The following is a 55,871-nucleotide window of genomic DNA, read 5'->3' as shown; positions in this document are numbered from 1 at the left end:
TGGCGCTGTCGCAACTGCTCTACTTCATCTATCTGCAGGCGCCGTTCACCCATGGCGAAGACGGCATCCAGGGTATCCCGCAGGGGCGCCTGTTCGGGATCTTCGATCTCTCGAAGCCGCTGGTGCTCTATTACGTCGTGCTGGCCGGCTTCCTCGCCGGCTTCCTGCTGATCTACCGGACCATCAACTCGCCGTTCGGCGAGGTCTTGAAGGCGATCCGCGAGAACGAGCCGCGCGCGATCTCGCTCGGCTACAAGACCGACCAGTACAAGATGCTCGCCTACATCCTGTCGGGCACGCTGGCGGGCTTCGCCGGCTCGCTGAAGGTGTTCGTGGCGCAGAACGCCTCGCTCACCGACGTGCACTGGTCGATGTCCGGTGAAATCGTGCTGATGACGCTGGTCGGCGGTCTCGGCACCATCTTCGGGCCGGTGGTCGGTGCCTTCGTGATCATCGCCATGCAGCAATATCTCGCCGGCTTCGGCCAGTGGGTGACGGTGATCCAGGGCGTGATCTTCGTCGCCTGTGTGCTGCTGTTCCGGCGCGGCCTGGTCGGCGAGCTGGCCCATATGCTCAGGCGGTCGCTGTAGGGCAGGGCGCGGCCTGCGATTTTCCGCTGACATAGCGGTGGACGACCGCCCGTTCGGGCGGTCGATCGGTCCTTTCCCCGCCAGATGCTATATGACAGTTCTGTGACAGTCGCTAAAAGGGCTGTCCCGGAACGATGGAACTGAGACATGCTGCGCTGGTTTCGCGCCTTCCTGCCCAAGGAAGAGCGGTTTTTCGACCTGTTCGCCCGCCACGCCCAGACCTCCGTGCAGTGCTCATTGGCGCTGCAGGACATGCTGAAGGGCGGGGAGGAGACCCCGGTCTTCTGTCAGCGCGTCAATCAGTTCGAGAACGACGCCGATAGCGTCACCCGTGAGGTGCTGACCGCGGTTCGCCGCACTTTCATCACCCCGTTCGACCGCGGCGACATCAAGAACCTGATCACCGCGATGGACGACGCGGTCGACCAGATGCAGGCGACAGCAAAGGCGGTCATGCTGTTCGAGGTGCGCGAGTTCGAGCCGCCGATGCGCGAGATCGGCACCCTGATCGTCGAATGCGCCAATCTGGTCATCCGCGCGCTGCCCTTGTTGCAGGCGATCGGCCAGAACGTCTCGATGCTGACCCAGATCACCGAGGAACTGACCAAGCTCGAGGGCCGGGTCGACGATCTCCATGATATCGGGCTGAAGGAGTTGTTCCTGAAGCACCGCAACGCCAACACGATGGACTTCATCGTCGGCGCGGAGATCTACGATCACCTCGAGAAAGTGGCCGACCGCTTCGACGACGTTGCCAACGAGATCAATTCGATCGTGATCGAGCAAGTGTAAGGCGGGGGCCATCACGTGGACGCCACGCTGGGTCTTCCGGTTCTCACCATCCTGATCGCGGTCGCGCTGCTGTTCGACTTCCTGAACGGCCTGCACGATGCCGCGAACTCGATCGCGACCATCGTCTCGACCCGCGTGCTGCGGCCTCAATATGCGGTGTTCTGGGCGGCCTTCTTCAACTTTGTTGCCTTCGCAGTATTCGGCCTGCACGTCGCTAACACCATCGGCACCGGGATCATCGACCCGTCGGTGGTCGACGCGACGGTGATCTTCGCCGCGCTGGTCGGCGCGATCGTCTGGAACGTCATCACCTGGGCGCTGGGTATTCCCTCGTCGAGTTCGCACGCGCTAATCGGCGGGCTGGTTGGCGCCGGCATGGCGAAGGCGGGCATTTCGGCGGCGGTGTGGAGCGGGCTCACCAAGACCTTGCTCGCGATCGTGCTGTCGCCGCTGGTCGGCTTCCTGCTGGCGCTGGTGCTCGTGGCCGTCGTGTCCTGGCTCTCGGTGCGCTCGACGCCGTTCGCGGTCGATCGCGCCTTCCGCATCCTGCAATTCGCCTCGGCGTCGCTCTATTCGCTCGGCCACGGCGGCAACGACGCGCAGAAGACCATGGGCATCATCGCCGTGCTGCTCTACTCGCAGGGCCATCTCGGCGACACCTTCGAAATTCCGTTCTGGGTCGTGCTGTCCTGCCAGAGCGCGATGGCGCTGGGCACCCTGATGGGCGGCTGGCGGATCGTGCGCACCATGGGGCTGCGGATCACCAAGCTGACGCCGATGCAGGGCTTTTGCGCCGAGACCGGCGGCGCCGCGACCCTGTTCATGGCGACCTATCTCGGGGTTCCGGTATCGACCACCCACACCATCACCGGCGCCATTGTCGGCGTCGGTGCGGCACGGCGGCTCTCCGCCGTGCGCTGGAATGTGGCGAGCTCGATCGTCTATGCCTGGGTGATCACGATCCCGGCGTCGGCCGCGGTCGCGGCCGCGACCTATTGGGCCGTGCAGATCCTGAAGTGACCGTCGCGATGTCGAGCGACGAAATTATCCGACGAGCTTCAGTCCGACGATGCCGGACACGATCAGGGCGATGCTGGCAAGCCGCATCGCGGTCGCGGGTTCGCCGAGCAGGATGATACCGAGCGCCGCGGTGCCGACCGCGCCGATCCCGGTCCAGACCGCATAGGCGGTTCCAATCGGCAGCGTCTTCAGCGCGATGCCAAGCAGGATCACGCTGCCGGCCATCGCCGCGAGCGTCAGCACCGACGGCACCAGCCGCGAGAAACCCTCGGTATATTTCAGCCCGATCGCCCAGCCGATCTCGAGCAGGCCAGCGGTGAACAGAATGGCCCAAGCCATCACGAACCCTCCGGAAAAGGCAGGGTCGTCCCCGCTGATGGTGTGGTGAGGAGAAGGTCGTCCTTCGCGTACCTATATGGGGAAGGTGCGGCCCGGCCGCATTGCGACAAAACGCCCTTGATTGCGCCCGTTTTCCCTGCCAAACGCTGCCCCGCCATGTCCGATACCGCTGCAACAACCGAATCGCCGACCCGCTCGCCACTGTCAGAGGAAGTGGCGCGACGGCGCACCTTTGCGATCATTTCCCACCCGGACGCCGGCAAGACCACGCTGACGGAAAAGCTGCTGCTGTTCGGCGGCGCCATCAACCTCGCGGGTCAGGTCAAGGCCAAGGGCGAGCGCCGCAACACCCGCTCGGACTGGATGAAGATCGAGCGCGAGCGCGGCATCTCGGTCGTCACCTCGGTGATGACCTTCGAGTTCAACGACCTCGTGTTCAACCTCTTGGACACGCCGGGCCACGAGGACTTTTCGGAAGACACTTACCGGACGCTGACCGCGGTCGACTCCGCGGTCATGGTGATCGACGCCGCCAAGGGCATCGAGGCGCGGACGCGAAAGCTGTTCGAGGTGTGCCGCCTGCGCGACATCCCGATCATCACCTTCATAAACAAGATGGACCGCGAGAGCCGCGACACGTTCGATCTGCTGGACGAGATCGAGAAGACGCTGGCGCTCGATACCACGCCGATGACCTGGCCGGTCGGCCGCGGCCGCGACTTCCTCGGCACCTATGACGTGGTCAATGGCGGCGTGCGGCTGCTCGAGGGCGGCGGCGCCAAGACCGGCGCCACCGAGCAGATCGACATCGCCGATCTCGGCAAGCGCAACCCCAATCTCGACGTCTCCGAGGTCAGGGACGAACTCGCGCTGGCCTCGGAAGCCTGCAAGCCGTTCGAGCTCGCGGCGTTCCGCGAGGGCCATCTGACGCCGGTCTATTTCGGCAGCGCACTGCGCAATTTCGGCGTCGGCGACTTGCTCGAAGGCCTCGGCAAGTTCGCACCGGCGCCGCGCGCGCAGGATTCCGATCTGCGCAGGGTCGAGGCGGCCGAGCCGCGCATGAGCGCGTTCGTGTTCAAGATCCAGGCCAACATGGATCCGAACCACCGCGACCGCATCGCCTTCGCCCGGCTGTGCTCGGGCAAGCTGAGCCGCGGCATGAAAGCCAAGCTGGTGCGCACCGGCAAGAACATGAGCCTGTCGAGCCCGCAATTCTTCTTCGCCCAGGACCGCTCGGTGGCGGACGAGGCGTTTGCCGGCGACGTCGTCGGCATTCCGAACCACGGCACCTTGCGGATCGGCGATACCCTGACCGAGGGCGAGGATCTGACCTTCGTCGGCGTGCCGAGCTTTGCTCCGGAAATCGTCCGCCGTGTTCGCCTCACCGATGCGATGAAGGCGAAGAAGCTGAAGGAAGCCCTGCAGCAAATGTCGGAGGAGGGCGTCGTGCAGGTGTTCCGCCCGCGCGACGGCGCGCCGGCGCTGGTCGGCGTGGTCGGCCCGCTGCAGCTCGACGTGCTGAAGGCGCGGCTGGACGCGGAATATTCACTGCCGGTCGAGTTCGAGATCTCTGAATTCTCGCTGGCACGCTGGATTTCCTCCGACGACCGCAAGAAGCTCGACGCCTTCGTCGCCGCCAACAATTCCGGCATTGCCGACGACGTCGACGGCGATCCCGTGTTCATGGCCAAGAACGAGTTCTATCTCGGCTACACCCGCGAGCGCGCCGAGGGCATCACCTTCTCCAACGTCAAGGACGTGAAGAAGAAGGCGTAATGCCCATTCCTCGGTGTCGTCCCCCGGCTTGACCGAGGGACCAGTACGCCGCGGCCTCTCGATTGATCACAACTGCCTCTGGAATACTGGATCGCCCGGTCGAGCCGGGCGATGACAGTGGGGGTGTGACGCGAAAAGCGCGAGGACGTGAACTCGGCCCGGCTTGCTCCGCTCCGGCCGCGGTACCATGTTTCCGAAAAGCGCATTCCGGATCCAGCTGCATGCTTCGACGCGTCATCATCTGCCTCGCTCTAGCCGTGCTGGCCATCAGCCTTGTGGGCGCGGCCGGTGCGCAGGAACGGCAACAGACCAACCCGGTGCCGTTCGCGCACACGCCCTGCAGCGTGCTCGACGGCGGGCCCTGCACGCCGTCCTATTGCAGCGTGTTCAACCATGGGCCGTGCCTTCCAGAGATGGATTATCCGTACGGCGAAAATCTTCAGCTCACGATCCTGACCGTGCCGTCCGCGGCGCAAGCCCAGAAATACCACAAGCCGGACCATGATCTCGATACCATCGGCGATCTCTTCGCGGCGCTGCGTTCCTGCTGGGCGCCGCCGCCGCCCGACGATGCGCGCGAGGGCATGCAGATGTCGGTGCGTTTCAGCTTCAAGCGGACGGGCGAGATGATCGGCGCGCCGCGCCTGACATTCGCGACGCGGGGCGTCCCGGCGGACACCCGCACGACCTATCTCAATGCGATCAACGCCTCGCTCGGCGCTTGCCTGCCGCTGAAATTCACCGGCGGGCTCGGCGGCGCGCTGGCCGGGCGCCCGATCATGATCCGCTATGTCGACAACCGCGAGTTCGCCAAGCCGGCCGGCAATCCCTGATCCGCCGCCCGGCGTGATGCATTGCCTACCGCCCGGCGAAGATGTTACGCGAGGACATCAATCGATCAGGGGAGGAACATCGTGGGACTGCTCGTCATGATCCTGGGTCTCGTGCTGTTCCTCGGCATCCATGTGCTGACCAGCCTACGCGACCTGCGTGCCGGCCTGATCAAAACGATGGGCGAGGGCGTCTACAAGATCGTCTATTCGCTCGCCGCCGCCGCAGGGCTGTTCCTGATTGTCTGGGGCTTCGGCCACTACCGCGCGACCGGATGGATCGATGTCTGGACGCCGCCGACCGCGTTGAAGCACATCACGGTGGCGCTGATGCTGCCCGCCGTCATCCTGGTCGTCGCCTCCTATATCCGCGGCCGCATCTATACCACGCTGAAGCACCCGATGCTGGCGGGCGTGAAGCTGTGGGCGTTCGCGCATCTGCTCGCCAATGGCGACCTCGGCTCGATCATCCTGTTCGGCTCGATTCTCGGCTGGGCGGTCTATGACCGCATCTCGCTAAAGCGCCGCGCGGATGCCGGCGCGCCGCCGATCCCGGTGGGCGGCCCAACTAACGACCTGATCGCGATCGCGGTTGGTGTCATCGCTTATCTGGCGCTGGCGTTTGCGTTCCACCCGGTCGTGATCGGCGTGCCTGTCATGGGAGCCTGACAATGTCTGTTCAATCTGCCATCAAGCGCAAGACCGCGCCCGATCTGCGCGCCCGCAAGAACGGCGAGCCGATCGTGATGCTGACGTCCTACCACGCGCATACCGCGGCGCTGGTCGACCGTCATTGCGATGCGATCCTGGTCGGCGATTCCCTCGGCAACGTCATGCACGGCTTCGAGACCACGGTGCCGGTCACGCTCGACATGATGATCCTGCAGGGCCGCGCGGTGATGCGTGGCTCGCAGGCGGCGCTCGTCGTCGTCGACATGCCGTTCGGCTCGTACGAAGGCTCCAAGGAGCAGGCGTTTCAATCGGCGGTGCGGATCATGAAGGAAACGCTGTGCGGCGCGGTCAAGCTCGAGGGCGGCGCGCGGATGGCGGAGACGGTGGCGTTCCTGTCCGAGCGCGGCATTCCCGTGATGGGCCATATCGGTCTGACGCCGCAGTCGATCAACACGCTCGGCGCGTTCCGCGCCCAGGGCCGCGAGGAGGAGAACTGGGCGCCGATCGAGAACGACGCTCACGCGATCGCGCAAGCCGGCGCGTTCTCGATCGTGGTCGAGGCGGTCGCCGAGCCCTTAGCGCGCAAGATCACGCAATCGATCGCCGTGCCCACCATTGGCATCGGCGCCAGTGCGGCCTGCGACGGCCAAGTGCTGGTGCTGGAGGACATGCTCGGCCTGTCGCCGCGCGCGCCGAAATTCGTGCGCCGCTACGGCAATCTCGGACCGATGATCGAGGAAGCGATCGCGGGCTATGCGCGCGACGTCAAGAGCCGCGCCTTCCCCGGGCCGGAGCACGTCTACGGCATGAAGAAGAGCTGACGGAGCGGGCATGGACTGGTCGCAACACGCACTGCCGCCGATGCGGCTCGAGCCGCGCTTCGGTGACCGCGTCGTGCCGGCTTTCCCGGAGCGGCCGGGCAGCCTGTGGGCGATGGTCACTGAGGCCGTCGCGCACAACGGCGACGGCGAGGCGCTGGTCTGCGGCGATCAGCGCCTGAACTGGCGCGAGGTGGCCGAGCAGTCGTCCAAGGTGGCGGCGGGCTTTGCCGCGCTTGGCCTTGCGCCCGGTGACCGCGTCGCGATCCTGCTCGGCAACCGCATCGAATTCGTGCTGACGATGTTCGCCGCTGCCCATGCCGGGCTGGTCACGGTGCTGCTCTCAACCCGCCAGCAGAAGCCCGAGATCGCCTATGTGCTGAATGATTGCGGCGCGACGCTTCTGGTGCACGAGGCCGCGCTTGCCGATCGCATCCCCGATGCGGCCGATATCCCCGGCCTGAAGCATCGCATCTCCGTCAGCGACGACGGTGCGTCGCAATTCACAGCCTTGCGCGACCATGCCCCGGCGCAGGCGCCGGCGGAGGTGAGGGAAGAGGACATCGCGATGATCCACTACACTTCGGGCACCACGGGCCGGCCGAAGGGCGCGATGCTCGCCCATTGCAACATCATCCACTCCTCACAGGTGTTCGCGTCCTGCCTGAAGCTGACCAGGGCCGATCGCTCGATCGCTGCGGTGCCGCTCGCGCATGTCACCGGCGCGGTCGCCAACGTCACGACCATGGCGCGCTGCGCCGGTGCGCTGATCATCATGCCGGAGTTCAAGGCGGCGGAGTATCTCAAGGTCGCCGCCCGCGAGCGCGTCACCTACACGGTGATGGTGCCGGCGATGTACAATCTCTGCCTGATGCAGCCGGATTTCGACAGCTACGACCTGTCGAGCTGGCGGATCGGCGGCTTCGGCGGCGCGCCGATGCCGGTTGCCACCATCGAAAAGCTCGACGCAAAAATTCCCGGGCTGAAGCTCGCCAATTGCTACGGTGCGACCGAGACCACGTCGCCCTCGACCTTGATGCCGGGCGAACTGACCGCGGCCCATATCGACAGCGTCGGCCTGCCGTGTCCCGGCGCCGAGATCATCGTGATGGGGCGCGACGGCCGCGAGGTGCCGCGCGGCGAGATCGGCGAGCTCTGGATCCGCAGCGCCTCCGTCATCAAGGGCTACTGGAACAATCCGAGGGCGACCGCGGAGAGCTTTACCGCCGGCTTCTGGCATTCCGGCGATCTCGGCTCGGTCGACGCGGCAAACTTCGTCCGCGTGTTCGATCGCCAGAAGGACATGATCAACCGCGGCGGCCTGAAGATCTATTCCGCCGAGGTCGAGTCGGTGCTGTCAGGCCATCCGGCCGTGGTCGAGAGCGCGATCATCGCCAAGCCGTGTCCGGTGCTCGGCGAGCGCGTCCACGCCGTGATCGTGACCCGTACCGACGTCAACGCGGAGAGCCTGCGCGCCTGGTGCGCGGAGCGCCTGTCGGACTACAAGGTGCCGGAGACGATGGCGCTGACCGTAGAGCCGCTGCCGCGCAACGCCAATGGCAAGGTGATCAAGCGCCAGCTGCGCGAGGGCCTGGCGGGGGCGTGAGCCCCGGGGCAGGACAAACTTCCCCTGTTAACGCGTTGATCCGCCTCGCTTTGCCTTGCCTCCGCCACACCGTTAGGGTAACGCCGCCGCGATGTGGGGATCGGGTGCGGGCATGGCCCCACCGAGATTCGCGGTCCCGAGGGGATGGGATAGCCTTAAGTGTCTGAATTATTTGACGAAGTCGACGAGGAAGTCCGTCGCGATCAGCTCAAGAAGCTGTGGGACAAGTACTCGATCTTTATCATCGCGCTGGCGATCCTGGTGGTCGCCGGCGTCGGTGGCTGGCGTGGCTACCAATATCTCGAGGCCAAGAAGGCGGCCGAGGCCGGTGCGGCGTTCGACCGCGCGGCCGAGCTGTCCGAGCAGAACAAGCACGCCGAGGCAGAGGCTGCGTTCGCCGACCTCATCATCAAGGCGCCGTCCGGCTACCGCAATCTGGCGCGGCTGCGCATGGCCGCCGAGGTCGCGACCCGCGACCAGCCGGCCGCAGCGAAGATCTATGACGAGATCGCGGCCGATCGCAGCGTCGGCGGTCCCGAGCAGGATCTGGCGCGGATTCGTGCCGCGCAGATCCTGATGGAAACCACGACCTATCCGAACATGCTGCAGCGGCTCGAGGCGACGGCCACGGCGAAGGATTCGACCTTCCGCCACTCCGCGCGCGAGCTGCTGGCGCTGTCGGCCTTGCGCGCCAACGATGCCACCGCCGCGCGCCAATGGCTCGAGCAGATAGCCAATGACGGTGAGACGCCGCCGAGCCTGCGTTCGCGCGCCGAAGCGCTGCAGGCACTGTTGCCGCCGGTCGCCAAGAGCTGAGGAGGCATGATCCGCAAAAGTGGGAACCGGTTTTCCCTCGCGACAAACGCGAAGCGTTTGCGCGGAGATCATGCCCAGACGAACCCGAGTTTGAGTGAGAGATCGACCATGCGCCGCTCGCAACGCCTGATCGCAGCCGCAGTTCTCATCGCGCTTTGCAGCGTGTTGGCGGGCTGCGGCGGTGGCGGCATGTCCAATTTCGACCCGAGCGACCTGCTCGACTTCCTCGACACCAAGAAGAAGCTGGCCGGCGACCGCAAGCCGGTGTTCCCGGAAGGCGTGCCTGGCCTTGAGCAGGGCGTGCCGAAGGAATTGTACAAGGGCTCGCAGCAGGAACAGCTCGACCAGCAGAACGCCGCGGCTGCCGCCGCCCAGCAGGCTCCGCCGCCCGAGCCGCCGAAGGGCGCCAAGAAGAACGCCAAGGGCAGGGCGGCGCCGGCCGCAGCCCCCGCGGCGGATCAGGCGGCGGCTCCCGACGCCGCGCCGGAGGAGGGTGCGCCCGCCGCGCTGCCGCCGGAGCCGAAGCCGAAGAAGATCGTCCGCCGCCGCACCACCGCGCCGCCGGCCGACGACCAGCAGGCGCAGCCTGCGGCGCCGGCCCAGACCCAGACCTCGCAACAATCCGGCGGCGGCTTCCCTGCGCCGGTGCCGAGCGGCGGCTTTACACGCTAACCGTTAGTTGAGTTCCACCTCGCCCCGCTTACGGCGAAGGGGGAAGGTGCCCGATCATTTGCTTCGACCGACCAACATTCCTGCTGTAGTTCTTGCCAGCACCTTGACCCGCGCGTCGCAGACCGCGCCTGGATGATCCATGTCCTTCACCATCGCCATTATCGGCCGGCCCAATGTCGGAAAGTCGACGCTGTTCAACCGGCTGGTCGGCCAAAAGCTCGCGCTGGTCGACGACGAGCCCGGCGTGACGCGTGACCGCCGCGAGGGCCAGGCCCGGCTCTACGATCTCGACTTCACCATCATCGATACCGCGGGCCTCGACGAAGGCGCCAAGGGCTCGCTGACGGCGCGGATGCAGGAGCAGACCGAGACCGCAATCGAGCTTGCCGACGCCCTGATGTTCGTGGTCGACGCCCGCGTCGGCCTGACGCCGACCGACCGCGCCTTCGCCGATTTCGCCCGGAAAGCCAACAAGCCGGTGGTGCTGGTCGCCAACAAGGCCGAGGGCAAGCATGGCGAGATCGGCGCGCTGGAATCCTACGCGCTCGGCCTCGGCGATCCCGTGCAGATCTCGGCCGAGCACGGCGAGGGCATGGGGGATCTCCGCGATGCGCTCAGTGCGTTGATGCCGGAGTCTGCCGAGGAGGCGGAAGATGGGATCGAGGGTGTCGAGGATTGGTCGGACGAGGAGATCGCGCAGCGACCGATCCGGGTTGCGATCGTCGGCCGGCCCAACGCCGGCAAGTCGACGCTGATCAACCATCTGCTCGGCGAGGAGCGGCTGCTGACCAGCCCCGAGGCCGGCACCACGCGCGATTCCATCGCGGTCGAGATCACCTGGCAGGGCCGCCAGTTCCGGGTGTTCGACACCGCCGGCCTGCGCCGCCGCTCGCGGATCGAGGAGAAGCTGGAAAAGCTCTCGGTCGCCGACGCGTTGCGCGCGGTGCGCTTCGCCGAAGTCGTCGTGATGATGATGGACGCGCAGAACAGGTTCGAGGAGCAGGATCTGCGGATCGCCGACCTGATCGAGCGCGAAGGCCGCGCCATCGTGCTCGCGGTCAACAAATGGGACCTTGTCGAGCGCAAGCCTAACCAGATCTCGCAGCTGCGCACCGATGCCGACCACTGGCTGCCCCAGGTCAAGGGCGTGCCAATCGTCGCCGTCTCCGGCCTGATGGGCGAGGGCATCGACCGCCTGATGATTGCGATCCAGGAGGCCTATGCGGTCTGGAACCGGCGCTTGCCGACGGCCGCGCTCAACCGCTGGTTCGAGCAGGCGATCCAGGCCGCGCCTCCGCCGGCGGTCTCTGGCCGCCGGCTGAAGCTGAACTACATCACGCAGGTGAAGGCGCGCCCGCCGAGCTTCGTGCTGTTCTGCTCGCGCGCCGACGCGATCCCGAGATCCTATCTGCGCTACCTCACCAACTCGCTGCGCGAGACCTTCGATCTGCCGGGCACGCCGATCAGGATCACGCTGCGTGAAAAGGCCAATCCGTTCGCCCACAAGCGCAAACGCCCGTCATGAGCGGAGAGGTGGCGCTTAGCGTTTTCGAGCGAAGTGGGTCCCGGTTCGCGTGACGAAAACCCGTCAAGACGAGAAAGACGCAGCGGACGCGCCGCAGGCGCGCGGTGCCGCCGTCATCTTCATCTTCGTCACCATCCTGCTCGACACGCTCGCGCTCGGCGTGGTCATTCCGATTCTGCCGAAACTGATCGAGAGTTTCGTCAACAACGACACCGCGAACGCCGCGCGCATCTTCGGGCTGTTCGGCACGATCTGGGCGTTGATGCAGTTTTTCTGCTCGCCGATCCTGGGTGCGCTGTCCGATCGCTTCGGTCGCCGGCCCGTGGTGTTGTTGTCGAACTTCGGGCTTGCCGCCGACTATGTGGTGATGGCGCTCGCGCCGACGCTGAGCTGGCTGTTCATCGGCCGGATGATCTCGGGCATCACCTCGGCGAGCATCTCGACCGCATTCGCCTACATCACCGACGTTACCGCGCCTGAGCAGCGCGCCGCCGTGTTCGGCAAGATCGGCGTCGCCTTCGGCGCGGGATTTATCCTCGGGCCGGCGCTGGGCGGTTTGCTCGGCCAATTCGATCCGCGGCTGCCGTTCTGGGTTGCAGCCGGCCTGAGCCTTGCCAACGGCCTCTACGGCCTGTTGATCCTGCCGGAGTCGCTGCCCGCCGGGCGCCGCTCGCCGTTCCGCTGGCGGAGCGCCAATCCAATCGGCGCATTGCATCTGTTGCGCTCGAACCGGGTGCTCGCCGGGCTGTCGCTGGTGAATTTCTTCGCCCAGCTTGCCCATGTCGTGCTGCCGTCGGTGTTCGTGCTCTACGCGACCTATCGTTACGGCTGGAGCACCGGCACCGTCGGCGCGACGCTGGCGCTGGTCGGCGTCTGCGCCATGATCGTGCAGGGTGCGGCGATCGGCCCGATCGTCAAGCGTTTCGGCGAGCGCAAGACGCTGTTCCTCGGGCTCGGCTTCGGCGCGGCCGGTTTCTTGATCTTCGGTGCGGCGCCGACCGGCCATTGGTTCTGGGTGGGCATTCCCGTGATGGCGCTGTGGGGTGTCGCGGGCGCCGCGACCCAGGCACTGACCACGCAACTCGTTGCGGCAGATCAGCAGGGCCAGCTGCAGGGCGCGACATCAAGCGTGCAGAGCGTCTCGCAGCTGATCGGCCCGTTCCTGTTCACGCTGACATTTGCGCATTTCATCGGCGCCAACGCGCCAGTGAAGATGCCCGGCGCGCCATTCTATCTGGCGGGCGCGCTGCTGCTGCTCGCGCTCGCGATTGCATGGCGTTCGACGGCGAAGGCGCCTGCGCAGGGTGGGTGAGTTAGTTCGGCCGAAGGCCTCACCCGGCCGACGCGCGCGCAGTCTCGGCGTGGTCAGGTCGCGTGCTCGATCTTCCGGGTCAGCGCGGCCGCTTCGGCGTCGGCCTGGCGCATCGGATTGAAGCTTGCGTCGGCCTTGGTGAGCGCCGCATAGAAAGTCCCCTGCTGCGAGCGAAGCCAGCCCATCAGCAGTCGCGGCGACGGCGTCAGGTTCTTGTCGAGGAACGACGCCGCATCGATCGGCGCGCCGGCATAGTCGAAGATCGACTGCCGCCGTTCCGAGCGATAGACCATCTGTACGACACTGGCGAAGAACTCCTCCATATTGCGATAGCTGCCGCTGACCGGCGCCTGAAAGGAAAGTCCCTTCGCCAGCCGCGCGGCATGCACCAGCTCATGCAGCAGTGCATCGTCGGCGCCCATCGGCTGATCGTCGAAGCGCTGCGCCGTATAGAACATATAGACGCCTGTCCCCGCACCGGTGGCCGGATAGGTGAAGTCGAGACGACTCCACTGCGTGCCCTTCAGCATGCCGTCGAGCTGCGGCTGCAGTGCCGCGGGTGGAACCGCGGGATTGGCCCGCCAGGCGGCGATCATCTCCGGCGTCGGCATGATCACAGTCGCCTCGGTCGCGGCCGCCGTCTCGGATTTCCACTGCCCCGAGGGCAGGAAATCGAACGGAAAGATCGTCACCTTGTGCGACGGCTTGCGGCCGATTTCCGCAAGCACGGCGCGGCCAGTGGCGCGCTTGGGGATGAGATCCAGCTGCGCCTTCACGGTGCGCTCATGATGGCCCTTCATGTCCTGGTAACGGGATTCCAGCGCCATGACGTCGCGATAGATGCCCTGCTCGTTGGGCATGCGCAGCGGGCCCGGCTGGTACAGCGCCAGCCAGTCCAGCCGATGCGGATAGCCGATGACGATGTCAGGCGCCGCCGCATACGGCGTTTCCTCGATCGGCCTCGTGATTGCGAATTTGGGTCGGTTGGCCATCTGTCCAGCTCCCGTGTCGAGCTCCCGTGTCGAGCTCGGGCTTGGCCGCCCCTTCTCTTCGGTCGCCCCCCGGGAGGAGCGGGTTCACGCCGTTAGGCAAAATAGCTGTCGGCCACATCACGACACAAAATGCCGAAAGCTTGCGGAACGATGTGTGCGTCGCGCGCTCCATGCTGGAGCCGTTGGATGCAATGTGATCCGTCACACTGAGAGGATCTGAGGCAATTTCCGGCCAGGCACGAGTGAGGGCACACATCAATCCGTCGCGGGCACCGAATGGTGCTCGTGCGTGATGCGCCAGCCGTCGCCGACCTTGCGCAGTCCGATCGTCAGCCTGAACTGGAAGGTGGCATCGGGCGGGCCGCAGCGCATCACCGCAGCCGCGAAGGCGACATCCTCGCCGGCCGTGATCGCGATCTCCTCGATATCGAACGCGTAGGACGGGCGGTTGTACCTGAAGAACAGATCCCAGGTCTTGCGGTACTCATCCAATCCGCGCGACTGCAACGGCGGCGGCACGTCGAACATCACGATGTCCTGATCGTGATGGGCGAGCACGCCGGGATAGTCGTGCCTGCGGACGGCGTCCGCCCAGGATTCGATGAGTGCCCTGATTTGGGTTGTCTGGCTCTGTGACATCGCTCGCATGCTCCAAGTGCTGGCTGATCGATGCTTCGAGGACGAATGCGAGGGCGGCTATCCGACAGGCCGATGGGCCCGATCGGCCGAATCCGGCGGATTGCGCTATTTTGCCTATTTACAAACCATCCGGTTGGTTTGTATACAGGATGGTATCGGATCTAGATGCGTGCCTCGCCCGGAGGCCACTTCGGCAGGAGGAGCGTGGTGAACGACGAGGCCGTTGATATCTGCGATGAATTGAGCCGCTTCAGCGACGTACAGGTGGCGCTGCTGATGTCGCGCGGCCTCGTCTATCTCACCGACCTGAAGCTCGAGGGGAACAGGCACGGCACGATCGTCGCCGCCAGTTATGCCGATGCAGAGTCTGTTGCCCGCACGCGTGGTCGAGGGGAAAAGGTCATCGGCCGAATGGCGCACGGTTTCCTTCACGGCCTGCGTCGCCGCTTGCTGCAGACGGTTCGCGGCACCGTACGCGCGTGCGCGTGAGCGATCAGATCGCTCGATGATCGATTCGTTCGCATGATGCGCCACCCGAGGCCGACGCCGGCATTTCGGGTACGTCGTTCGCGCTGCCTGGCAGAATCGGATGCAGCGCTTGAGATTGACCGAGGCCGCTGAGATACTGTGCGCTCAAGCGACTCCTTCCTGAGTAAGCAACCCCATGGATAATCCTTCTCGCTCGGAACGCTCCCGCAACGCCGCACTCGAGGCCGCGATCACCATCGTGACGCGCGATGGTCCGGGCCGCCTGACGCTGGACGCGATCGCGCGCGAGAGCGGGCTCAGCAAGGGCGGCGTGATGCATCAGTTCCGCACCAAGGAAGCGGTGCTGCGCGCGTTGCTCGAGCAGCAGATGGCGCATTTCGAGGAGTTCTCGAAGCGCTACATCGAAAAGGCGCGTGAGACCACGGACCAGCCCGAACTCGCGGCGCAGATCGCCACGCTGCGGGAGGCGATCTCAACGCCGCGGGCAGGCGCCTTCGCACTGCTGGCGGCGATGAACGAGAACCCCGAATTGATGGCGATGCCGCGCGATGTCGACGTCCAGAAGATCGCGCTGATGAAGGCCGAGGCGCGTGACCCCGATCTCGCGCTGTTGCGCTGGGCGGCTGCGAGGGGGCTGCTGCTGAGTTCGTTGTTCGGCCTGTCATCGTTGAGCGATGCCGAGCGCGATCGCCTGTTCGAGCGATTGCTCTGTGACAGCAAATGGGCTCCGATCGAGCAGGGCGCGACGGCGGCTGCAAAGCCGGCCGGGACGGTCGCGGCGCGCGCGGCATCGCAGGCTCCGGCCGTAAAGCCGGCCACGGCCCGCAAGCGCAACTGAATCTCCCTGACACCGGCGGCGCTTCTGGCGCCGCATTTTTTCTAATGCGTTTCTTGCGATTGCAACTTTACAAACCAACTGGTCGGTTTTATAATTCGTCGCACTGAGGCAAGATCTGGCGGCGCCGGGACGGCGAGCCAGATCGGCAGTGGCGGCCGCAGCCGCACTTTCAGCCCCGGACGCGGCTGCGGCCGAGCTGCTTTTTTCCGCAGGTCGGATGAGGAGACTGGAATGGAGAGCTCGATCGCCGCGCGCGGTCTGGGAGCGATGGCGCTTTGCGTCATCGCAGCAGGATGTGCCGCCGTCACGCCGGTGGCTTATTCGGAGGTGGCCTCGTCGGCCTACATGACGCCTGACACGTCCGATTCCTCGGGCCGTGTGCCGTATCGCTATGCGCCGCCGGTCGACTGGCGGAGCTACAACAAGGTCATGCTCGATCCGGTCGTGATCTATCGCGGCGCGGATCATCAGTTCGGCGACATGTCCGAGAAGGACAAGGAAACGCTCGCCGCCTACATGCAGACCCGCTTCGCCGACAAATTGCGCGGCCGCTTCACGCTGGTGAACACGCGTGGGCCGAACACGTTTCGGCTGCGGCTGACGCTGACCGGCGCTGTCGCCAACACGCCGGTGCTCGGCACGCTGTCACGGTTCGATCTGGCAGGCGCGGTCTACAACGGCGTCCAGGCGGCGCGCGACGGCGAGGGTACCATGACGGGCTCGGTGATTTATGCCGTCGAGATGTTCGACAGCTCGACCTCGCGGCTGCTCGGCGCTTACGTCAGCAAGCAATATCCCAACGCCTACGACATCAAGGCCAGCGTCGGCGATCTCGCCGCCGCCACCGCCGGCATCGACAAGGGCGCCGATGCCTTCATGGCGCGACTCAAGTGAGGCGCGCGTTGCGCGTCCCTAAAACCATCCCGGCAATGAAAGGTCCCCTGCCATGAACTTTCTGGTTCGCATGTTTCTGCGCAGCCTCGTCGCCGCCTTGCTAATGAGTTCGACTGGCCGCGCCGAGACGATTGCTCCGGTCGATCCCGGCGGCACCTGGTTGACCGAGGACGGGCGAGCCCGCATCCGTCTCGAGCGCTGCGGTGCTGCACGTGACCGCATCTGCGGCTTCATCGTGTGGATGAAGGATCCGCTGGATCCACGCGGCCAGCCGTTCCGCGACAGCTTCAATCCCGATGCCGACAAGCGAACGCGCGCGCTGCTCGGCCATCAGCTGATCCTGGGATTGAAGCTGACGCCAGAGGGCCGGTTCGACGGCGACATCTACAATGCCGAGGACGGCAAGTCCTATTCGGTCTCGCTGTGGCGCGACGCGTCCGACCGGCTGAAGTTGAAGGGCTGCCTGCTCAAGCTGCTGTGCCAGACCCAGACCTGGACCCAGACGCTCGACGTTCAGGCTGGACAACTCGTCGGCCTGACCGGCGATCCCGGCGGCCCGCGCGCCGACAAGGAATGGGCATCGTTGCCGCCGCCGGCGAGGAAGGCGGCCGCAAAGTGATGGGGTGGAGTAGGGTGGGTTAGCTACACAGCTACGGCTACTCGCTCACTGAGAAGGAGCGAGTCATTCCGGGATGGTGCGTAAGCACCAGACCCGGAATCTCGAGATTCCCCGGTGCGCAATTGCGCACCTGAGGTTCGCGCGTTGCGCGCCCCGGAATGACTGCTACGCAGTCACTTCTTCACCAGCGGACACTCGCTGGCCTCGAGCGGCTTGGCGGCGTCATCCGGCGAGATGGTGGCGATCAGCTTGTAATAGTCCCAGGGATATTTCGACTCTTCCGGCTTCTTCACCTCGAACAGGTAGGCCGGAATGATGCGGCGGCCGTCGATGCGCAGCGGGCCCTTGCCGAACAGCGGATCGTCGGTCGGGATCTCCTTCATCTTGGCGACGACCTTGGCGCCGTCATGCGGATTGCCGCCCATCGCCTCCAGCGCCTTCAGGTAATGCAGCACGCCGGCATAGACGCCGGCCACCGTCATCGACGGCATCGCATTCTTCGGCGAGACCTTCTGGAAGCGCTTCGACCAGGCGCGGGTCTGGTCGTTCATGTCCCAGTAGAACGACTCGGTGAAGGTGAGGCCCTGGGCGATCTTCAAGCCCAGCGCGTGCACGTCGTTGACGAACAGCAACAACGCCGCGAGCTTCTGCCCGCCCGCGGTGATGCCGAATTCGGAGGCCTGCTTGATCGAGTTGGTGGTGTCGCCACCGGCATTGGCGAGGCCGATGACCTTGGCCTTGGAGGCCTGCGCCTGCAGCAGGAAGGAGGAGAAGTCTGCGGTGTTGAGCGGATGCTTGACGCCGCCGAGCACCTTGCCGCCGCTGGCGGTGACGACCGCCGTGGTGTCGCGCTCCAGCGCATGGCCGAACGCATAATCGGCGGTGAGGAAGAACCAGGTGTCGCCGCCCGCCTTGGTCAGCGCCTTGCCCGTGCCGTGGGCGAGCATGTAGGTGTCGAAGGTGTAGGAGATCGTGTTGGCGTTGCATGCCTTGCCGGTGAGATCGGCGGTCGCCGCGCCCGAGTTGAGCACGATCGAGTTCTTCTCCTTGGCGAGGTTACTCACCGCCAGCGCGACGCCGGAGTTCGGCGTGTCGGTGATGATGTCGACCTTCTCGTTGTCGATCCATTGGCGCGCGATGTTGACGCCGACGTCGGGCTTGTTCTGATGGTCGCCGCTCACCACGTCGATCTTCCAGCCCTTGGCACGCAGGCCGGAATCTTCCACCGCCATGTTGGCCGCGGCCACCGAGTTCGGGCCGCCGATGTCGGCATAGAGGCCCGACATGTCGTTCAGCACGCCGATCTTGACGTTCTTGTCTTGGGCAAAGGCAGGTGTTGCAAGGCCGAGTGCAGCGCAAGCGAGAAGCACGGCGTGGCGCCGCACGAGCGTCGTCGTCATGAGTATTCCCTCCATTGTCATTTTCCGGACGGCCCTCTTGTGGAGCCTTGTACCGGTCGTTCGAGTTCCCGCTTACCCTTTCTCGGCAGAGGCGGCAATCCGCATAAAGCCTGATGAACTGCGTCGAAGCGTCATCCAGCTGTAATCCTCACTTCAGCGCGTCCGAGGTCAGCCTGAACTTCTGGATCCGCTTGCCCTCGACCTCGCCGGTGTAGACGTTGCCCTTCTGGTCGACTGCCATCGCGTGCAGCAGCGCGAACTGGCCGGCATTGTGGCCGCTATGGCCGAACGTGCCGACCACAGTGCCGTCGTCGCGCTTGAGCACGCGGATCTCGTTGTTTGCGCCGTCGGCGTTGAGCAGATAGGTCTGCTTCGGATCGGGCCACAGCGCGAGGTCGAACACCGCGCCGTCGCCGCGCGTGTTCTTCTCGTAGAACCATTCCCTGACGAAGGTGCCGTTCTTCTGGAAGACCTGGATGCGGTCCTGGCTGCGATCGCAGACATAGACCAGCCCGTCATTGGCGATCTTGATGCAATGCACGGGATTGCCGAACTGCTCCTGCACCGCGGCGCTCGGATCGTAAGGCGGCTGCTTGTCGTCGGTGGGCAGCTTGCCATAGCCGCCCCAGTGCCGCTTGTACGCCAGCGTGGTGGCGTCGAACACGATGACGCGGCGGTTGCCATAGCCGTCGGCGATGTAGAGCTCGTTCGCATCCTTGTCGATCGCCATCTCGGCGGGCCGGCCGAGCTGGGTGGTGTCGTTGCTGTTGGTGCGGGCTCCGATCTTGCCGATCTGGCCGAGATATTTGCCGTCGAGCGTGAACTTCAGGATCGCGCTGTCGTCGTCGGCATTGCCGCCGATCCAGACGAAGCCGCGCTCGTCGACCTCGATGCCGTGCTCGCGGCCGACCCATTGATAGCCGTCGCCGGGGCCGCCCCAGGATCGCAGCAGATTGCCGTCGACGTCGAATTCGAGCACCGGCGGCGCCGCCACGCAGCATTTCGCGCGCGGCGGGGTGAGGCTCAAAGCCTTCTCGCCATCAGTCAGCGAACGCGGACGATGGATGACCCAGATGTGCCCCTGCCAGTCGACGGTGATGCCGCCGATCTGGCCGATGATCCAGTTGTTGGGAAGCTGTTTTGGCCAGGAGGCGTCGACCGCGAAGGTCGGGATGTCGGCTGCCTTGGCGGGCGAGGGCGGAGCGAGAAGGACTGACGATGCGATGCCGGCAGAGAGAAACAATCCGGACAGAATGGAGCGCGCGCGATTGAGCGTCGGCGTCATGAAGCCTCCCGAGATTTTTCTTGGCGGGGCGTCCCGCTGGGGAGGGCAGTCAATCGTGAGGAGGGGGCGGAGTCAATTGCATCGGAAAGGCAGGCCCAAGCGTCAGAAAGGCGTCATCGCCCGGCTTGACCGGGCGATCCAGTACGCTGCGGCTTCTCGATTCAAACGCAATCGCCTCTGGAACACTGGATCCCCGCATTCGCGGGGATGACAATCGAAGGCGCGGCTCACCTGTTACTCCTTACGCCGGTGGCTGAAAGCTCCGCAGCGTGCGCGCCTTGTAGTCGTAGAGCTTGCCGGTCTCGGTCCACACGGGCGAACACATCGGCACGATGTATTCGGCAGCCATGTCGGGCGTATCCAAGGTCATCGGGTCTTCGCCGGGAAATACCTGCGCGCGCATCCGCGTGCGGATCGGACCGGGGCTGAACAGGTTGACGCGCAAAGCCGTATTCGCGGTCTCATTGGCCCAGGAGCGCACCAGTGCGTCCAGGGCGGCCTTCGAGGCCGCGTAGGGGCCGAGATAGGCATTGGCCTTGTGGGCTACGCCCGAGGTTACGAACACCGCGCGGCCGGCGTCGGACTGGCGCAGCAGCGGGTCCATGCAGCGGATCAGCTGGAAGTTGGCGGTGACGTTGATCGCGAACACGTCGTTCCACGGCTTCAGCTCGATATGGCCGAGCGGCGAGGAGGGACCCGCGGTGCCGGCATTGCCGACCAGGATGTCGAGCCTGCCGTGCCGCTCGTGCAGCGCGAGCCCGAGCCGCGCGATGCCGTCGTAATCGGTGAGCGAGAGCGGCACCAGGGTGGCGCTGCCGCCATCCTTCTGGATCGCGTCGTCGAGCTCTTCCAGCCCGCCCTGGGTACGCGCCACCGCCACGACATGGGCGCCGGCCTTTGCCAGCGCGACCGCGGTCGCATAGCCGATCCCGCGCGAGGCGCCGGTCACGAGGGCAATACGGGAGGCGAGGGGTTTTGTCATGAGCGTAACTCTATCGTCGTCGTCCCTGCGAAAGCAGGGACCCATACGCCGCGGCGGTCGTGTTGTGCAAAGGTGTTCGTAACCGATGCCGCCCGAAAAAACGAGGGCCGGTGGTTATGGGTCCTGCTTTCGCAGGGACGACGGTGGTGGTGGCGTCAGCTCGCCTCCGCCAGCAGCGAGAGCTGGCGCGGTGGCGCCTCGGTTTCGCTCTGGTCGGTGAGATGGGTCGGATAGGCGCCGGTGAAGCAGTGGTCGGCGAATCTCGGATTGGTCGGATCGCGTCCCTCATAGCCCATCGCGCGGTACATGCCGTCGATCGACAGGAACGCGAGCGAGTCGGCGCCGATGATGTCGCGCATCTCCTCGAGCGAATGGGTGGCGGCGAGCAGGCCGCCGCGGTCCGGCAGGTCGATGCCGTAATAGTCGGGGTAGAGGATCGGCGGCGAGGCGAGGCGGAAATGCACCTCACGGGCGCCGGCGTCGCGCATCATGCGCACGATCTTCTTCGAGGTGGTGCCGCGCACCAGACTGTCGTCGATCAGGATGATGCGCTTGCCCTCGATCGCGGCGCGGTTGGCCGAATGCTTCATGCGCACGCCGAGCTCGCGCACGCTCTGGGTCGGCTGGATGAAGGTGCGTCCGACATAGTGATTGCGGATGATGCCGAGCTCGAACGGCACGCCGGAATACTGGCTGTAGCCGACCGCGGCGGGCACGCCGGAATCCGGCACCGGCACCACGACGTCGACCTCGGGATGGCTCTCGCGCGCGAGCTGCGCGCCGAACGCCTTGCGCACGTCGTAGACCGAGCGGCCGCCGACGATCGAGTCGGGCCGCGCGAAATAGATGTATTCGAAGATGCAGGGCCGGGCCGGCTTCGGCGGGAACGGCTTGTGGCTGTGCGCGCCGGTCTCGTCGAACACGATGATCTCGCCGGGCTCGATGTCGCGGACATATTTCGCGCCGATCATGTCGAGCGCGCAGGTCTCCGAGGTCAGGATCGGATGACCGTCGAGATCGCCGAGCACCAGCGGACGGATGCCAAGCGGATCGCGTGCGCCGACCAGCTTCTTGTTGGTCAGCGCGACCAGCGCATAGGCGCCCTCGATGGTGCGCAGCGCCTCGATGAAACGGTCGATGAAGCGGGTGCGCTTCGACTGCGCGACCAGATGCAGGATCACCTCGGTGTCGGTGGTCGACTGCATCATCGCGCCGCCCTTGACCAGCTCGCGGCGCAGGGTCAGGCCGTTGGTGAGGTTGCCGTTGTGGCCGACCGCAAAGCCGCCGGCGCTGAGCTCGGCAAACAGCGGCTGAACGTTGCGCAGGATGGTGCCGCCGGTGGTGGAGTAGCGGACATGGCCGACCGCGGCATTGCCGGGCAGGCGCTCGATCACCTCGCGGCGGGAGAAGGCATCGCCGACCAGGCCGAGGCGGCGTTCACTGTGGAAGCGGCCGCCGTCGAAGGTGACGATACCGGCGGCCTCCTGGCCGCGGTGCTGCAGGGCGTGCAGGCCGAGCGCGGTGATCGCGGCGGCTTCGGGATGGCCGAAGATGCCGAACACGCCGCATTCCTCGCGGAGCGTGTCGCCATCGAGATCCGGGTGGTATCTGAGAGGGTCCTGCAGTTCGATCGGGCCGAGGTCGAGATCCATCTGGTCGGCTTGATCCGAAGGGGTCTGCATCTCGTTCATCGCCTCTCGTCAGGGCCCAAATAGTTTATCGGCCCGCGGGTTTCTCGATCAGCTTTTTCAAGCTGTCACGCGCAGGTTTGCTATAGCCATCACCCGACGCCGGCGTCGCCTGATCGTTGGTATCGGCCGCAGAATCGTCGTCTGGCTTATTCTTCTTGAACTTCTTTAAGATGGTGTTCTCGGGGTCGTCAGGCAAGAGCGTCATCAGCCAATCCCCGGTTCCCTGTAGCACCACGCGGGACTTCGCCCCGGTGACCCAGTCGGGCCGCTGCTTGTCCGGAACCAGCCAGGTGAAGAACATGAACGCCACGACCACGATCAGGAGACCGCGGGCGAGCCCGAACAGGAAGCCGAGGGTGCGGTCGAGCGCGCCGATCCGGGAATCCAGGATCATGTCCGAGATCCGCACCGTGATCACCGAGACCACGATCAGCGTGCCGATGAAGGTGCCGGCCACTACCACCACGGCCGCGACCGTGTCGTTATTGAAGTAAGTTTTGGCGGTCGGCAGCAGCTTCGAGAAAGCATACAGCGTGACCAGGGCGGCGGCGCCCCAGGCCGCGATCGACAGGATCTCGCGCATGAAGCCGCGCACCATCGCCAGCAGGCCCGAGATCAGCATCACGCCGAGCAGGACAAGATCGAGTATCGTTACGGGCATCGGCTGGTCAGGTCCGCTGGTACGTTTCGGTACGCTGTTAAGGGCTTACGCTGTTAATGGCTCTCGCGAATCGGCAAAGTCGGTGCCGTCCTAAATGAGGCGCATCGGGGGCGTCCGGCAAGTCCGCAACACCACCTGTCCCGCGCGGCGGATGTATAGCGGCGAGGGGCTGAGACGTCACGCCCGCTTTAGCCGTTGTCGCGACGGAATCGGGCCGGTGTGGCATTTTTCCCAGCCGATTCAGCGCGCCCAGAACCGTCTTGGTCGCCCGAAGACGGATTCCGGCCGCCTCTGGGCGTTCCGCGTGCGGCAATTTCGGCGACCAGCGTGGTCAGATTGCCGACGCTGTTCAGCGCTAGGCCGGCATCGCCGCCGCTCTCACCGCGGACCGATTCGGGCAGGATGGCGCGGCCGAAGCCGAGCTTGAGCGCCTCCTTCAACCGGGCCGGGGTCTGCGCCACCGGGCGGATCGCCCCCGACAGCGAAATCTCGCCGAAATAGACCGCATCCGTCGGCAGCGGCGCGTTGACCAGCGAGGACACCAGCGCGGCCGCCGCCGCGAGGTCCGCGGCCGGCTCCTGGATGCGCAGGCCGCCGGCGACATTGAGATAGACATCATGTCCGGACAATTTGACCCCGCAATGCGCTTCCAGCACCGCGAGCACCATCGACAGCCGGCTCGGGTCCCAGCCGACCACGGCGCGGCGCGGGGTGCCGAGCGAGGTCGGCGCCACCAGCGCCTGCAACTCGACCAGTACCGGGCGGGTGCCCTCGATGCCGGCGAACACCGCCGTGCCGGGGCTGCCGAGCTCGCGTTCGGAGAGGAACAATTCCGAGGGATTGGTGACCTCGCGCAGACCAAGCCCGGTCATCTCGAACACGCCGATCTCGTCGGTCGCACCAAAGCGGTTCTTCGCCGAACGCAGGATGCGGAACTGCTGCGAGCCTTCGCCCTCGAACGACAGCACCGCATCGACCATGTGCTCGACCACGCGGGGGCCGGCGATCTGGCCGTCCTTGGTCACATGCCCGACCAGGATGATCGTTGCCCCGGTCTTCTTGGCGAACCTGATCAGGGCCTGCGCCGAGGCGCGGACCTGGGTCACGGTGCCGGGCGCGGACTCGACGGTGTCGGTCCACATGGTCTGGATCGAATCGATCACGATCAGCCGCGGCACCGCGCCTTCCGACAGCGTCGAGACGATGTCCTCGACCGACGTTTCGGACGCCAGCTGCACCGGCGCGTCGGCGAGCCCGAGCCGCTCGGCCCGCAGCCGCACCTGGGCGACGGCTTCTTCGCCGGAGATATAGACCGCGCGATGGCCGGCGCGCGCCATCATGCTGGTGGCCTGGGTCAGCAGCGTGGATTTTCCGATGCCGGGGTCGCCGCCGACCAGGAGCACCGAGCCGCGGACGAAGCCGCCGCCGGTGACGCGGTCGAGCTCGGCCATGCCCGACGACAGCCGCGGCGCGTCCTGGGTCTTGCCGGACAGCGATTCCAGCACAAACGTCCGGCCCTTGCGCTTGGAGCGGATCGAGACCGGCACCGAGCCCGTGGTGTCTTCCTCGGCCAGCGTGTTCCACTCGCCGCAGGAATCGCATTTGCCCTGCCAGCGATTATACGCCGCGCCGCAGTTCTGGCAGACGAAGGAGAGGGTCGATTTGGCCATGACGGGATTGGTTCAGCGGTGATTTCGAATCCGCGACACCCATTAGCACGGAATGAGGAATGCGTGGCGTTTGATGCGCACGACGCTAAGCCTACGACGTCGCCGCCGACCACAGCAGCGACACGCCGGCCGCCAGCATGATGCCGTCCATGATCAGGCGGAACGCTTCGGGCTTCAGATGCAGCACGAAGCGTTTTGCGATGAAGGCACCGGACATCAGCGATGCCCCGGCAACCAGGCCCTTGAATGCGATGTCAGGCGTCAGCGCGCCGAAGCGCTCGAACGTCACCGACTTGCTGACATAGAGCCCGAGCGAGCTTGCCGCTTCGGTGGCGAGGAACGCGCCCTTGGACAGGCCGTAAAACAAAAACAGCGGCACGCTGAGCGGGCCGGTCGAGACCACGACGCCGGTGAGATAGCCGATCACGGCGCCGCCGATGGCCAGATGCCAGAGATTGGCCTTCAGCTCGTGCCGCGCCAGCCAGTGCCGCGCCGGCACCATCGCGATCAGGAACACGCCGATCGCGATATCGACCGCATGCGAGGGCAAAGCGAGCAGCGTCCGTGCGCCTAGCGCTGCGGCTGGAATGCCCGTGATCGAATAGGCCGCGCAGGCGCGCCAGTCGACCTCGCGCCACCAGGCGAGAATCCGCGACAGATTGGCCATCACGGCGGCGACCGCCATGATCGGCACCGCCTGCTTCGGCCCGTACTGATAGACCAGCACCGGCATCAGCATGATCGACGAGCCGGTGCCGACGATGCCGGAAATGGTGCCGGCGACCAGGCCGACGATGAGGACGAAGAGGAAGCCCACCTGCGCGCTCCGGGACGTGATTCCGAGCCGCGCTGGATGCGAGTCTCGGGATCGGAAGCTCACTGTGACCTGATGGTTCGAGACGGCGCAAGGGCGCCCCTGAACCACGGACATGCGATCGTGAGGCGCGTCAGTACTTCGCGATGACCGGGCCGCCGAACCGGTAGTTGACGCGCACGGTCACCATGTCGACGTCCTGGCGGATGCGTTCGTCATGGTTGAGCTGGGCGATGAAAGCCGGATCGTAGGTCATGCGAACATTGTTGGTCCCCATGAACAGATGGTCGTATTCGACCGCCAACGACCAGTTGCGCGCGATCGCATATTCGGCGCCGGCGCCGATCGCGCCGCCCCAGCGCGTCTCGGCGCCGCGATCGGCGATGAATCCGACCGGCACGCCGGGACCAAACGCCGGTGTGATGAAGCTCTCGTAGCGATCGCGCACGACGGCCGCGCCGCCTTTCGCGTGCAGCAGGAACGAGCCCCAGGAATAGCCGACCTGTCCGGTGAACAGGCCGATGGCATCGATCTTCGAGCGGTTGGCGAAGCCCGCGAACAGCGGGGCGACGGACGGATTCGAGCCGGAGAGGTCGGCCCAATTACCCTGCGCTTCCACGCCGAACACCCAGGTCGCCTGCTGCCAGCGATAACCGATCTGGCCGCCGGCGGTCGCGCCAGAGGCCGTGTGGCAACCCTCGGGGCCGGCAAAATTCAGCACGCCGAGCGTCGGATTGGTGATCGTGAACGGCACCACGTCCCAGCATTTCCGGCTCCAGCCGCCGCCGCCGTTGGCGCCGACATAGAAGCCGCTCCAGTCATAGGCGGTGGCGACGATCGGGACCGCCTTGGTGTAGGGGCGGGCGGCGAGGTCGGCAGCGGACGCGCTGGCAATGCCGAACATGAGCATCGACGCGGCGGCGAAATAGGACTTCATGGGCAGACCCAATGCATGAATCAAATCGGCGCGATTGTAGTCGATTTGCACCACCCCAGGCTGTACCCGGCCCGCCACATGCGAAGCGCATTCGCCTGCATCGGCTGGCCTCGGCGAGCCATGCAAAAACTGCCCGTCGGGCAACTACGAAGCTGCGTCCCCATCCACAACTGTCATCGCCCGGCTTGACCGGGCGATCCAGTACGCCGCGGCCCATCCGCTCAACTACGACTGTCTCTGGAATACTGGATCGCCCGGCCAAGCCGGGCGATGACACCGAACGAGCTGTTTGACAGATTGAATCGAGAACCATCCTGATCGTCGTCCTGGCGAAGGCCAGGACCCATTACCCCAAATACGAATTGTCGTGCGACGCTGGGGCCGCGATCCCCTTTCATAACAAAGCTCGGTGGTTATGGTCCTGGCCTTCGCCAGGACGACGTCAACAATGAGCATCCATCACTTCAACACCACCCACGCCGGCGCATGATCGCTCGCGCCTTCCTCGCCACGAACATCCCGGTCGACGCCGGCTTTCGCAAGCCGCGGCGCCACTTGGGGGCTGAGCAGCAGATGATCGAGCCGGAGGCCGGCATCGCGCGGCCAGCGGTTGCGCTTGTAGTCCCAGAAGGTGAACATCTGATCATCCGGATGCAGCGTGCGGATCGCGTCGCACCAGCCCTGATCGACCAGCGCCTTGAACGCGTCGCGGCTCTTCGGCTGGATCAGCGCGTCCTTGTCCCAGGAGCGGGTCGGATAGATGTCGAGAGGCGTCGGCGCGACGTTGTAGTCGCCGGCGAGCACCACGGGGACGTCCTGCTTCAGCAGCTTGGCGGCGTGGGCGCGCAGCCGCTTGAACCAGGCAAGCTTGTAATCGAATTTCGGTCCGGGCTGCGGATTGCCGTTCGGCAGATAGAGGCTGGTGACGACGATGCCGCGCACCGCGGCCTCGATGTAGCGCGCCTCGTGGTCGTCGCGGTCGCCGGGCAGCGCGGTGCGGATCAGGACCGGCTCGGCCTTGCGCGCCAGGATGGCGACGCCGTTCCAGGTCTTCTGTCCTTGCCACACCGCGCCGTAGCCGGCCTTCTCGATCGCGGCAGCAGGAAACTCTGCGTCGGACGCCTTGAGCTCCTGCAGGCTGACGACATCGGGCTTCGCCGACTTCAGCCAGCGCAACAGGTTCGGCAGCCGGCGATTGATATTGTTGATGTTGAAGGTCGCGATCTTCATGCGTGCAGCCGATCGCGCCGATCGATCGCGTCAAGTGGATGGCGCGGTCGGTTCGGCGGGCAATGGCGGTGGCGCAGCGAGTGCTGTCGGCAGCGCAGGCGGCGCTGCAGGTGCGGCGGCAGCTGTCTCGCTCTTCTCGGCGATCGCCTCGCTCTTCTCGACGGCATCGCTTCGTGCGGCTGTGGCATCGCCGCCCTTGTAGATGCGCACGAAGCGGCGGCCGAGGCTGGTCAGCACCTCATAGCCGATGGTGCCGAAATGATGCGCGACCTCGTCGACCGTGATGCCTTCGCCGATCAGCGTCACCATGTGGCCGCGCCGCACGGCATTCTTGTCGAGATCGGTGACGTCGACCGCGATCAGGTCCATCGAGACGCGGCCGGCGATCGGGCAGCGCTTGCCGGCAACCACGACCTCGGCGCCGCGGGTGCCGTCATTGGCGCTGGCGGCGCGGAAATAGCCGTCGGCATAGCCGGCGGAGACGATCGCAAGCCGGGTCGGCCGCCGCGCGGTCCAGGTGCCGCCATAGCCGACGGTCTCGCCGCGATCGATGTTGCGGATCTGCACGATGCGCGCCTTGAGGTCCACGACCTGCTGCATCGGGTTGTCGGCTTCGGGCGTCGGATTGACGCCATAGAGCGCGCAGCCCGGCCGCACCATCTCGAACTGGAACGGGGCGCCGAGGAACACGCCGGAGGAGTTGGCGAGCGACGCCTGCACGCCGGTGAACAGGCTCGCGATCTCGCGGAAGCTTGCAAGCTGCCTGGCGTTGGCAGGACTGTTGAGCAGTTCGGCGGAGGCGAGGTGGCTCATGACAAGCGTGATGCCGTGGTCGCCGGCATTGATCCGCGGGATGATGCCCTGGGCCTCGCTGACCGTGAGCCCCAGCCGGTTCATGCCGGTGTCGATATGGATGGCGGCGCCGCCGGACCAGCCGGAGCGGCGGCAGAACACGTCCCATTCGGCGAGCTCGTTGAGATCGCCGATCACCGGCTTGCAATCGATCCTGGCGTAGGCGTCGCCGGTGTTCTGGAAGAAGCCGCCCAGCGAATACACTGTGGCCTCGGGAACGGCCGCGCGCACCACGGCGGCCTCCTCGACGGTGGCGACGAAGAAGGTCCTGCAGCCGGCCTTGGCCAGCGCCCGCGAGACCTGCTCGGCGCCGCAGCCATAGGCGTTGGCCTTGACCACGGCGGCGCATTCGGCCGGGACTGCGGTCTTCTCGAGCTTGCGCCAGTTGGCGATGATGGCGTCGAGGTCGACGGTAAGGATACCGCTGGCGGTCGGATGGGCCGGCAGCAAACTGGCTTCGGGCGTCAGCTGCGATTTCGCGTCGGTCACGATGTTCATGCCGCACTTCTACGCGTCGCGCTTGCGGCGTTCAACCGCGTCAGAGCATCAATAGTGGCGATCCGGAACCTGGCCGTCGGGGGCGAGGTCGCCGAAGCGCGTCACGCTGGCCTCGAAGTGCAGATCGACCGTGCCGGTCGGGCCGTGGCGTTGCTTGCCGATGATGACTTCGGCCTTGCCGTGGGCAAGGTCCATGTCCATCTGCCACTTCTCGTATTCCGGAGTACCCGCGCGCGGCTCCTTGTTGGCGAGGTAATATTCCTCGCGATACACGAAGATCACGACGTCGGCGTCCTGCTCGATCGAGCCGGATTCACGCAAGTCCGAGAGCTGCGGCCGCTTGTCTTCGCGGTTTTCGACCTGACGCGACAGCTGCGACAGCGCGATGATCGGGACGTTCAACTCTTTGGCCAGCGCCTTCAAATTGGTGGTGATCTCGGTGATTTCCTGCACGCGGTTGTCGTTGCCCTTCTTGCCCGAGCCCTGCAACAGCTGGATGTAGTCGATCACGATCAGGTCGAGACCCTTCTGACGCTTGAGCCGCCGCGCTCGCGCGGTGAGCTGCGAGATCGAGAGGCCGCCGGTTTCGTCGACGTAGAACGGCAGCGATTGCAACTCGATCGAGCAGTCGCGGATCTTCTCGAAATCGAGCTCGGAGATGCCGCCGCGGCGGATCGAGCTCGAGGGGATGCCGGAGCGTTCGGCGAGAATACGGGTGGCGAGCTGCTCGCCGCTCATTTCGCAGGAGAAGAAGCCGACCGCGCCGCCGTTGATCGCCTTGGTGGTACCGTCCGCCTGCACCTCGCCCTCATAGGCTCTGGCGACATTGTAGGCGATGTTGGTGGCAAGCGAGGTTTTGCCCATGCCGGGACGGCCGGCAAGGATGATGAGGTCGGAGGATTGCAAGCCGCCCATCTTGGCGTCGAGGTCGCGCAGGCCGGTCGAGATGCCGGACAATTTGCCGTCGCGCTGAAACGCCTTCGCCGCCATGTCGACGGCGACGGTGAGTGCCTGCGCGAAGCGCTGGAAGCCGCCATCGTAGCGGCCGGTTTCGGCGAGGCTGTAGAGCTGCCGCTCGGCATCCTCGATCTGCGCGCGCGGGGCAAAGTCGACCGGCGCGTCGAACGCGACGTTGACGATGTCCTCGCCGATCCGGATCAGGTCGCGACGCAGGCTGAGATCATAGACGGTACGTCCGTAATCCTGCGCGTTAATGATGGTGGTCGCTTCGGCTGCGAGCCGCGCCAGGTATTGGCTGATGGTCATGCCGCCGATGTCGGTATCGGCCGGCAGGAACGTCTTCAGGGTCACGGGGGTCGCGACCTTGCCCATCCGGATCAGGGAACTGGCAGTCTCGTAGATCGTCTGATGCAGCGGCTCGAAGAAATGCTTCGGCTCCAGGAAGTCGGAGACGCGGTAGAACGCGTCATTGTTGACCAGGATCGCGCCCAGAAGACTCTGTTCCGCTTCGATGTTGTGCGGCGCACTCCGATAGGTCGGGGACGCGGCGTCGGGCGCGAGCTTGTGGACGTTCGAATCAATCAAGGCCATGGACGAGCTTATTCTTCTGATTTCGTCGTTACTGCGATTTTCGGATGTGGGGCGGCGATCAAGCGCCAGCCCGGCACGAAGCGAAAGGACGGATGTGCCTTATGCACGATTCACACAACGCGATGTGTGAATCCGCCACGGCCGAATGCATTCCGCTTGACGGGGTTTTGCCCGAAACCGAGGGGAGCGCGGCCGATCAGGGATGTCGTTGGTAAAAATTGGAGGCGGCCTGAACCTTTTGTCGGGCTGCCGCGCCCAATCCGAAGCGAAGTCGCTGCTGGCCCCGGTTCCTCAGACCAGAATGAGGAAAGCCAGTGCGATCAAGGCGGCCGCCACGCCGGTTGCGATCAGGGCGTAGTCGGTCACGAGGTCGCGTTGCGGGTCCAACATCGTCTGGTGCGTTTCTCGGGTCATTCCGGACCTCTACGACAGATCGGGGCGGACCTCTGTGAAGCAGATCACACCTGGCGCACTTTCTTTGCGTCAGGTTCGCGGGAACGACCCGGCGGATTCCGGGTTGTATTCGCTCAGGGAAGATACGGGGACCATGGCTCACGAGTTTCAGACAGCGCGAATTCAGCCCGGCCGGGCAGGTGGCATGGACCGCCGCTGGCTGGCGGCGCTTGTCGAGGCCATGGAGCAGGCGGCGCGTCCGGAGGTCCGGAGTGTTCCCTGCGATGCCCGGCTGATCTCGGCGGCCGCGGCCCATCTGGCGCGTCCGGCCCCGACCTTCGCCCATTGCAGGTCCGCCTTCAGCCTGCGCAACTAGCAGATAGCATTCCTTCAGACTTATTCGCCGGCGAGTTGCAGCCGGGGCTTGGCGGCGCCGGCCTCCTTGAGCCGCAGCCGGGCTTCCTCGCGGCCGATATAGTCGCGGGTCATCGGGACCACGCCTTGGCGCTTGGTGAGCTGCAGCTGGAAATTCATCATGTTCTGCACCCGGAACGACATCTCCGAGGCCGCCAGATAGAATTCCCACATCCGGGCAAAGCGCTCGTCGTAGAGCCGCACAGCCTCCTCGCGCCGCGCCATGAAGCGCTCGCGCCACGCCTTCAGCGTCTCGGCGTAGTGCAGGCGCAGGATCTCCATGTCGCAGATCAGCAAGCCGGCCTTTTCGATCGCCGGCATCACCTCGGAGAGCGCGGGAATGTAGCCGCCGGGGAAGATGTATTTGCGGATCCAGGGGCTCGTGACATCGGGCCCGGTCGAGCGGCCGATCGAATGCAGCATCATGACGCCGTCGTCGCTCAAGAGCTCGGCGCAGCGCTTGAAGAAGGTTTCATAGTAGGCGACCCCGACATGCTCGAACATGCCGACCGAGACGATGCGGTCGAACGGGCCGGGGATGTCGCGGTAGTCCTCGAGCAGGAAACGCGCCGAATGCGACAGGTTCCGCTCCGCCGCCCGGGCTTTGGACATCTGCAGCTGCTCGGTCGACAGCGTGACGCCGGTGACGTCGGCGCCGCTCATCTCGGCGAGATAGAGCCCAAGCCCACCCCAGCCGGAACCGATGTCGAGGATGCGGTGGCCGGGCTTGATCAGGAGTTTTGCGGCGAGGTGGCGCTTCTTGGCGAGCTGGGCATCGTCCAGTGCCGCGTCCGGCGTCTCGAAATAGGCGCAGCTGTACTGCTTGTCCGCGTCAAGGAACAGGGAATAGAGGCGGCCGTCGAGATCGTAATGGCTGGCAACATTGCTCCTGGAGCGGCCGCGCACATTGATCTGCTGGGCGCGCCGTCCAAGGAAACGCACCCAGGCCTGCAGCCTGGCAAAGTTCGGCAACATTGCCGCCTGGCCCATCAGGACAGACAGCACCTCGGCGATGGTGCCTTGTTCCACCACGAACGTGCCGTCCATGAAGGCTTCGCCGAGATAGAGCTCGGGATCGACCAGAACGCGGACTTCAGCCCCTCGGGTCATGAAGCGCGCGGCAACGGGTTCGCCGGTGCCGTCACCGCAGGCGAATTGGGCGCCGCTCGCGGTCGTGAACGTGATCGAGCCGCGGCGGATGAAGCGCCCCAAGAAGAATCGCAACAATCGGTCCATCGAAACACCAACGGAACGGCAAGCTGCACACCGACACCACCGGAGCTGATCACTCCAATGTGTCCCCATCCTCAACATAGGCAGGGAATTAAAAGCCGCTATTGCGTTGTGGTCAAAGCCGATATTCCAAAATGTGACAATTGCGTGGATGCGTCATGCGCGCGCTTCCATTCGCGTGATAATCGGCTAAAAGGTCACCGCCGCGGCCGATCCATGAGGCGCAGGCGGCGATTTTTCCGGAATCTGGAGACTTAAGGAATGTTGAGCCGAGCCCTCAGTCTGGCGACGGTGACGCTTCTGATTGGCTGCCTGTCAGCCGTATCGGCGCAAGCGCAAAACCTCGAGGCCGGCAAAAGCCCCTCCCAGATCTTCGCAAACACCTGCACAGCCTGCCACAAGAGCCCGCGCGGCCTGCTGAAGACCGTGCCGGCCGGTTCGCTGCCGGGCTTCCTGCGCCAGCACTACACGACGTCCAGCGACATGGCCGGAGTGCTCTCGTCCTTTCTGATTTCGAACGGTGCCAACGATCCGCGCTACCAGGCCAAGGATCAGCCCAAGGGCTCAAAGCAGGGCGCGCGCGAAGGCCGGCAGGAGGCGAACCAGTCGCCGGAGCAGCAGCCGTCCGAGCGTCCGCCGCGCCGCCAGCGTCAGGGTGCTGCGCCGCAGGAAGGCGCCAATGAAGCGTCGAAGCCCGACGCGGACGGTCTGACGCCGGCTCCAGGTGAAGGACGCCATCGCGGCAGGCGGATGGCGCGTCCGAGCGAGGCGCCCGACGGCGCCAAGCCGGAGGACGGCCAGACCCCGCAGGCCGCCGGCGAGGGCAAGCCGTCGCGCCAGAAGCACGGCCGTCGCGGCAAGCCGGTCGACGAGCCGAAGTCCGACGAGGCGCCCAAGGGAGAGGCGAAAGGCGCGGCGACGGGCGACGAGCCCAAGGCCCAGACCGCCGTCAAGCACGAGGACAAGGGTGAGACCGAGAAGCCGGCGAAGCCCGCCAGCGAACCTGACACGGCCAAGGTCGATGCGCCCAAGAGCAGCGGCGAGCCGGCCGCGGCGCGGCCTGATCCGGTTCCGCAGGTGACGCCGGTGGCGCCCGCCGCTTCGTCATCACCCGAGCCCGCCGCAGCCGCGTCTCCCGCTCCGGCACCCGCCGCGCCGCCGGTGACCGCAACGGCGCCGCCGCCACCACCGCCCCCGACGACGCCGGGCTCCGGTCCACCGGAAGCTCCGACCTCGAGGTAATTGCCAACGCCGGGCCGCGAGGTCCGGCGTTATCGTTTGACAGCCATTAGAGCAATACTCTAGAGTAATAATCTAGTCAGGAGTGAGGCGGGTTGACCACGGCGCGCGAAGATCTGCTGGCGGCGGGACTGGCGGTGTTCGACCGCGACGGTTTCGAGGGCGCAACGGTCGCTGAGATCCGCTCCCGGGCGCGCGCCTCCAACGGCAGCTTCTTTCATTTCTTCGCCTCGAAGAAGGAGCTCGCCGGAACCCTGTTCCTGGAGATCCTGCAGGCCTATCACGCAGCGATCATCACCTCGGTCGACGCCAGCTGCGCCGCCGCCGAGGGCGTTGCGCGGCTGATCCACGCCCATCTCGATTGGGTCGTGACCTTCAGGCGCGAGGCGCGCTTCCTGTTCGAGATTTCGCGCAGCGAGTGGGGCGAGGAGGTGCGCGGCGCACAGCGCACCGAGAATTCGCGGCTCACTGACGGCATCGAGCGCTGGCGTGCACCGCTGCTCGCGCGCGGCGAATTGCTGCCGATGAGCGCGACGCTGTTCTTCAGCCAGATCATCGGGCCGGCGCAGATCTTCTGCCGCGCCTATCTGTCGGGCCGCCATCAGAGTGATCCGCGCGAACAGGTCGAGACGCTGATCGCCTGCGCGATCCGCGCGGTGGTGGCGCCGGGGGCGTCGGAGCGAGGAGGAGGAACGTCATGAGCGAGACCGATCCGGACTTTGCGCCGATCGCAACGCGGATCCGCGACAATGTCGGCCGTCAGGGATTCATGGGGCTCGTTGGCGCCGAGGTGGCCGAACTGTCGCGCGGCGCGTGCACGCTCGCGGTCGACCGGCGGCCGGAGCTGCTGCAGCAGCACGGCCTGTTTCATGGCGGGGTGACGGCGTTCCTGGTCGACAACGCCACCACGATCGCGGCGGCGACGTCGCGCGGCCAGCCGGCGCTGACGGCGGAGTACAAGCTCAACCTGCTGTCGCCGGCGTCGGGCGATCGGCTGATCTGCCGGGCGCGGGTGATCAAGCCGGGACGTCAGGTCGCCGTCGTTGCAGCCGACGTGTTCTGCATCATCGACGGCAAGGAGAAGCACACCGCGACAGCACTGGCGTCGATCGCGATGCTCGACAATCAGGCGGCGGCACGAATCCAAAGCCCGGCCTGATGGGGCCGGGCTTCAGTCGGTGGAGTGATGAAGAGAAGCTTACTTCTCTTCGGCAGCCGGGGCCGGCTCGGCTTCGTCGTGCTGGGCTTCCGGATCGAAGAACTCGCCAGCGGCGGCGATCGCCTCGGCGGCAGCGTCCTGGTCTTCCTGGCGGGTCGAGATGTCCTCGCCGCGCTTGATCCGATCGGCCTCTTCGGCGGAGCGGGCGACCGTCACGGTGACGCTGGTCTCGACCTCGGGGTGAACCGCGATCGTCACCTTCTGCTGGCCGATCGTCTTGATCGGCGAGTCGAGCCAGACCTGCGGACGGGCAACCGTGACGCCGTCGGCGGCCAGCGCAACGACGATGTCGCGCACCGTGACCGAGCCGAACAGCTGGCCGGATTCGGAGGCCTGGCGGATAATGACGACGTCGCGGCCGTCGATCTTCTCGGCGACCACGGCGGCTTCGCCCTTGGCCTTGATGTTGTTCGCCTCGAGCTCGGCCTTCATGCCGTCATACTTGGCGCGGTTCGCGTCGGTGGCGCGCAGCGCCTTGCCGCGCTTCAGCAAGAAGTTGCGGGCGAACCCGTCCTTGACGCGCACGACTTCGCCCATCTGGCCAAGCTTGGCGACGCGTTCGAGCAGAATGACTTCCATTTTCGTTCTCCTTTAGATGCAAAGTATCGGGTTGAAGTGGTTGGATCGAATGTCACGCCACCGGCAAAGGCGGCGGTCTTGTTTGCAGATAGCGCTGGCGCAGTCCGAACACGGCGTCGGCGATGCCAAGCGCAGCCATCACGAGGATCAGTCCGCTGAAAACGAACATGACGGCATAGACGCAGACGAGCCACAGGGTGCGGTTGCTGGCCGACAGGGTCAGGACATGCAGGACGGCAAAGCCGACGAGCGCGTAGGCGAACAGCAACGCGGTCGCGACCGCCTTTGCCAGCATTGCGAACGTGCCGCCGACAAAGCAGAACGCGACGGCTGCGGCCAGGATCGCGAGCGTGACCGGCGGCAGCGCGGTGCTTCGCAGGTCCGGCCATGGCCGATGCAGGCGTCTGGATGTCAGTGCGACCTTCGCCGCCAGCCACAGGTTCAGCGTGAACATCATCGTCACGCTCACCGGCAGCGCCAGCGGGGCAAGGAACACGAACAGCCTCGCGAGCTGATCGATTTGCTCGGCCGTCATATTGCCGTCGGTCTGGCGCATCATCTCGCGCAGGCCCTGCCGGATGGTCTCGGCGATGGCGTCGACGTCTGCACCGAACGACAGCAGGATGCCCGCCGTCGTGAGGACCGCTATGGCCACGATCCAGATCAGGATGCGACCGACCGGATACCATTCGAGATTGGCGGCGCTGCCCGCGGCCGCTGTGGTCGCGCCCGGCCGTCCGAGCATGGCGAGGTGGCCGAGCCACCAGGCCGGCAATGCGACCCCGATTGCGAAGCCGACGCCGTGGGACAGGCCGAGGAGGGTTGTCAGCGCGGCGGTCGCGATGATGCCGCTGAACACAGCGGCGAGCGGACCCCAGCCGAGCGCCACCACCATGAGCGGCAGCGGAGCAAAATAGGCGAGCAGCAACGAGACCGCCGCGCCCGAAACGATCGAGGCGAACATCAGCGCCGACGCGGCGCCGGCTGCAAGTGCAACGATGAGTATCGCGATCATCAGCTGTCCCGCTCCTTTCGAGCGGTTAGAGGCACTCTGTCGAGAACCCCAACCATCGGCGACCGGACGACCCGGAAGCCTTATGAGAATAAGCGGCCGGCGGCGCGTGCCGCCGGCCGGAAACGTTTACCTGATAACGTAGGGCAGCAAGCCGAGGAAACGCGCGCGCTTGATGGCGCGGGCGAGCTCACGCTGCTTCTTGGCGGACACCGCCGTGATGCGGCTCGGCACGATCTTGCCGCGCTCGGAGACGTAACGCATCAACAGCTTGGAATCCTTGTAGTCGATCTTCGGCGCGTTCGCGCCCGTGAACGGGCAGGACTTGCGGCGACGGAAAAACGGACGGCGGGCACCAGCATCAGCCATGATTCATTACTCCTCGGTCGCAGCTTCTTCTTCGCGCGGACGGCGCGGGCCACGGTCGCCACGGAAACCACCCTCGCGGTCGCCACGGAAGCCGCCTTCGCGGTCGCCGCGGAAGCCACCGCCGCGGTCATCGCGCTCGCGGTCACGGTCGGCCTTGCGCATCATCGCGGACGGGCCTTCCTCGTGCTCTTCGACGCGCACGGTGAGATAGCGGATGACGTCTTCGTTGATCCGCTCCTGACGCTCGATCTCGGTGACGACAGCCGACGGTGCGTCGATGTTCATCAGCACGAAATGCGCCTTGCGGTTCTTGTTCATGCGGTAGGTGAGGGAGCGCACGCCCCAGCTCTCGGTCTTGGTGACCTTGCCGCCGCCCTGCTCGACGATCCCCGTCATCTGAGCCGTCAGTTCATCCACCTGCTGGGTGCTCGCATCCTGACGCGCGAGAAAAACATGCTCATAAAGAGGCATGGTTGTCCTTTCCTGTGTTGGCGCGGGTTTCCGGCGACAAGCCCTTCGAGACCTTCGGAAAGGACTCGAGCTGCTCAGAAGGCGGGAGCACGGGACGACGGGCCGACTGGCCCTGCCACATCAAAATCAACGGGTGAATTTGCTGAGACCGTCCGTTCAGCTCCCGGCCGGAGCCCACGAATGGGGCGCTTTATACGGATTTTGGCCGCGAAGGCAAGGGTTGTCAGCCCCGGGATTTCGCGAGGAGGCGGGCCGCTCCGGCGCTCCATAGCCCAATTCCGGAGTTCCATGTTGATTTCTTTGTTTGTATATCATACAAATATCTCCGGGAGAACGATCAATGGGTTCGGAGACCACCAGCGGCATGTCCGCGTCCGATCCGAAGCACGCCGTCCGCGCGACACGGTCGGCGGGGCGCAAGATGCGCTCGTTGCTGCTCGATGCCGCCAGCCGCCTGTTCAAGGAGCGGGGGCTCTCGGGCACGTCGATCTCGGATATCGCCGCAGCCGCCGACGCCTTTCCGAGCCAGATCACCTATTACTTCCGCACCAAGGAGGCGCTGTTCGTCGAAGCCGCCAGCCGCGACATGCTTTATCTGGCGCGCGCGACCGAGCAGGCTGCGCTGCAGGCACAGACGCCGCGGGAGTACACGCACGCTTTGGCCGAGACCGTGACGGCAACCGACACGGTCGCCTTCTTCGCCGAGGCTTTGACGCTCACGCGGCGTCGCCAGGATCTCGCGCCGCTGGTCGAGCGCACCATCGAACGTCTCCACAGCGAAGGCGCACGCGCTTATGCGGGCCAGGTCGAGCGGCACGGTTGGCGCTCGCTGCGCGCGCCGGAAGAGAGCTCGCGGCGCTTCTGGGCGATTGCGATCGGCGTGATCGTCGAAGGCTTTGCCATGGGCCGCGGCTCCGAGGAGATGTGCCGCGAATTGCTGCGCGCGCTCGGCGAGCAGGCGACCGCAACATCGACGTCGGCCAATGATGGATCGCGCCTGCGCCTGGTCGGCGATCGCGACAATTTACCCTGCACGGACGGGGAGACCAGCTCATGACCGCGCTTCGCATGCGTGCCCGCGATTTTCTCACCGAAGACGAACTGGTGGCGGTCCGTGAGCGCACCACGTGGAAGGGCGTCGCGCTGATCGCGCATGCCTGGGCCTTGATCCTGGTGGCGATCGCGCTGGTCGCCTGGTGGCCCAATCCGCTGACCTATCTGCTTGCGGTCGCGATCATCGGCTCGCGGCAGCTAGGGCTCGCGATCCTGATGCATGACGGCGCGCATGGCTGTCTCTCGGCGGACGAGAAGACCAATCTCACGCTGAGCCAATGGTTCTGTGCCTATCCGATCTTCGCCGAAACTCGCGGCTATCGCCGCTACCATTTGCAGCATCATGCGCGGACGCAGCAGGAGGACGATCCGGATCTCGTGCTGTCGGCGCCGTTTCCGATCACGAAGGTGAGCTACCGCCGGAAATTCTTCCGCGATATCACCGGGCAGACCGGCTACCAGCAGCGCAAGGCGCAACTGCTCAACGCACTCGGGCCGAAGGACTGGCCGTTGTCGCAGCGTGCCGCGAATTTCTGGGACAAGCTCGGGCCGCAATGCGTCGCCAATGCGCTGCTGTTCGCAGGGCTTGCCGCCGCGGGCGTGTGGTGGGCCTATCCGCTATTGTGGCTGGTGCCGCTCTTCACCTGGATGATGGTGATCACGCGGATCCGCAACATTGCCGAACATGCCGTCGTGCCCGACAGCTCCAATCCCCTGCGCAACACCCGCACCACGCGCGCCAATGTCCTCGAGCGTCTCTTCATCGCGCCGTACTACGTGAACTATCACCTCGAGCATCATTTGCTGTTCTACGTGCCCTGTTACAACCTGCCGCGCGTCCACCGCATCCTGAGCGGAAGCCGTTATGCCGAGCGGATGGAGGTGCAGCCGGGCTACGCCGCCGTGCTGCGGCTTGCGACGGCCAGGCCCGCCCACGAGGATCGTCCGGGGCAACTGGTCAACAGCGCGCGCCGGGCGAGGGCCGGCGCCGAGGTTAACGCCGACCAGAATGCCGGCGGGTTCTAGGGCGGAAGCCCGTCCGGCATCCCCAGGGTTCCTCCCGCGCGGCTTGACATCGCGCCCCCCATCAGTGTCTTACGGCCCGGTCCAGGGCCGAGGTGCACGGCAGGGCCCGGACCCGCTGTGGCGCGTTTCGCGCGACGCGGATACCGTTTCCCCTGCGGCGGGCGCCAAGCGCCTGCGCGGGGATCACGCTCAACAAGGTAGGGATCGCCGATGACGGCAGCATTTACGTTTCCCGGGCAGGGCTCGCAGGCGGTTGGCATGGGCAAGGCCCTGGCCGACGCCTTTCCGGTCGCCAGGGCGGTGTTCGACGAGGTCGATTCCGCGCTGGGCGAGAAGCTGACCGCGATCATCTGGGATGGTCCGGGCGAGACATTGCAACTGACGGAAAATGCCCAGCCGGCCCTGATGGCGGTCTCGATCGCCACCCTGCGCGTGCTCGAGAGCGAAGCCGGCTTCTCGGTCGGCCGCAACGCGGCCTTTGTCGCCGGGCACTCGCTCGGCGAGTATTCGGCGCTGGCCGCCGCCGGCAGCCTGACCGTCAGCGACACCGCGCGGCTGCTGCGCACCCGCGGGCTTGCGATGCAGAAGGCGGTGCCGGTCGGCGCCGGCGCGATGGCCGCGCTGCTCGGCCTCGATTACGAGGCGGCGGTAACGGTCGCCAATGAGGCGGCGCAGGGCCAGGTCTGCCAGGCCGCCAACGACAATGGCGGCGGCCAGGTGGTGGTCTCCGGCGACAAGGCAGCCGTCGACCGCGCCGTCGAGATCGCCAAGACCAAAGGGGCAAAGCGCGCGATGCTGCTGCCGGTGTCGGCACCGTTCCACTGCAAGCTGATGCAGCCGGCGGCCGATGCGATGGCCGAGGCGCTGTCCGGCGTCACGATCAAGGCGCCCGCGGCGCCGCTCGTCTCCAACGTGCTGGCCTCGGCGATCACCGATCCCGACGAGATCCGCCGCCGCCTGGTCGAACAGGTCACGGGCACGGTGCGCTGGCGCGAGTCGGTCGCCTATATGGCAGGGCAGGGCGTGACGCGGTTCTTCGAGATCGGCGCCGGCAAGGTGCTGAGCGGCCTCGTCAAGCGCATCGCCGATGGCGCGGTCGGCGTGTCCGTCGGCGGCCCGAACGATATTGCTGCGGCCAAGGACGCGCTCGCAGCTTCGGCTTGAAGCAGCCGGGAGGAGAATTCGATGTTTGATCTGACTGGCAAGACGGCGCTCGTCACGGGCGCAACCGGCGGCATCGGCGGCGCGATCGCCCAGGCGCTGCACGCGCAGGGCGCGACGGTTGCGATTTCGGGGACGCGGCGCGAGGTGCTGGACGGCTTTGCGGCCAAGCTCGGCGAGCGCGTTCACGTGCTGCCGTGCAATCTCTCCAGCAAGGATGATGTCGAGGCGCTGGTGCCGGCAGCGGAAGCTGCGATGGGGCAGGTCGACATCCTGATCGCGAACGCCGGCATCACCCGCGACAATTTGTTCGTGCAGTTGCGCGACGAGGATTGGGACGACGTGATTGCGGTCAACCTGACCGCGACATTCCGCCTCGCGCGCGCGGCGACCAAATTGATGATGCGCAAGCGCTTCGGCCGCATCATCGCGATCACCTCGATCGTCGGCGTCACCGGCAATCCGGGGCAGGGCAACTACACCGCCTCGAAGGCCGGCATCATCGGCCTGATCAAGACGCTCGGTGCCGAATACGCCAAGCGCGGCGTGACCGCCAACTGCATCGCGCCGGGTTTCATCAAGACGCCGATGACGGATGCGCTCAACGACAAGCAGCGCGAAACCATCCTGGCGAAGGTTCCTGCGGCGCGGCTTGGAACGCCCGAGGACATCGCTGCGGCGGCGGTCTATCTGGCCTCGAACGAGGCTGCCTACGTCACCGGACAGACCATTCACGTCAACGGCGGGATGGCTATGATTTGAGCTGCTTACTGGCTCTCGCAATGCGGCGAAAAGCCGTTTTCGGGAGCCGGTTCAGGCGTGTAGTCAAGGCTTGGGAAGTATGATAGCTGAACCCCCCATGGATGGGCAAAGAACGCCATTGCAGGATTTTGAAACCCTGTATATTGGCGTGGCGACGCCTGCCGTTCGCCGGGGCTTTAGTCGGCTACGACCGGGCCGAATCAAGACTATGCGCGACTGAGTAATCGAGACGACCACGATGGCTCGTATCGTCTTGGGGTCGGGTCCAATGGAACAACGAGGTTGAACGATGAGTGAGATTGGCGAGCGGGTTAAGAAGATTGTGGTCGAGCACCTTGGTGTCGAACCCGAGAAGGTGGTCGATGGCGCGAGCTTCATCGATGACCTCGGCGCCGACAGCCTCGACACGGTCGAGCTCGTGATGGCCTTCGAAGAAGAATTCGGTTGCGAGATTCCCGACGACGCGGCGGAGACGATTCTCACCGTCGGCGACGCGACCAAGTTTCTCGAGAAGAACGCGAAGAGCTGACGCCGATCGCGGAGTTGATGGAGCCGGACGGACCGCGGTTGAGCGGTCCCCCGGTTTCTTACTATTAGCCGCCCATTGCTGGCCGGAGGCGTGGAAATGAGACGGGTTGTCGTCACGGGGCTGGGCATGCTTACACCGCTCGGCTGCGGCGTTGACGCAACCTGGACGCGCATCCTCGCCGGCGAGAGCGGCGGCAAGAAGATCGACACGTTCGAAGTGTCCGACCTGCCGAGCCAGGTCGCCTGCTACATTCCGCGCGGCGACGGCTCCAACGGCACCTTCAATCCCGATCAGTGGATGGAGCCGAAGGACCAGCGCAAGGTCGACGACTTCATCCTCTACGCGATGTGCGCCGCCAGGCAGGCGCTTGACGATGCCAATTGGCATCCGAAGTCCGATGAGGACCAATTCGCCACCGGCACGATGATAGGCTCCGGCATCGGCGGCCTCACGGGCATCGCCGAGACCGCGGTGCTGCTGAAGGAGCGTGGACCGCGCAGGGTCTCTCCGTTCTTCATTCCGGGTCGCCTGATCAATCTGGCGTCCGGCTACGTCTCGATCGAGCACGGCCTGAAGGGTCCCAATCATGCGGTCGTCACGGCGTGCTCGACCGGTGCGCATGCGGTCGGCGATGCGGCGCGGCTGATCGCGCTCGGCGATGCCGACGTGATGCTCGCGGGCGGCGCCGAATCGCCGATCTCCCGCATCGGCATCGCCGGCTTCTGCGCGGCGCGCGCGCTGTCCACCGGCTTCAACGACACCCCGCAAAAGGCATCGCGGCCGTACGACAAGGATCGCGACGGCTTCGTGATGGGCGAGGGCGCCGGCGTCCTCGTCCTCGAGGAATACGAGCACGCCAAGCAGCGCGGCACGAAGATCTACGCCGAGGTCACCGGCTACGGCCTGTCGGGCGATGCCTTTCACATCACCTCGCCGCCGCCGGACGGCAATGGCGGCTTCCGCAGCATGAGCATGGCGCTGAAGCGCGCCGGCCTCGCGGCATCCGATCTCGACTACATCAATGCGCACGGCACCTCGACGCAGGTCGGCGACGAGATCGAGCTCGGCGCGGTCGAGCGTCTGCTCGGCAATGCGGCCTCGAAGGTTTCGATGTCGTCGACCAAGTCCGCGACCGGACATCTGCTGGGAGCGGCCGGCGCGATCGAGGCGATCTTCGCGGTGCTTGCGATTCGCGATAATGTGGTGCCGCCGACCATCAATCTCGACAACCCGTCGGTGCAAACGGCGATCGATCTTGTGCCACATACGTCGCGCAAGCGTGACGTGAATGTGGCGCTCTCCAATTCCTTCGGTTTCGGCGGCACCAACGCCTCCGTGATCGTGCAGCGCGTGACCAATTAGTAGGTCTTTAGAACTAGTCCACCGTTTTGCCGTATTCCGCGGTGACTCCTAATAGCGGGCGTATGCTATTGGCAGGGCAGGGGTTTGTCCGGCCACGATTCAACCGGCAGGATATTGGTTTGCATCGATGAGTGAGAGGCCGCCCATTTCACCGAGGAGTCCACGTGCCGCGCTGGAGCCCGAACAGGTTCCGCCGCCGCCCAAGCGCTCGGATCGTGCCCGCAATCCCTTCGTGATCGTCGGCAATGCCATCTTCACCATCCTGATCATCCTGATGATCGGCGCGGGAGCGACGTATTACTACGGCAGGCAGACGCTGGAATCGCCGGGCCCGCTGCAGGAAGACAAGATCGTCAACATCCCCGCGCGCGCCGGCAAGCGTGACATCGCCGACGTGCTCTCGCGCGAGGGCGTGATCAACGTCAATCCGTGGATCTTCATCGGCAGCGTGTTCGCACTGAAGGCGAGCTCCGATCTCAAGCCCGGCGAATACTCGTTCCAGAAGAACGCCAGCCTGCGCGACGTCATTGCCACCATCGTCGACGGCAAGGTGGTGCAGCACGCCATCACGATTCCCGAAGGCCTCACTTCGGAGCAGATCGTGACGCGGCTCACCGACAACGACATCTTCACCGGCTCGGTGCGCGAGATTCCGCGCGAGGGCACGTTGCTGCCGGAGACCTACAAATTCCCGCGCGGCACCACGCGCGATCAGGTGATCCAGCGCCTGCAGCAGGCGCAGAAGCGCGTGCTTGCCGAAATATGGGAACGCCGCAACACGGACACGCCGCTGAAATCGCCGGACCAGCTGGTGACGCTGGCCTCGATCGTCGAGAAGGAAACCGGCCGCTCCGACGAGCGCAGCCGCGTCGCCGCCGTGTTCGTCAATCGCATGCGCCAGAAGATGAAGCTGCAGTCCGATCCGACCATCATCTACGGATTGGTGGGCGGCAAGGGTACGCTGGGGCGCCCGATCAAGCGCAGCGAGATCACGCAGCCGTCGCCCTACAACACCTATGTGATCGACGGCCTGCCGCCCGGACCGATCGCCAATCCCGGCCGTGCCTCGCTGGAGGCAACCGCCAATCCGGCGCGCACCCGCGACCTGTTCTTCGTCGCCGACGGAACCGGCGGCCACGCCTTTACCGAGACCTACGACCAGCACGCGAAGAACGTCGCCAAGCTGCGCGCCTCGGAGAAGCAGATCCAGAACGACACCGTCGAGCCCGCGGATGATCCGGCGCCGGCCGCCGCGGCGCCGGGCGCAGCCGACAACAATCCCACGGCGGCCACGCCGCCGAAGCCCGCCAATCAGAAGAAGCCGCCGCGCAGCGGTCGCCAGGGCGCAGCCCAGCAGACCAATTCGCCGCCCGTTGTGCAGCGCTAGAGCGCGATGCAATTGGGCTGTATCGTCGTCGCGCTTTAGCTTCTTGTTTGAGCATGATCTTTCCGGAAAGCCGCTGCACACTTTTCCGGATCAAGCTCCAGCTCTGCATTTTCCGGGGGTGGACGTAATTCCACTTTCACGGAATCCGTTTTAAGGTCGCACCGGCTCCCCCCGAGTCTCGTTAGGCTCCGGGTGAGTGCCATATCCTTCTGTTGGAGAGTTTCACGCGATGGCGCTGTCGAGCATGACTGGCTTTGCCCGAAGCCATGGCGGAAGCGGTCCCTACACGTTCGAATGGGAGCTGAAATCGGTCAACGCCAAGGGCTTTGACCTGCGGTTGCGGCTGCCGCCGGGCTGGGACGAACTGGAAGCCCTCGCCAAGAAGCGCGCCGGCGAGCTGCTGTCGCGCGGCACGGTCTACGCCAATCTAACCGTCAAGCGCACCGATGCGGCGCAGACCATCCGGATCAACGAGGACGTGCTGGCTGCCGTCGTGAAGGTCGCAGGTGAGCTCGCGCAGCGGATCGACGCGGTGGCGCCGAGCATCGATGGGCTGCTCGGCATCAAGGGCGTCATCGAGGTGGTCGAGCCTGACAGCAACGAGGACGAGGACAAGGCGGCACGCGAGGCGGCGGCGAAGGCGTTCGAGCAGGCGCTCGGCAGCCTCGTCGAGATGCGCCGCCGCGAAGGCGATGCGCTGGGCGCGATCCTGATGCAGCGGATGGACGAGATCGAGCGGCTCGCCAGGCGCGCCGAGGCGGCGCCGGGCCGCAAGCCCGATGCGATCAAGGCGCGGCTTGCCGAGCAGATCGCGGCGCTGCTGGAGACCTCCGATCGCTTCGATGCCGACCGGCTGAGCCAGGAGGCGATCCTGATCGCCACCAAGGCCGATATCCGCGAGGAGCTCGACCGCATCGCCTCGCATATCGCCCAGGCGCGCGAGATGATCGGCAAGGGCGGCCCGGTGGGACGGCGGCTCGACTTCCTCGCCCAGGAGTTCAATCGCGAGGTCAACACCGTCTGCTCGAAATCGAACGACGTCGAATTGACCAATACCGGACTTGAGATGAAGAACGTGGTCGAGCAGTTCCGCGAACAGGTCCAGAATCTGGAGTGAATGATGACGGCGCAGGGTTTTGACGGCGTTGAGCGGCGCGGACTGATGTTCGTCCTGTCGTCGCCCTCGGGCGCCGGCAAGACGACGCTGTCGCGCATGCTGATCGAGCGCATGCCGGATTTGAAGATGTCGGTGTCGGCGACCACGCGCGCGAAACGGCCGGGCGAGGTCGAGGGCCGCGACTATTTCTTCGTCGATAAGGCGAAGTTCGAGGCGATGGCTAAGCAGGGCGAGCTCTTGGAATGGGCCACCGTGTTCGACAATCGCTACGGCACACCGCGCGCGCCGGTCGAGGCGGCGCTCGCGGCCGGCCAGGACGCGCTGTTCGACATCGATTGGCAGGGCACCCAGCAGTTGCGCGAGAAGGCGCGTGCCGACGTGGTCAGTGTCTTCATCCTGCCGCCGTCAGCCGCCGATCTCGAGAAGCGGCTGCATACCCGTGCGCAGGACTCGGAGGAGGTCATCCGGGGGCGGATGAACCGCGCCACCCATGAGCTGAGCCACTGGGCGGAGTACGATTACATCGTCGTCAACCAGAACGTCGACGACGCCTTCGCCGAGGTGCAATCGATCCTGAAGGCGGAGCGTCTCAAGCGTGAGCGCCGCACCGGCCTCACTGAATTCGTGCGCGGCCTGCAGCGTCAGCTCGAGAAGTAGCTGACCGCGATCGCGGGGATCGCATCACGTCTCATGTCCTCGCTCGAGCGCAGTCTAGTTCGCCGCGCTGCGCGCCAACCGCTGCAGCATGGCTGCGATCTGCTGGTTGTCTTGCTCCCTTTGATCCAGATCGCGCGCGGTCTCGCGACGCGCAACCGGCGTCTCGGTACGGCGCGCAGCCGGTGTCTCGGAGCGGCGCGGCACCGGTGTCTCGGAGCGGCGCGGCGCTGCCTCGGACAGGCGCAGCGGACGGTCGCGGCCGACCACGGACATCGGTGGTGCCGGCTCGGTGTGGAGTGAATCCCAGGGCGCGCGCCACTCCTCCTTGATTTCATAAGGCGGCGTCCGCGTGCGCGTCAGGCCGAACACCAGCGCGCTGACGAGGCCGGCCAGCGCCAGGGCACCGACCATCACGATCAGCAGCATCTGCGTCGAGGACGACGATTTCTCCGCGGGCGCTTCGGCCGCGGCAGAGGCGGCAGGAGCGGTCGCGGCCGCCTGTTGCGGCGTTGTATCCGCCTGCGCGACCACCGTCGGCTGGTCTGCGGTGTGCCGGGTTCCGTTGGTTCCGGCCATGCTCGACGCATCCAGCCATCTCGTGTTCACGGCCGACGGCTGGGCGGTCGCGTCGGGCGGCGCAGCAGACGCCGCCGGATCGGTTGCCGCCGTGCTGCGGGCCTGACCGGCATCGGGGCCTGCGACCGGCGCGGCCGCGGCCTGCGGCGAGGGCCATTCGGCATGGGCATCGGAGACCGATTTGCGCATCGCCGGCTGCGGCGTCGGCTTGGTAGGTGGCGGCGCCGCGTCGGCCGTGGCCGTGTCGGGCGCGGCGGCCGGCTGCTGCTGCGCGGCCGTGGTCTTGGCAGCCTTGTCCTTGGCCTCACCGAGATACCAGCACTTCTTCTTCGTGCGGTCGAGATGGTAGAACCAGTGGCTTCCCGCAGGCGCGGTTGCCTTGGGAGCGGACAGACAGGTGTCCGCCGTATTCGCCGTATTGGTGCTCGCCGTATTGGCGGCCGTCTGGGCCATGGCGCTGAAGCTGGCGCCGGCCAGGATGCTGGCGGCAAGCGCCGCAGCGAATTTCGCTGAACGATTTGACATACGCGTCCCCGGTATTCTTTTTTACGCAAACGCTGGTGACGCCAATCTCGGTAAAGAGTTGGGTCGCAATGCGCCGCAAATCCGGAGCGGGTAGGGCTTAATTGGGGCTTGCGACGCCCCGCAATTGCGGCGCGCCGGTGGCCAGAAATCGCGCTGGTTCGGTCAGGGAACGGCCTACCGTTTTGACGCGGTCCAGCGGCCCTTGCATCCGTCAGATCGCACGAACGAGCCGGAGCCACTGCGGGCCGAGAAACGGCCCGAGCTGGTCCAGCTCAAGCCTCGGGCCGATCCGCTTCCCGTCGTGGACCCATTGGGGCTGACACGTCCGGAACTCAGCTCTCCCGAAATGCTGCCGCCTGAGATCACCAGCCGTTCGGTGCTGGAGCCGCAAGGCGACCCCTCGGCGACAACCACCCACGAACCATCGAAATTGCCGCCACCGCCGCCTTCACCGCTGGTTTTCCGCGTCGCGCGGCGCGGCGCCTCCGAGCTTCGTGCAGGCTTTGACGGTGCGACGGCGCGCGGCGCCTGGCGGGTCCCGGACAGCGACTTCTCGTCATTGCCGATGCTGCCGCCGCTGCTGCCGGACTGCGCGAGCGCGGCCGCCGAACCGGTAAGGCAGAGCAGGGCAGAGAGCAGGGTCATTCGGATGTTCGGCTGAAGCATCGTGTGCATGGTCGGGCATGTCCAAATTCTTGATCTACAAATTCAGGGTCCGGGGCAGCGCTATTGTTTGGTGGCGGACCAGGTCCCGCCGCAGCCGTCGGAGCGGCGGAACGTTCCCGAACCACTGCGGCCGGACAGCCGACCCGACCCGATCGAGGTCAAGCCGTTGGCCTGGAAAACGGAGCGCGCCGCGCCGCTGGGGCTGACGGATCCGGTGGCCCTTCGCCGATGATCCTGCCGCTCGTGATCACGACCGCGCCGGAGCCGGTGCCGCCGCAACCGACTGACGTGACGACCCAGGCGCCGTCGACGCTACCGCTACCGCCACCGCCGCTCTTGCGCGCGGCGGGGCGCGGCTCGTCCGCTTCCGGCTTGGTGCGCCGGGCCGGTCGATCGGTCTCGACCGAGCGGGGCGCGGCGCGCGAGCCGGACAGCGACTTCTCGTCATTGCCGATGCTGCCGCCCGAGCTGCCGGACTGCGCAAGCGCGGCCGTTGAGCCGAGGGCGGAAAGCAGCAAAGCGGAAAAAAGGAAGGATCGAGGCATCGAGTGAAACATGCTTGTCATTCTCGGCCTTATTCAAAATGATCGTCAGCAAATTCAGTGTCCGGCGCCGTCGGCGCAGACGGCATCGATAATGCGACAGGATTTCCCGGCCTTGCCACACTCGTCAAGTGCGGCGGTCCTGGCGCGATCGAGCGTGTCGCGCTGGATCAGCGACCAGGACTTGCTCGAGATTGCGAACGCGCCGCAGCGTGAGCCGTAGAACGAAAGCTCGAGGGTGCATTTGGCGCCGCCGCATTTGGCGCGCGCGTCGTCGACCGCGGCGCGCCGCGACGCGTGCTTCCAGGAGATGCCCCATTTGTCGATGTCGGGGCCATAGACGATCGATCCCCAGGGCTGCAGGTCCTCCATCTTGCGCAGCCGCGTCAGCAAGCCCTCGGTCGCTTCGCCGGTCGGCGTCATCGCGACCTTCTCCTGGAATTTGCTGATCGCCGCGCGCATGCCGTTCTTGCTGTCGATCGGCTCGGGATCGAAATTGTGCTCATAGAGCCGGTCGCTCAATTCACGCAGCAGTGCCGGATCCCTGATCTGAATGCGGTCGGGATCGGGCCGCAACGTGCCCGGCGATTGCGGCTCGGGCTGCGGCGCGACCGCAACCTTCTGCTCGGCCGCGGCCGCCGGCGGCACGAAATAGAAGGTCCCGTCGATCGGCGACGACGAGACCCAGGGCTGCTGCGATCCGCCGGTCGCGCGCTTCACGGCAAGGCCGACCTGGTTGAAGGTCTGGAAGATGTCGAGCCCGGCGAGCTTGATCGTGGAGGCCAGCGCCCTGGTGTAGGGGCTGTGGCCGTCGGTGCCGTCCTGCGCAACGTTGCCGGGCTGCGTGGCGTAGGAAATCAGCGTGCCCTCGGGCGCGCGCATTTGCGCCAGGCCGCCGTCGGCGGCGCGCAGGCCGTGTCCGCCGAACGGATTGTTCCGGCAGGCATCGAGGATCACCATGTTGAGCCGCGTGCCGGAGCCCTGCATCTGCCTCAGCACCAGGTTGACGTCGAGCATCTGGAAATCGACGTCAGCCTCGCGCGTGGCGTTGGCGTTGACCGGCACCAGGTAGTTCGCGCCGGACACCTGAACGCCATGACCGGCGTAATAGAACAGCGCGACGTCGGCGCCCTGCACCTGCCGGCCGAAGCTCTGGACGGCGATGTCCATGCCCGACTTGTCGAGATCGAGCTGGGCGCGGCCGCCGATCAGGGTGAAGCCGAGGCTTGCCAGCGTCTCGGACATCAGCGTGGCATCGCTGCGGGGATTATCGAGCCGGGTGACGTTCTGGTAGGCGGAATTGCCGATCACCAGGGCAACGCGCTTCTCGGTGGCCGCGTGCGCCACGCCGACGAATGCCTGCCACAGCAGCGCCAGCAGCGCCGCGGCCGCCAGGCTCCTGTCTTGCACAGCCCCGTGCATCCCCGTGATCCTCTCAGCCTCGCTGGCAGACTACCAGCGTGCGCGGGAGGACAAAAGCGCAGTTGGGCCGGCCGGGCGCGACCAATTGCGCTCAGTGACATCGCACAGGGAGTACCCCGCCGGGAGCTTGCGCGGCGGCGGGATGGTTCGTTAAGCGCGCATGATCTCCGCGCAAACGCGTTCCGCGTTTGTCGCGAGGGAAAACCGCTTCACACTTTTCCGGATCATGCGTTAATTCTTCAGGACGATGCGTCCCACGACCTTGCCGGCGCGTAGTTCGTCGATCCATTTCTGGACGTCGGCCATCGGCTCTTCCTTCATCGGCGTCGGCTTGATCTTGCCGGCACGCGCAAGCGCCATCAATTCCTGGCCTTCGGCCAGCGTGCCCACCATGAAGCCCTCGATGGTCATGCGCTTGTAGACCCACTGCACCATCGGCAGCGCGAACTGGCCGCCCATCAGGCCTGAGACCACGATCTTGCCGCCGCGCGCCACCGTGGAGACCGCAAACGCCATCGACTTCTCGTTGCCGGCAAAGTCGACGACACCGTCGAAGCCGCCGTCGCTCTCCTTCAACATACGCTTGACGACATCGGGCTCGGCGGGGTCGTAGGCGGCTGCGGCACCATTCTTCAGCGCGGTCTCGCGGGCCGCGGGGCTGAGATCGGCGACCGTGATCTTTTGCTTGAACATCGCTTGCGCGAACGACAGGCCCATCATGCCGACGCCGCCAAGGCCGATCAGCAGCAGATTGCGCTGGCGCGGGCGATCGACCAGACGCTTCAGCGCGCCATAGGCGGTGACGCCGGAGCACATCAGCGTGGCGGCCTGGTTGACCGGCAGCGGATCGTAGTCGAGCAAATATTTTGCGTCGGGCACCAGCACGTGGGTGGCGAAGCCGCCATCGATCGAGACGCCGAGGAAGCGCTGCTTGACGCAGAGGTTCTCGTCGCCGGCGAGGCAGTCGCGGCACTGGCCGCAGCCGATCCAGGGGAAGACGGCCTTCTTCGATCCGACCAGATCCTTCGGCGCATCGGGGCCGACCTCGTCGACGACGCCGGCGATCTCATGGCCGAGCGTGAAGGGCAGGGTCATGCCGCGGGTGGTGTCGAGCTTCTTGCCGCCGCCGAGATCGGCGTAACCGTCCTGGATGTGGAGATCGGAATGGCACAAGCCGCAACGTTCGATGCGCACCAGCACCTCGCGTCCTTGCGGCTTCGGCGTGTCGATGATGGTTTCGCACAGCGGTGCATCGAATTTGACAAGGGATTGGCGAACCATACGCGCCATTACGTTTTCTCCTGATGTTTTATTTTGTGGACCGTGTATCGGCCAATTCCCGCGCCATGGCAACAAAGCCCGCGACCGGAATGGTTTCGGCGCGCCGCGTCGCATCGACCTGGGCTGCGGCGGCAAGCCGCGCCGGATCGGCCGACAGCGATTTCAGGCTCTGGCGCAGCATCTTGCGGCGCTGGCCGAAGGCGGCGGCCGCCACCTGCTCGAGCATGCGGCGGTCGCATGGTTCGGGTGCGGCGCGCGGTATCAATCGTACCACCGAGGAGGTGACCTTCGGTTGCGGCACGAATGCTGCGGGCGAAATGTCGAACAGGATCTTGGTCTCGGCGCGCCAGTTGGCGAGCACCGCAAGCCGGCCATACGCCTCCTCATCCTCATGGGCGACGATGCGCTCAGCGACCTCGCGCTGGAACATCAGCACCATGGTGTCGTACCAGGGCGGCCACGGTTCGATCGACAGCCAGTCGACCAAGAGCTGGGTTGCGATGTTGTAGGGCAGGTTGGCGACGATCTTGGCCTTGCCGCCATCAAGCAGGGGACGCGGATCGAAATCTTGCGCATCGCCATGCACGATCTCGATACGGCCGGGATAGCGCTTCACGATGTAGTCGAGCGCGGCAAGCGCCCGCTCGTCGCGCTCGATGGCGATCACGCGTTTGGCGCCGAGTGCAAGCAGCGCGCGTGTCAATCCGCCGGGCCCGGGCCCGACCTCGATCACGGTGCAGTCTTCCAGCGGGCCCGCCGCGCGGGCAATCCGCGCGGTGAGATTGAGATCGAGCAGGAAATTCTGGCCGAGAGATTTGCGCGCCGACAGCGAATGCTCGCGAATGACGTCGCGCAGCGGTGGCAGATCGTCGATCGCGCTCACGTCGTGCGCGCGGCCGCCATACGCGCGGCGAGCCGGAGCGCGGCGATCAGGCTCGAGGGATTGGCCTTGCCGGTGCCCGCGATATCGAACGCGGTGCCGTGGTCGGGCGACGTCCGGATGAAGGGCAGTCCCAGCGTGACGTTGACGGCGTCCTCGAACGCGACGGTCTTGATCGGGATCAGCGCCTGGTCGTGATACATGCAGATCGCGCAATCATAGTTTTTTCGCGCGGCTGCGTGGAACATGGTGTCGGCCGGCAGCGGGCCGCGGACGGCAATGCCGTCGCGGCGCAGGATCTCGACGGCGGGCGCGACGATCTCGACGTCCTCCATGCCGAGCGTGCCGTCTTCGCCGGCATGCGGATTGAGGCCGGCAACGGCAAGGCGCGGTGCCGCGAGGCCGAACCGCGCCTTCATGTCCGCGACCACGATCCGCGCCGTCGACACGATCAGATCGGTCGACAATTGCGCCAGTGCCTCGCGAACCGAAACGTGGATCGTCACCGGGACGACGGCGAGTGCCGGCGACCACAGCATCATCACCGGCTGCGGTGCGCGCCCGCTGCGGGCGGCAAGCTCGGCGAGGAATTCGGTATGGCCGGGATGACGGAAGCCGGCGCGGTACAGCACGTTCTTGGCGATCGGATTGGTGACGACGGCGCCGGCCTTGCCGGACGCGACATCGGCGACGGCTTGACGGATCGAGGCCAGCGCGGCGGCGGCACTGCTGTCGTCCGGCTCGCCCGGTCGCGCCGTCACCGCCTTGCCGGTCGCAACGACGGGCAGGGCGCGTGCAAACGCCGCGGCCGCCTCCTCGGCGCTGACCTCGGCAAACTCGACGGCAAGCCCGAGCGTCCTGGCGCGTTCGGCAAGGGATACGCGGTCGCCAAGCAGGTAGAACGGCGGCAGATCGAGTTCGCGGCGGCGCAGCCATGCTGCGAGCGTGATGTCGGGGCCGATGCCTGCGGGCTCGCCGGATGTCAGTGCGAGAGGTTGAGCCATGCGTCAACGATAGTCGATCATCGCCCGCCTGGGTATTCGATCATCGCGGCTTTTCGGACTTCCTGCAGGTAGGCTTTCGACTTCGCCTCGTACTTCTGCACGTACATCTTGTCCCGCACCTCACGCTTCTTCGGCGTGTCCACGGTGGTTGCCTTCCTGCCGCAGAGCGCGACCATTTCGATGCCCTGCTTGGTGACTTCAGGAGGGGTGAGGTGGCCGACCGGGGTCTTGTCCAGGATGTCGCGCAGCGCCTGCGGCAGGTCGGCCGAGGTCTTGACGACGATTTCGCGGATCGCGGCGTTGCGCATCGACTTGAAGGAGGTGTTGGCCTCCTCGCAAGAGGTCACGCGCTCGCGCAGGCTCTCCGCTTCCTTGCGGCGGCTCTCGAACTCCGACTGCGGCGCGCCGCGGGGGATGATCAGGACGACCGGCTGCATCCTGTATTCGAACGCTTCGGCGTCCGCGGCTTCTCCGGTTTCCTTGACCGCGTTGTTGACGTCCTTTTCGCCGACCTGCAGGCTTTCCTTGAAGCGGCCGCGGACCAGGCTGGTCCAGACCATGTCGGCCCTGATGCGCTGTTTCAGCGTATCCGGGCGGATGCCCTTGCTCTCCAGCACCTTGGTGAGCTGATCGTTCGAAAGCCGCATCCGCTGCGCCATTCCGCCGTAGGACTGTTCGATATCGTTGGCGGAGGGATCAACGCCAAATTTCTTGGCTTCCTTGATCTTCAGCTTCTCATCGATCAGGTCGTCGAGGACGGCCTTTCGATCGGGGGCCTTGCCGCCGGTGAGGGCGTTCAGCTTGGCGCGCATCTCGATGTCGTAGTTGGTGATGGGCTCGCCATTGACCATCACAGCGATGGTCTGGGCGTGCAATCGCGCACCGCCTGCCAGCAGGAGGGCAAGCGCCAGCACGGTACTCAACAACAGGGAATGGCGGCGCGTCGGCGGGCTAGCAGTCGTCATTATTGTCATGTCAGCCGTTTAAACCAATTCAAGCCGGAGCCACAGGCCCCCGGGCAATTCAAGCCCCTTGCCAGCACCCTCGCTCGCTACTGCACGCCAGCCGAACTGCTGGTCGTGGAGGTTTGCGCGATCGTCCGCAGGCCGATCTGGAACATGAACGCGTGGCTGAGGACGGGCGGTGTCGAGCCCGCCTGATAGGTATAGGAAGTGACATAGTTGGCCGCCAGCACGAAGCAGTCGTCCACATAGCCCGCGCCGAACGCGTACTGGTTGATTTTGTTCGCTTCAAGGTCCCAGCGCGCAGCGCCCTGAACCACCCAGTTCGACGCCACCTTGACCGATCCGCTGGTGAGAACGCCTTCGCGGCGCGTCAGGTAGCCGAGTTCCGGCTGCGCTGCATAATCGCCGTAGGTGACGGCGACCGACCAGCGGTCGAAATTCGCGCTCGCCGTGGCCTCGAACCGGTTGATGTTCCAGGTTGCCTCATCCATCCGCGAGCGCACGCTGAACGTATATGTGCGGTTCGGCGAATAGGCGACGCTCGCGACATAATCCGAGCGCGGGTTCTGCAGGCCGGAGTCGACACCGGTGTTGGTCATATCGGTGACCGCGAACGAATTCAGCCCGAACATCTGGTAGGACTGTCCGAACATCGTCTTGACGCTGCCGCCGCGATCGAACTGCGTGGTGGCCTGCACGCCGACATTGGCGCGGCCGCCGCCCTCGACACGGTCATAGCCGGAGAACTTGTCGACCGCGAACAGGTTGCTGGTGTCGAACACCAGGCTCTGTGCATCCTCGTTTGGCAGCTTGCCGGCATCAGGCTCGTTGGGCCGGATGATGACCTGCGCGATTGGCTCGACGGTGGTCGTGCCCCACGGCTGCACATTGATGAACGGGTAGCGGTATTCGAAGCCGACGGTCGGCATCGCGCGGACCGTCTGGGTGTCGCCGACCGGCAGGAAGTTGGAAACGCCCGGCTGATTCGAGACGTCGGCATTGATGGCGTCGGCGCGGATGCTGGCGAACGGCGTCCAGATCTGGCCGAACGGGTCGGTGTAGGACTTGCGCCACTGCGCCTCGGCGGTCAGCCTTGTGTAGGTGCCCGGCATGCCGCGCAGCAGGCACTGCGACGGCGTCCGCGCCAGCGGATCTGCGGACGTCAAACTGCACAGGCCGGCGGTGTTAGCAAGCGTCGTGATCGGATCGAACACCGC

At 65.7% G+C, this 55,871-nt stretch carries 58 protein-coding genes (1 of these 58 running past the window's edge); 30 read left to right on the top strand and 28 right to left on the bottom strand.

What is annotated here, in order from left to right; genetic code table 11:
- The 3 genes from K359_RS0135765 to K359_RS0135755 form a co-directional block, all read left to right on the top strand.
- Positions 1–590, top strand: partial view of a branched-chain amino acid ABC transporter permease gene (locus tag K359_RS0135765; protein WP_029083565.1) — the 3' portion only. 379 nt of this gene lie to the left of the window's left edge; only the last 590 of its 969 coding nucleotides appear in the window; its start codon lies off the left edge, out of view; it ends in the stop codon at positions 588–590.
- 147 nt (positions 591–737) lie between these two features.
- Positions 738–1,382 (top strand): DUF47 domain-containing protein, encoded by a 645-nt coding sequence (locus K359_RS0135760; protein ID WP_029083564.1) that lies wholly within the window; start codon positions 738–740, stop codon positions 1,380–1,382.
- Positions 1,383–1,397: 15 nt separating this feature from the next.
- A complete protein-coding gene (locus K359_RS0135755) occupies positions 1,398–2,402 on the top strand; it encodes an inorganic phosphate transporter (protein WP_029083563.1) in 1,005 nt (334 codons plus the stop codon).
- A gap of 24 nt (positions 2,403–2,426) precedes the next feature.
- Here the strand turns inward: K359_RS0135755 and sugE are convergent, their stop codons facing one another.
- Positions 2,427–2,741 carry a quaternary ammonium compound efflux SMR transporter SugE gene (sugE, locus tag K359_RS0135750; protein ID WP_029083562.1) on the bottom strand — a complete coding sequence of 105 codons (315 nt, stop codon included), beginning with the start codon at positions 2,739–2,741 and terminating at the stop codon, positions 2,427–2,429.
- Between the two features lie 156 nt (positions 2,742–2,897).
- Here sugE and K359_RS0135745 point away from each other — a divergent pair, with 156 nt between their 5' ends.
- The 9 genes from K359_RS0135745 (at position 2,898) to K359_RS0135705 (ending at position 12,768) form a co-directional block, all read left to right on the top strand.
- Positions 2,898–4,517: a peptide chain release factor 3 gene (locus K359_RS0135745; protein ID WP_029083561.1), complete on the top strand. Its 1,620-nt coding sequence runs from the start codon at positions 2,898–2,900 to the stop codon at positions 4,515–4,517.
- Between the two features lie 221 nt (positions 4,518–4,738).
- A complete protein-coding gene (locus K359_RS0135740; RefSeq protein WP_029083560.1) occupies positions 4,739–5,350 on the top strand; it encodes a hypothetical protein in 612 nt (203 codons plus the stop codon).
- A gap of 81 nt (positions 5,351–5,431) precedes the next feature.
- Positions 5,432–6,016 (top strand): NnrU family protein, encoded by a 585-nt coding sequence (locus K359_RS0135735; RefSeq protein ID WP_029083559.1) that lies wholly within the window; start codon positions 5,432–5,434, stop codon positions 6,014–6,016.
- A gap of 2 nt (positions 6,017–6,018) precedes the next feature.
- Complete coding sequence (gene panB, locus K359_RS0135730) at positions 6,019–6,840, top strand: 3-methyl-2-oxobutanoate hydroxymethyltransferase (protein WP_029083558.1); 822 nt, start codon at positions 6,019–6,021, stop codon at positions 6,838–6,840.
- Positions 6,841–6,850: 10 nt separating this feature from the next.
- Positions 6,851–8,443 (top strand): class I adenylate-forming enzyme family protein, encoded by a 1,593-nt coding sequence (locus K359_RS0135725; RefSeq protein WP_029083557.1) that lies wholly within the window; start codon positions 6,851–6,853, stop codon positions 8,441–8,443.
- A gap of 159 nt (positions 8,444–8,602) precedes the next feature.
- Positions 8,603–9,259, top strand: a complete 657-nt coding sequence (locus K359_RS0135720) for a tetratricopeptide repeat protein (protein WP_029083556.1) — start codon at positions 8,603–8,605, stop codon at positions 9,257–9,259.
- A gap of 108 nt (positions 9,260–9,367) precedes the next feature.
- Positions 9,368–9,931 carry a hypothetical protein gene (locus tag K359_RS0135715; RefSeq protein ID WP_029083555.1) on the top strand — a complete coding sequence of 188 codons (564 nt, stop codon included), beginning with the start codon at positions 9,368–9,370 and terminating at the stop codon, positions 9,929–9,931.
- 139 nt (positions 9,932–10,070) lie between these two features.
- A complete protein-coding gene (der, locus tag K359_RS0135710; protein ID WP_029083554.1) occupies positions 10,071–11,456 on the top strand; it encodes a ribosome biogenesis GTPase Der in 1,386 nt (461 codons plus the stop codon).
- Between the two features lie 49 nt (positions 11,457–11,505).
- On the top strand, positions 11,506–12,768 hold the full coding sequence (locus K359_RS0135705) for a TCR/Tet family MFS transporter (protein ID WP_029083553.1): 1,263 nt from the start codon (positions 11,506–11,508) through the stop codon (positions 12,766–12,768).
- A gap of 53 nt (positions 12,769–12,821) precedes the next feature.
- Here the strand turns inward: K359_RS0135705 and K359_RS0135700 are convergent, their stop codons facing one another.
- Both K359_RS0135700 and K359_RS0135695 read right to left on the bottom strand, forming a co-directional pair.
- Positions 12,822–13,760 carry a hypothetical protein gene (locus tag K359_RS0135700; RefSeq protein ID WP_029083552.1) on the bottom strand — a complete coding sequence of 313 codons (939 nt, stop codon included), beginning with the start codon at positions 13,758–13,760 and terminating at the stop codon, positions 12,822–12,824.
- A 255-nt stretch (positions 13,761–14,015) separates the two neighbouring features.
- Positions 14,016–14,399: a nuclear transport factor 2 family protein gene (locus K359_RS0135695; protein WP_029083551.1), complete on the bottom strand. Its 384-nt coding sequence runs from the start codon at positions 14,397–14,399 to the stop codon at positions 14,016–14,018.
- Positions 14,400–14,606: 207 nt separating this feature from the next.
- On the opposite strand from K359_RS0135695, the gene K359_RS0135690 reads away from it, so the two are divergent.
- The 4 genes from K359_RS0135690 to K359_RS0135675 all read left to right on the top strand — a co-directional run bounded on the left by K359_RS0135690 (position 14,607) and on the right by K359_RS0135675 (position 17,239).
- The gene (locus K359_RS0135690; protein ID WP_156928833.1) at positions 14,607–14,888 is read left to right on the top strand and encodes a hypothetical protein; all 282 of its coding nucleotides are present in this window, start codon (positions 14,607–14,609) and stop codon (positions 14,886–14,888) included.
- Positions 14,889–15,063: 175 nt separating this feature from the next.
- A complete protein-coding gene (locus tag K359_RS0135685) occupies positions 15,064–15,726 on the top strand; it encodes a TetR/AcrR family transcriptional regulator (protein WP_029083549.1) in 663 nt (220 codons plus the stop codon).
- A 231-nt stretch (positions 15,727–15,957) separates the two neighbouring features.
- Complete coding sequence (locus tag K359_RS0135680) at positions 15,958–16,620, top strand: DUF3313 domain-containing protein (protein WP_029083548.1); 663 nt, start codon at positions 15,958–15,960, stop codon at positions 16,618–16,620.
- A 52-nt stretch (positions 16,621–16,672) separates the two neighbouring features.
- Positions 16,673–17,239, top strand: a complete 567-nt coding sequence (locus K359_RS0135675) for a DUF2147 domain-containing protein (protein WP_029083547.1) — start codon at positions 16,673–16,675, stop codon at positions 17,237–17,239.
- Positions 17,240–17,412: 173 nt separating this feature from the next.
- Here K359_RS0135675 and K359_RS0135670 read toward each other — a convergent pair whose 3' ends face one another.
- The 12 genes from K359_RS0135670 to K359_RS65910 all read right to left on the bottom strand — a co-directional run bounded on the left by K359_RS0135670 (position 17,413) and on the right by K359_RS65910 (position 31,224).
- The gene (locus tag K359_RS0135670; RefSeq protein WP_029083546.1) at positions 17,413–18,639 is read right to left on the bottom strand and encodes an ABC transporter substrate-binding protein; all 1,227 of its coding nucleotides are present in this window, start codon (positions 18,637–18,639) and stop codon (positions 17,413–17,415) included.
- 148 nt (positions 18,640–18,787) lie between these two features.
- A complete protein-coding gene (locus K359_RS0135665; protein WP_029083545.1) occupies positions 18,788–19,924 on the bottom strand; it encodes a hypothetical protein in 1,137 nt (378 codons plus the stop codon).
- Positions 19,925–20,165: 241 nt separating this feature from the next.
- A complete protein-coding gene (locus tag K359_RS0135660; protein WP_029083544.1) occupies positions 20,166–20,906 on the bottom strand; it encodes an SDR family NAD(P)-dependent oxidoreductase in 741 nt (246 codons plus the stop codon).
- A gap of 155 nt (positions 20,907–21,061) precedes the next feature.
- A complete protein-coding gene (purF, locus tag K359_RS0135655; RefSeq protein WP_035977722.1) occupies positions 21,062–22,558 on the bottom strand; it encodes an amidophosphoribosyltransferase in 1,497 nt (498 codons plus the stop codon).
- A gap of 64 nt (positions 22,559–22,622) precedes the next feature.
- Positions 22,623–23,258 carry a CvpA family protein gene (locus tag K359_RS0135650; RefSeq protein ID WP_029083542.1) on the bottom strand — a complete coding sequence of 212 codons (636 nt, stop codon included), beginning with the start codon at positions 23,256–23,258 and terminating at the stop codon, positions 22,623–22,625.
- A gap of 188 nt (positions 23,259–23,446) precedes the next feature.
- Positions 23,447–24,928: a DNA repair protein RadA gene (gene radA, locus K359_RS0135645; RefSeq protein WP_029083541.1), complete on the bottom strand. Its 1,482-nt coding sequence runs from the start codon at positions 24,926–24,928 to the stop codon at positions 23,447–23,449.
- Between the two features lie 91 nt (positions 24,929–25,019).
- Positions 25,020–25,745: a sulfite exporter TauE/SafE family protein gene (locus K359_RS0135640; RefSeq protein WP_029083540.1), complete on the bottom strand. Its 726-nt coding sequence runs from the start codon at positions 25,743–25,745 to the stop codon at positions 25,020–25,022.
- 130 nt (positions 25,746–25,875) lie between these two features.
- The gene (locus K359_RS0135635; RefSeq protein ID WP_029083539.1) at positions 25,876–26,679 is read right to left on the bottom strand and encodes an outer membrane protein; all 804 of its coding nucleotides are present in this window, start codon (positions 26,677–26,679) and stop codon (positions 25,876–25,878) included.
- A gap of 459 nt (positions 26,680–27,138) precedes the next feature.
- On the bottom strand, positions 27,139–27,909 hold the full coding sequence (gene xth / locus K359_RS0135630; RefSeq protein WP_029083538.1) for an exodeoxyribonuclease III: 771 nt from the start codon (positions 27,907–27,909) through the stop codon (positions 27,139–27,141).
- A 30-nt stretch (positions 27,910–27,939) separates the two neighbouring features.
- The gene (alr, locus tag K359_RS0135625) at positions 27,940–29,259 is read right to left on the bottom strand and encodes an alanine racemase (RefSeq protein ID WP_029083537.1); all 1,320 of its coding nucleotides are present in this window, start codon (positions 29,257–29,259) and stop codon (positions 27,940–27,942) included.
- A 48-nt stretch (positions 29,260–29,307) separates the two neighbouring features.
- Complete coding sequence (locus tag K359_RS0135620; protein ID WP_029083536.1) at positions 29,308–30,810, bottom strand: replicative DNA helicase; 1,503 nt, start codon at positions 30,808–30,810, stop codon at positions 29,308–29,310.
- A gap of 291 nt (positions 30,811–31,101) precedes the next feature.
- A complete protein-coding gene (locus tag K359_RS65910) occupies positions 31,102–31,224 on the bottom strand; it encodes a hypothetical protein (RefSeq protein WP_256372062.1) in 123 nt (40 codons plus the stop codon).
- A gap of 133 nt (positions 31,225–31,357) precedes the next feature.
- Between K359_RS65910 and K359_RS61915 the strand changes: the two genes are divergently transcribed.
- Positions 31,358–31,579 carry a hypothetical protein gene (locus K359_RS61915; RefSeq protein ID WP_156928832.1) on the top strand — a complete coding sequence of 74 codons (222 nt, stop codon included), beginning with the start codon at positions 31,358–31,360 and terminating at the stop codon, positions 31,577–31,579.
- Between the two features lie 20 nt (positions 31,580–31,599).
- On the opposite strand, the gene K359_RS0135605 is transcribed toward K359_RS61915, so the two are convergent.
- A complete protein-coding gene (locus K359_RS0135605) occupies positions 31,600–32,853 on the bottom strand; it encodes a cyclopropane-fatty-acyl-phospholipid synthase family protein (RefSeq protein WP_029083535.1) in 1,254 nt (417 codons plus the stop codon).
- Positions 32,854–33,111: 258 nt separating this feature from the next.
- Between K359_RS0135605 and K359_RS0135600 the strand changes: the two genes are divergently transcribed.
- The 3 genes from K359_RS0135600 to K359_RS0135590 all read left to right on the top strand — a co-directional run bounded on the left by K359_RS0135600 (position 33,112) and on the right by K359_RS0135590 (position 35,248).
- A complete protein-coding gene (locus tag K359_RS0135600; RefSeq protein WP_029083534.1) occupies positions 33,112–34,092 on the top strand; it encodes a hypothetical protein in 981 nt (326 codons plus the stop codon).
- Between the two features lie 92 nt (positions 34,093–34,184).
- Positions 34,185–34,790, top strand: a complete 606-nt coding sequence (locus K359_RS0135595; RefSeq protein ID WP_029083533.1) for a TetR/AcrR family transcriptional regulator — start codon at positions 34,185–34,187, stop codon at positions 34,788–34,790.
- Positions 34,787–35,248 carry a PaaI family thioesterase gene (locus K359_RS0135590; RefSeq protein WP_029083532.1) on the top strand — a complete coding sequence of 154 codons (462 nt, stop codon included), beginning with the start codon at positions 34,787–34,789 and terminating at the stop codon, positions 35,246–35,248. The genes K359_RS0135595 and K359_RS0135590 overlap by 4 nt, the downstream gene beginning before the upstream one ends.
- 39 nt (positions 35,249–35,287) lie before the next feature.
- Here K359_RS0135590 and rplI read toward each other — a convergent pair whose 3' ends face one another.
- The 4 genes from rplI to rpsF all read right to left on the bottom strand — a co-directional run bounded on the left by rplI (position 35,288) and on the right by rpsF (position 37,739).
- The gene (gene rplI / locus K359_RS0135585) at positions 35,288–35,887 is read right to left on the bottom strand and encodes a 50S ribosomal protein L9 (RefSeq protein ID WP_029083531.1); all 600 of its coding nucleotides are present in this window, start codon (positions 35,885–35,887) and stop codon (positions 35,288–35,290) included.
- Positions 35,888–35,939: 52 nt separating this feature from the next.
- On the bottom strand, positions 35,940–36,902 hold the full coding sequence (locus K359_RS0135580; RefSeq protein ID WP_029083530.1) for a DUF2232 domain-containing protein: 963 nt from the start codon (positions 36,900–36,902) through the stop codon (positions 35,940–35,942).
- A 126-nt stretch (positions 36,903–37,028) separates the two neighbouring features.
- Positions 37,029–37,268, bottom strand: a complete 240-nt coding sequence (gene rpsR, locus K359_RS0135575; RefSeq protein WP_016844287.1) for a 30S ribosomal protein S18 — start codon at positions 37,266–37,268, stop codon at positions 37,029–37,031.
- Between the two features lie 6 nt (positions 37,269–37,274).
- On the bottom strand, positions 37,275–37,739 hold the full coding sequence (gene rpsF / locus K359_RS0135570; protein ID WP_029083529.1) for a 30S ribosomal protein S6: 465 nt from the start codon (positions 37,737–37,739) through the stop codon (positions 37,275–37,277).
- Between the two features lie 340 nt (positions 37,740–38,079).
- Between rpsF and K359_RS0135565 the strand changes: the two genes are divergently transcribed.
- From K359_RS0135565 to gmk, 9 genes are all read left to right on the top strand, one after another.
- Positions 38,080–38,796, top strand: coding sequence for a TetR/AcrR family transcriptional regulator C-terminal domain-containing protein (locus K359_RS0135565; protein ID WP_029083528.1), 717 nt, complete (start codon positions 38,080–38,082; stop codon positions 38,794–38,796).
- On the top strand, positions 38,793–39,818 hold the full coding sequence (locus K359_RS0135560; RefSeq protein WP_029083527.1) for a fatty acid desaturase family protein: 1,026 nt from the start codon (positions 38,793–38,795) through the stop codon (positions 39,816–39,818). Before K359_RS0135565 ends, K359_RS0135560 begins: the two co-directional genes overlap by 4 nt.
- 210 nt (positions 39,819–40,028) lie before the next feature.
- Positions 40,029–40,982: an ACP S-malonyltransferase gene (gene fabD / locus K359_RS0135555; protein ID WP_029083526.1), complete on the top strand. Its 954-nt coding sequence runs from the start codon at positions 40,029–40,031 to the stop codon at positions 40,980–40,982.
- A gap of 21 nt (positions 40,983–41,003) precedes the next feature.
- Positions 41,004–41,741, top strand: coding sequence for a 3-oxoacyl-[acyl-carrier-protein] reductase (gene fabG, locus K359_RS0135550; RefSeq protein WP_024581467.1), 738 nt, complete (start codon positions 41,004–41,006; stop codon positions 41,739–41,741).
- Between the two features lie 289 nt (positions 41,742–42,030).
- Positions 42,031–42,270: an acyl carrier protein gene (locus K359_RS0135545; RefSeq protein WP_011441358.1), complete on the top strand. Its 240-nt coding sequence runs from the start codon at positions 42,031–42,033 to the stop codon at positions 42,268–42,270.
- A 96-nt stretch (positions 42,271–42,366) separates the two neighbouring features.
- A complete protein-coding gene (gene fabF, locus K359_RS0135540) occupies positions 42,367–43,632 on the top strand; it encodes a beta-ketoacyl-ACP synthase II (protein WP_029083525.1) in 1,266 nt (421 codons plus the stop codon).
- Between the two features lie 127 nt (positions 43,633–43,759).
- Positions 43,760–45,019, top strand: a complete 1,260-nt coding sequence (gene mltG, locus K359_RS0135535; RefSeq protein ID WP_029083524.1) for an endolytic transglycosylase MltG — start codon at positions 43,760–43,762, stop codon at positions 45,017–45,019.
- A gap of 229 nt (positions 45,020–45,248) precedes the next feature.
- Positions 45,249–46,136 carry a YicC/YloC family endoribonuclease gene (locus K359_RS0135530; protein WP_029083523.1) on the top strand — a complete coding sequence of 296 codons (888 nt, stop codon included), beginning with the start codon at positions 45,249–45,251 and terminating at the stop codon, positions 46,134–46,136.
- A gap of 3 nt (positions 46,137–46,139) precedes the next feature.
- Positions 46,140–46,793, top strand: coding sequence for a guanylate kinase (gene gmk, locus K359_RS0135525; RefSeq protein ID WP_029083522.1), 654 nt, complete (start codon positions 46,140–46,142; stop codon positions 46,791–46,793).
- A gap of 54 nt (positions 46,794–46,847) precedes the next feature.
- On the opposite strand, the gene K359_RS54015 is transcribed toward gmk, so the two are convergent.
- Positions 46,848–47,894 carry a hypothetical protein gene (locus tag K359_RS54015; RefSeq protein WP_051346594.1) on the bottom strand — a complete coding sequence of 349 codons (1,047 nt, stop codon included), beginning with the start codon at positions 47,892–47,894 and terminating at the stop codon, positions 46,848–46,850.
- A gap of 124 nt (positions 47,895–48,018) precedes the next feature.
- Between K359_RS54015 and K359_RS61910 the strand changes: the two genes are divergently transcribed.
- A complete protein-coding gene (locus K359_RS61910; protein ID WP_029083521.1) occupies positions 48,019–48,555 on the top strand; it encodes a hypothetical protein in 537 nt (178 codons plus the stop codon).
- A 163-nt stretch (positions 48,556–48,718) separates the two neighbouring features.
- Here the strand turns inward: K359_RS61910 and K359_RS54010 are convergent, their stop codons facing one another.
- The 7 genes from K359_RS54010 to K359_RS0135480 all read right to left on the bottom strand — a co-directional run.
- Positions 48,719–49,126, bottom strand: coding sequence for a hypothetical protein (locus tag K359_RS54010; protein WP_371261226.1), 408 nt, complete (start codon positions 49,124–49,126; stop codon positions 48,719–48,721).
- Positions 49,127–49,159: 33 nt separating this feature from the next.
- Positions 49,160–50,497, bottom strand: a complete 1,338-nt coding sequence (locus K359_RS0135505; protein ID WP_371261227.1) for a caspase family protein — start codon at positions 50,495–50,497, stop codon at positions 49,160–49,162.
- Between the two features lie 258 nt (positions 50,498–50,755).
- Positions 50,756–51,814, bottom strand: a complete 1,059-nt coding sequence (locus K359_RS0135500) for an alcohol dehydrogenase (RefSeq protein ID WP_029083519.1) — start codon at positions 51,812–51,814, stop codon at positions 50,756–50,758.
- Between the two features lie 19 nt (positions 51,815–51,833).
- Positions 51,834–52,688, bottom strand: coding sequence for a 16S rRNA (adenine(1518)-N(6)/adenine(1519)-N(6))-dimethyltransferase RsmA (rsmA, locus tag K359_RS0135495; protein WP_029083518.1), 855 nt, complete (start codon positions 52,686–52,688; stop codon positions 51,834–51,836).
- Entirely contained in the window at positions 52,685–53,689 is a 1,005-nt protein-coding gene (gene pdxA, locus K359_RS0135490; protein WP_029083517.1) for a 4-hydroxythreonine-4-phosphate dehydrogenase PdxA, read from the bottom strand. The genes rsmA and pdxA overlap by 4 nt, the downstream gene beginning before the upstream one ends.
- 17 nt (positions 53,690–53,706) lie before the next feature.
- Entirely contained in the window at positions 53,707–54,654 is a 948-nt protein-coding gene (locus K359_RS0135485) for a SurA N-terminal domain-containing protein (RefSeq protein WP_029083516.1), read from the bottom strand.
- A gap of 86 nt (positions 54,655–54,740) precedes the next feature.
- Positions 54,741–55,871 (bottom strand): LPS-assembly protein LptD (locus K359_RS0135480; RefSeq protein WP_029083515.1); only part of this gene is annotated, 1,131 nt, incomplete at its 5' end.

This window comes from Bradyrhizobium sp. th-b2, from assembly GCF_000426785.1.
Taxonomy (GTDB): Bacteria; Pseudomonadota; Alphaproteobacteria; order Rhizobiales; family Xanthobacteraceae; genus Bradyrhizobium; species Bradyrhizobium septentrionale.
The sequence above is the reverse complement of the archived record's forward strand: the minus strand, read 5'-3'. Positions and strand labels throughout refer to the sequence as shown.

Excerpts from the sequence above, each read along its gene's own strand:
- K359_RS0135760 (WP_029083564.1), top strand. The coding sequence starts at position 738 with ATGCTGCGCTGGTTTCGCGCCTTCCTGCCCAAGGAAGAGCGGTTTTTC.
- sugE (WP_029083562.1), bottom strand. The coding sequence starts at position 2,741 with ATGGCTTGGGCCATTCTGTTCACCGCTGGCCTGCTCGAGATCGGCTGG.
- K359_RS0135745 (WP_029083561.1), top strand. The coding sequence starts at position 2,898 with ATGTCCGATACCGCTGCAACAACCGAATCGCCGACCCGCTCGCCACTG.
- K359_RS0135740 (WP_029083560.1), top strand. The coding sequence starts at position 4,739 with ATGCTTCGACGCGTCATCATCTGCCTCGCTCTAGCCGTGCTGGCCATC.
- panB (WP_029083558.1), top strand. The coding sequence starts at position 6,019 with ATGTCTGTTCAATCTGCCATCAAGCGCAAGACCGCGCCCGATCTGCGC.
- K359_RS0135725 (WP_029083557.1), top strand. The coding sequence starts at position 6,851 with ATGGACTGGTCGCAACACGCACTGCCGCCGATGCGGCTCGAGCCGCGC.
- K359_RS0135715 (WP_029083555.1), top strand. The coding sequence starts at position 9,368 with ATGCGCCGCTCGCAACGCCTGATCGCAGCCGCAGTTCTCATCGCGCTT.
- der (WP_029083554.1), top strand. The coding sequence starts at position 10,071 with ATGTCCTTCACCATCGCCATTATCGGCCGGCCCAATGTCGGAAAGTCG.
- K359_RS0135700 (WP_029083552.1), bottom strand. The coding sequence starts at position 13,760 with ATGGCCAACCGACCCAAATTCGCAATCACGAGGCCGATCGAGGAAACG.
- K359_RS0135695 (WP_029083551.1), bottom strand. The coding sequence starts at position 14,399 with ATGTCACAGAGCCAGACAACCCAAATCAGGGCACTCATCGAATCCTGG.
- K359_RS0135685 (WP_029083549.1), top strand. The coding sequence starts at position 15,064 with ATGGATAATCCTTCTCGCTCGGAACGCTCCCGCAACGCCGCACTCGAG.
- K359_RS0135680 (WP_029083548.1), top strand. The coding sequence starts at position 15,958 with ATGGAGAGCTCGATCGCCGCGCGCGGTCTGGGAGCGATGGCGCTTTGC.
- K359_RS0135675 (WP_029083547.1), top strand. The coding sequence starts at position 16,673 with ATGAACTTTCTGGTTCGCATGTTTCTGCGCAGCCTCGTCGCCGCCTTG.
- K359_RS0135670 (WP_029083546.1), bottom strand. The coding sequence starts at position 18,639 with ATGACGACGACGCTCGTGCGGCGCCACGCCGTGCTTCTCGCTTGCGCT.
- K359_RS0135665 (WP_029083545.1), bottom strand. The coding sequence starts at position 19,924 with ATGACGCCGACGCTCAATCGCGCGCGCTCCATTCTGTCCGGATTGTTT.
- K359_RS0135660 (WP_029083544.1), bottom strand. The coding sequence starts at position 20,906 with ATGACAAAACCCCTCGCCTCCCGTATTGCCCTCGTGACCGGCGCCTCG.
- purF (WP_035977722.1), bottom strand. The coding sequence starts at position 22,558 with ATGGATCTCGACCTCGGCCCGATCGAACTGCAGGACCCTCTCAGATAC.
- K359_RS0135650 (WP_029083542.1), bottom strand. The coding sequence starts at position 23,258 with ATGCCCGTAACGATACTCGATCTTGTCCTGCTCGGCGTGATGCTGATC.
- radA (WP_029083541.1), bottom strand. The coding sequence starts at position 24,928 with ATGGCCAAATCGACCCTCTCCTTCGTCTGCCAGAACTGCGGCGCGGCG.
- K359_RS0135635 (WP_029083539.1), bottom strand. The coding sequence starts at position 26,679 with ATGAAGTCCTATTTCGCCGCCGCGTCGATGCTCATGTTCGGCATTGCC.
- xth (WP_029083538.1), bottom strand. The coding sequence starts at position 27,909 with ATGAAGATCGCGACCTTCAACATCAACAATATCAATCGCCGGCTGCCG.
- alr (WP_029083537.1), bottom strand. The coding sequence starts at position 29,259 with ATGAACATCGTGACCGACGCGAAATCGCAGCTGACGCCCGAAGCCAGT.
- K359_RS0135620 (WP_029083536.1), bottom strand. The coding sequence starts at position 30,810 with ATGGCCTTGATTGATTCGAACGTCCACAAGCTCGCGCCCGACGCCGCG.
- K359_RS65910 (WP_256372062.1), bottom strand. The coding sequence starts at position 31,224 with ATGACCCGAGAAACGCACCAGACGATGTTGGACCCGCAACGCGACCTC.
- K359_RS61915 (WP_156928832.1), top strand. The coding sequence starts at position 31,358 with ATGGCTCACGAGTTTCAGACAGCGCGAATTCAGCCCGGCCGGGCAGGT.
- K359_RS0135605 (WP_029083535.1), bottom strand. The coding sequence starts at position 32,853 with ATGGACCGATTGTTGCGATTCTTCTTGGGGCGCTTCATCCGCCGCGGC.
- K359_RS0135600 (WP_029083534.1), top strand. The coding sequence starts at position 33,112 with ATGTTGAGCCGAGCCCTCAGTCTGGCGACGGTGACGCTTCTGATTGGC.
- K359_RS0135590 (WP_029083532.1), top strand. The coding sequence starts at position 34,787 with ATGAGCGAGACCGATCCGGACTTTGCGCCGATCGCAACGCGGATCCGC.
- rplI (WP_029083531.1), bottom strand. The coding sequence starts at position 35,887 with ATGGAAGTCATTCTGCTCGAACGCGTCGCCAAGCTTGGCCAGATGGGC.
- K359_RS0135580 (WP_029083530.1), bottom strand. The coding sequence starts at position 36,902 with ATGATCGCGATACTCATCGTTGCACTTGCAGCCGGCGCCGCGTCGGCG.
- rpsR (WP_016844287.1), bottom strand. The coding sequence starts at position 37,268 with ATGGCTGATGCTGGTGCCCGCCGTCCGTTTTTCCGTCGCCGCAAGTCC.
- rpsF (WP_029083529.1), bottom strand. The coding sequence starts at position 37,739 with ATGCCTCTTTATGAGCATGTTTTTCTCGCGCGTCAGGATGCGAGCACC.
- K359_RS0135565 (WP_029083528.1), top strand. The coding sequence starts at position 38,080 with ATGGGTTCGGAGACCACCAGCGGCATGTCCGCGTCCGATCCGAAGCAC.
- K359_RS0135560 (WP_029083527.1), top strand. The coding sequence starts at position 38,793 with ATGACCGCGCTTCGCATGCGTGCCCGCGATTTTCTCACCGAAGACGAA.
- fabD (WP_029083526.1), top strand. The coding sequence starts at position 40,029 with ATGACGGCAGCATTTACGTTTCCCGGGCAGGGCTCGCAGGCGGTTGGC.
- fabG (WP_024581467.1), top strand. The coding sequence starts at position 41,004 with ATGTTTGATCTGACTGGCAAGACGGCGCTCGTCACGGGCGCAACCGGC.
- K359_RS0135545 (WP_011441358.1), top strand. The coding sequence starts at position 42,031 with ATGAGTGAGATTGGCGAGCGGGTTAAGAAGATTGTGGTCGAGCACCTT.
- fabF (WP_029083525.1), top strand. The coding sequence starts at position 42,367 with ATGAGACGGGTTGTCGTCACGGGGCTGGGCATGCTTACACCGCTCGGC.
- mltG (WP_029083524.1), top strand. The coding sequence starts at position 43,760 with ATGAGTGAGAGGCCGCCCATTTCACCGAGGAGTCCACGTGCCGCGCTG.
- K359_RS0135530 (WP_029083523.1), top strand. The coding sequence starts at position 45,249 with ATGGCGCTGTCGAGCATGACTGGCTTTGCCCGAAGCCATGGCGGAAGC.
- gmk (WP_029083522.1), top strand. The coding sequence starts at position 46,140 with ATGACGGCGCAGGGTTTTGACGGCGTTGAGCGGCGCGGACTGATGTTC.
- K359_RS54015 (WP_051346594.1), bottom strand. The coding sequence starts at position 47,894 with ATGTCAAATCGTTCAGCGAAATTCGCTGCGGCGCTTGCCGCCAGCATC.
- K359_RS54010 (WP_371261226.1), bottom strand. The coding sequence starts at position 49,126 with ATGACAAGCATGTTTCACTCGATGCCTCGATCCTTCCTTTTTTCCGCT.
- K359_RS0135500 (WP_029083519.1), bottom strand. The coding sequence starts at position 51,814 with ATGGCGCGTATGGTTCGCCAATCCCTTGTCAAATTCGATGCACCGCTG.
- pdxA (WP_029083517.1), bottom strand. The coding sequence starts at position 53,689 with ATGGCTCAACCTCTCGCACTGACATCCGGCGAGCCCGCAGGCATCGGC.
- K359_RS0135485 (WP_029083516.1), bottom strand. The coding sequence starts at position 54,654 with ATGACGACTGCTAGCCCGCCGACGCGCCGCCATTCCCTGTTGTTGAGT.